The following is a 57,300-nucleotide window of genomic DNA, read 5'->3' as shown; positions in this document are numbered from 1 at the left end:
TGTGCCCGGTGCGGCGAGAGTGCGTGCCGGGCGGCGTGGGGGCGTGCCCGCACTTCCCCGGGGTCGCTTAGTCTCTTAGAGCACCTCAGCGCCCCGCGCTCCCGACACCCCTAGGACCCCGCCCGTGGCCGGACGTTTCGACCCCCGACCGACGCGTACGACCGTACGCGGCGGGCATGTCGCCGCCGCCGGGCGCGTGACGCGGCAGGCCGCGGCGCCTGGGCGTACGCGTAGCTGGACGCTGCCCGGGCCGCTCGATCTGGGGCTCGTGCTCGGGCCGCTGCGGCGTGGGCCCGCCGATCCGACGTTCCGGGCCACGCCGGACGGGGCGGTGTGGCGGGCCAGCCGTACGCCCGCGGGGCCCGGGACGCTGCGGGTCTCGATGCGGGGCGGGGTCGCCGTGGGGGAAGCCTGGGGGCCCGGGGCCGACTGGCTGCTGGAGCAACTCCCGCGGATGCTCGGGGAGTTGGACGATCCCTCCGCCTTCGAGCCACGGCATCGGCTGGTTGCGCTCGCGCGGCATCGGCGGCCGGGGCTGCGGCTGACGCGTACGGGGCTGGTCATGGAGTCGTTGATTCCGTCGATTCTGGAGCAGAAGGTCACGACGCAAGAGGCGTACCGGGCCTGGCAGTTGCTCGTACGGAAGTACGGCGTGCCGGCGCCCGGACCCGCGCCCGGACGCATGTATGTCATGCCGGAGCCGCGGACCTGGGCGTTGATCCCCTCGTGGGAGTGGCATCGGGCCGGGGTCGACAACAAGCGGGCGTCGACGATTCTGCGGGCGGTTCGGGTGGCTCGGCGGTTGGAGGAGGCGGTGGGGTTCGAGCCGGTTGCCGCGCAGGCCCGGCTGGAGCTGGTGTCCGGGATCGGGCCCTGGACCTCGGCGGAGACCGTGCAGCGCAGTCATGGGGCGGCGGATTCGGTGACGGTCGGGGACCTGCATCTGCCGGGGATCGTGGGGTATGCGCTGGCGGGTGACCGGGATGCGGATGACTCCGTCATGTTGGAGTTGCTGGAGCCGTATGCGGGGCAGCGGCATCGTGCGGCTCGGCTCATTCTGCTGAGCGGCCGCACTCCGCCTCGGCGTCAGCCACGTATGCCCCGCGGGGATATTGGACGGCTGTGACTGTCCCTGGGGCTTCGCCCCAGACCCCACCGCCAGGGGCTCTGCCCCTGGACCCCGCTGGGGGCTGCGCCCCCAGACCCCCTATCGGCCTGAACGGCCTCGTCCTCAAACGCCGGACGGGCTGAATTTGCCTGGCCCGGGCTCACAAGTGATGCTCACTGATCCGACGAGAACCGCACCGCCCCCTCCGGCAACACCGCGTCGCACCACACCCGTACGCCCTCCCTCAGTTCGTTGTCCGGGCCCACCGTTGCGCCGTCGCCCACCACCACTCCCGTGAGGACGGAGCGGGTGCCGACCTGGGCTCTGGCACCGATCAGGGAGTCCGTGATCACCGCTCCCGGGTCCACCACCGCTCCCGCCAGAACCGTGGAGCCTGAGATCCGCACACCCGAGCCGATCACCGCGTCCTCGCCGACCACCGTGCCACCCGTCAGCTTCGCGTCCGGGGCGACCGTGGCCGTCGGCAGGACGAGGCAGTCGCCGCAGCGGCCGGGGACTGCCGGGGAGGGGGCGCGGCCGAGGACGAGGTCCGCGGAGCCTCGTACGAAGGCCTGGGGGGTGCCGAGGTCCAGCCAGTAGGTCGAGTCGACCATGCCCTGGAGGTGTGCGCCTGAGGACAGCAGGTCCGGGAAGGTCTCGCGTTCCACCGAGACCGGACGGCCGGCGGGGATCATGTCGATGACCGAGCGCCGGAAGACGTACGCCCCCGCGTTGATCTGGTCGGTGACGATCTCCTCGGGGGTCTGGGGCTTCTCGAGGAATGCCTGTACGCGGCCCGAGGCGTCGGTCGGGACCAGGCCGTACGCCCTCGGGTCCGCGACACGCGTCAGGTGCAGGGAGACATCCGCGCCCGAGGACTGGTGGGTGGCGACCAGGGCCGGTATGTCGAGGCCGGTGAGTATGTCCCCGTTGAAGATCAGGACGGGATCGTCGGGGGCGGAGTGAAGGCGGGAGGCCACGTTCCGGATGGCGCCGCCCGTGCCGAGGGGCTCGGCCTCGGTGACGTACTCGATGTGGAGCCCCAGCGACGAGCCGTCGCCGAAGTACGGTTCGAAGACCTCGGCCAGATAGGACGTGGCGAGCACGATGTGCTCGACCCCCGCCGCTTTGGCTCTCGCCAGTTGGTGCGTGAGGAACGGTACCCCGGCCGCCGGGACCATCGGCTTCGGCGTGTGCACCGTGAGCGGGCGCAGCCGTGTGCCTTTGCCGCCGACCAGGAGGATCGCTTCTGTCACCTGTCGTCTCTGCTTCCCTGTGGGGCCGGCCGAACTGTCTGTCGGCCGGCCAGTGTATGCAGACCGTTCGATGGCCGTGGGGAGCCTCTTGAGTGGCCGTGGGGAGCCGCAGCCCCGACCTCATCGGCCCTGGTGGTGGGCCGAACTGGTCCTGGCCTCGTGGAGCTTGGCGTACAGCCGGGCGCCCGGGCACTCGGTGGCGAAGCCGTCCCGGTGTCCGGAGATCACGTTCAGTTGTACGTTCCTGCCTTTTCGGAAGAGGTTGCCACCGGCCGACTTCAGATATGTCTTGCCCGCCGGATCCACCCCGTGGAGGCCGAGCTTCCACGCCGTGAGCCGGGCGACGCCCTCCACCGCGGCCTCCGGCGGCTGCGAGTTGCCGAAGTTGCCGAGGACGGCGATCCCCATGCTGTTGCCGTTGAAACCGAGAGTGTGGGCGCCCTTGACCGGCTTGGCCACGCCCCCGGCCCGCCCCTCGTAGATGTTTCCGCACTTGTCGACGAGGAAGTTGTACCCGATGTCACGCCAGCCACTGCTCTTGACGTGGTAGCGGTAGATACTGCGGATGACTGAACCGGCTTGCGAGCAGGAGTAGTTGTTGCCCGAGGCGCTGTGGTGCACGAAGGCGGCCCGGACGGACTTGGTGTAGCTGAAGTTCCGCTCGCGCAGGCCCTCGTCCGCGCCCCAGCCGCGGCGGGTGACGATGCGCGGCCGCGGGCCGATGTACGGGTTCGTGGCCGCCCCCTCACTCACACGGGTCTTGAGGAAGTCCTCCTGCGTCTGCTTGCGGGTCAGTTCCGGGATGACGGTGGCGCCGAGCGGTGCGAGGTCGGCGTTGGCGGCGGACGCTGCGGCGGACTCGGCGGTGAGCGAGCCGGCGTTCGGGGCTTTCAGTTCAGGACCCGCGGGCGGGGGCTCGGTGCCGGGGTCGACGAGTTCGAGGCGCAGTCCGCCGGGCAGCGGTTGGCTCGTGACGGCCTGTCCGTCCTCGGCGTGCGTCTTGGCCTGTACGCGCACCTCCACGCCGTCCGACTCCCCCACCCACAGCGGTGCCGTGGAGCCGCGTACCCGCTCGGAGGTGCCCTCGTCGGTGTCCGGGTCGGCGGCGTGCTCCATGCTGTGCGTCTCGATGTCCTGCCAGGCGGACCACTTGGCGGTGTCGGCGGAGCGTGTACGGACCTGGACCCGGCCATTCAGTTCCGTGTCCGGGTCGTCCCAGACGACGCCGACCAGCGAGAAGCGGGTTACGTCGCGCCGGTGCAGCCCCTGCACGGAGGCGGCGCCGAGGGCGCGGTCGCGGGTGAGCGGGGCGAGCGGGAGCGACTTGGTACTGCCGGGGACGGCCTGCGTTTCTGGGACGGCCGGCGCTTCCGGGGCCGCCCGTCTCTCGGCGGTCGCGGGTCTCGAGGTGCCGGCCAGAGCGGCGGAGGGGGACGTCAGCGGGAGGGCCAGGGCGGCCGCACACGCCACGGCGATCGAGGAAGCAAGGTATCCACGCATGCCCCTGATCGTGTACATAACGATACTTATCTGTCCATCCGGGACTTGACGGACCGTCTGCTGGCACTCGCCCGAACCGGTGGCCCGGCCTCCCCCGCCCGGCCGAGGGCCCGCGTACGCTTTCCTCTCGTGACCGCCACCGACCGCACCCCTGCCGACCTGCTGCGATCCGCCCTCGCCGCGGACCCGGCACGCCCCCTCGTGACCTTCTACGACGACGCCACCGGCGAACGGGTCGAACTGTCCGTGGCCACCTTCGCCAATTGGGTGGCCAAGACCGCCAACCTCCTCCAGGACGAACTGTCCGCCGAGCCCGGCGAACGGGTCGCACTGCTGCTGCCCGCACACTGGCAGACCGCGGTGTGGCTGCTCGCCTGCTCCTCGGTGGGCGTGATCGCGGACGTCGAGGGCGATCCGGCTGCCGCCGACCATGTCGTCGCGGGGCCGGGCCGGTTCGAGGCGGGGCTCGCCTGCACCGGCGACCGGGTCGCGCTGTCGCTCGCGCCACTGGGGCGCCGCTTTTCGGCTCCGCCTGAGGGGTACGTCGACTATGCCGTCGAGGTCCCCTCGCAGGGTGACCGTTTCCAGCCGTACGCTCCCGTGGACCCGGAGGCGGCTGCGCTGATCGTTGCCGGGGCTGAGTTCACGGGGGCGGAGGTTGTTGAGCGGGCTCGGGCCGATGCCACGGGGTTTGGGCTTACGGGGCCCGGGTCGCGACTGCTGTCGGGGCTGTCTTACGACACGTGGGAGGGGCTTAGCGCCGGGCTGTACGCGCCGCTTGCCACGGGGGCCTCTGTGGTGCTGTGCCGTCACCTGGATCAGTTGGGTGAGGATACGGTGGCCAAGCGGATCGAGAGTGAACGGGTGACGGCGACGAAACGCTAGCCGCGGATGGTTCGGGGGTTACGGGCCGTATGGCGGCTTTCCGTCCGTCGTGGCTGGTCGCGCCCACGCGGCGGAGTCGCATGTTGATACAGCCCCGCGCCCCTTAAGGGACGCTCCCCGTACCGCCCCGCAGAGAGGCACCCCCGAGAAATCCCCCATCTGGCCCAGCCCTCACCCCCGCCCGCAGGCCCCCCGCCCCCACCCGGTCCATGGTCGTAAGAGCACGACACGCTCGTACGCCGTGAGGGGTGGATCCGAAGTGAGCGGCACCGGAGGCGTTGGACCCGGTCGGGGCGCTTCGCCCACCGGGGCCGGAGGTGTGCGGCGGCGGTGGCTCAGGTATCTGGCGGTGGGGGTCGGGCTGGGGCTGCTCGCGGCGGCGGGGGGCGGGTGGGTGGTGTACGAGAAGCTGGACGGGAACATCACGGCGGACGAAGCCGCCGCGGCCGAGCTCGCCCGGTACGAGAAGGAGCGGCCGACCGCGTTGGTGAAGGGCGCGCGGAACATTCTGCTGATCGGGTCCGACTCGCGCTCGGGCGAGGAGAACCGCAAGTACGGGCGGGACTCCGGCACCGAGCGCTCCGACACCGTGATCCTGCTGCACCTCGCGGCGAACCGGCGCAGCGCGACCGCCGTTTCGATACCGCGCGACCTGATGGTGGACGTGCCCGGCTGTCGGCGCCCGGACGGCAGCCGCAGCAAGCCGGTGTTCGCGATGTTCAACTACGCCTTCCAGGCCGGGGGTTCGGCCTGCACGATCCGTACGGTCGAGAAGCTGACGGACATCCGGGTCGACCACCACATGGTCGTGGACTTCAACGGCTTCAAGGACATGGTCGACGCGGTCGACGGCGTCGAGGTGTGCCTCAAGGAGCCGATGGACGACCGCGCGGCGAAACTGCGGCTCCCCGAGGGCAGGGTGAAGCTCGACGGCGAGCAGGCCCTCGGCTACGTACGCGCCCGCAAGAGCCTCGGCGACGGCAGCGACACCGAGCGGATGGAACGCCAGCAGCGGTTCCTGGGCGCGCTCGTCAGCAAGGTGCGCGGCAATGACGTACTGCTGAATCCCGTGAAGCTCTATCCGGTGCTCGACGCGGCGACCTCGGCGCTCACCACGGACCCGGCGCTGGCGAACCTGCGGGGCCTGTACGACCTGGTGCGAGGTCTGCGCGATATCCCCACCGAACATGTGCAGTTTCTGACGGTGCCGAGGGAGTCGTACCCCTACAACCCCAATCGCGACCAATTGATGGAGCCCGAGGCGGAGAAACTCTTCGAGCGGCTGCGCAGGGACGACCCGGTAGAGGTCGCGGACAACTCCGACAGTCAGAGCGGCAAATCGGGCGGAAAGCGGAATGACGGACCCTCATCCACGCCCAGCCCGGCGCCGACTTTCCGCGGGAACACGGCGGCTGATGACCCGTGCGGTTAAGCCCCGAACGTGTCTACGGGTAAAGGGCACGTCAAGCCGGGGAACATTCGTCCAAAAGTATGGGGCGGATTGCCCAGTTGTAAGACGTGCAATTTGTCACCGGCTCCCCTTGACGGTGATCCGGCCGGATAGTGTGAGCGGTCCGGTGCACCCGATGAGGTCATGCACTGCTTGAACGAGACCAGGCGCCTTTTGAGGGGAGAAGGCGCCGCGTGGCCCCGACGGAGGACTGACACAACCGTGGACGCGCAAGGCCGAGGGCGGGCGGACAATATCGACCCCGCAGACCAGTGGGTACTCAATCCGAACACCGGTGACTACGAATTGCGACTGGGTCATTCCGCAGCGCAGCCGTCGGTCCCCGGCCCCCGCTCTTCCAGAACCGCGACCGCAGGTACCGCCGCACCCCCGCGCGGCCGTACGGCGCCGGGGCGGGAATACCGGGGAACGCCTCAGGCGGTGCCGTCGCCCGACGTACCCGGCCCACGCAGGCGGCGCCCGCCACAGGGGCCGCCGCCGAGTCGTCGCAAGGTCAGGCAGCAGAAACCCAGGGGCAAGAAGATAGCGCTGTGGACCGCCGGCACCGTGGCCTTCGCGCTGGTCGCCGTCTCGACCGCGGGCTACATCTACGTCAAGCACCTCGAGGGCAACGTCAACACGACGGACGTCGGGAGCGCGGGCGCGGGGAACTTCAGCAAGGACAAGGCCTTCAACATCCTGATCATCGGTACCGACAAGCGCACCGGTAAGGGCAATCAGGGGTACGGCGACGTCAACAACATCGGGCACGCCGACACCAACATCCTGCTGCACGTCTCCAAGGACCGTACGAACGCGACCGCGATGAGTATTCCGCGCGACCTGATCGTCGACGTTCCGGACTGTCCCACCAAGCAGGAGGACGGCACCACCAAGATCGTCGCCGGCTCGCAGGGCGTCCGCTTCAACTCGAGCCTCGGGGAGGGCGGACGGGATCCGGGCTGCACGATGCGTACGGTCAAGGAGGCCACCGGCATCTCGGTGGACCACTTCATGATGGCCGACTTCAACGCGGTGAAGACGCTGACGTCGGCGGTGGGCGGGGTCGAGGTCTGTCTCACCGAACCCGTCGATGACGAGGAGTCGAAGCTCAAACTGCCCGCGGGCACGTCGACGGTCGAGGGCGAGCAGGCGCTCGCCTTCGTCCGCACCCGGAAGAGCTTCGGCAACAGCGGCGACCTCGACCGCATCAAGGTGCAGCAGCAGTTCCTGGGTTCGCTGATGCGAAAGATGTCCTCCAGCGACACTCTGACCAGCCCTACAAAGCTGGTGAAGCTGGCGGAGGCCGCCACCAAGGCGCTGACCGTCGACACCGGCATCGGCAAGGTCAGCACGCTCAAGGACGTGGCCCTGGAACTGAAGAAGGTGCCGCCGAAGAACGTCTCCTTCGTGACGGTGCCGGTGAAGGACAACCCCACCGAGCGGATCAAGGCCACGGTCGTCGTCGACGAGACGAAGGCACCCGACGTCTTCTCGATGATCAAGGACGACGTTTCGTTCACCGCGGTGAAGAAGCAGCAGCAGAAGGAGAAGGCGGCGGTCGCTGCCCGCCTCAAGGGCACCAAGGCCGCCCCCGCGGACGTACGCGTACGGGTCCTCAACGGCGGCGCCGCCCCGGGCTCCGCACAGGAAACCCTCAACTACCTGCAGATCGACGAGGGCGTGACCAAGTCCGAGAACGCGGGTAACGCCGAGACGACCCTGAAGAAGACAACCCTCGAGTACGCTCCCGATCAGGCAGACCAGGCACGCAGGCTCGCCGACATCATGGGCCTGTCCGGGTCGGCCATGAAGCCGGGTGAAAGCGTGACCAACTCCCAAGGGCTACCGGCGATCACGCTGACCCTGGGAGAGGACTTCGAGGGGGCTGGGGAATCCCTCACCGCTCCGTCGACGACGCCGGATGTGGACAAGTCCACGGCGGACAAAGTCGAGTGCGCCAATTGACCTGAACGGCCTGCCATGCGTCTACCAAGGCGTATGGCAGGCCTGTTCCGTGGCGCAGGGGTGGGGAGGGCAAGGGCATGACACAGAGTGGTGTCCGTGGGAGACCGACGCGATCACGCGTCGGACAGGCTCGGGACCTGGGCCGGGATGACGGTCCGCACGAGGGCGCAGGGCCGGCCGACGGCGGTGACGGCGGCGGTGCGGGAGGCAGACGGCGCGGCAGCAGAAGACGGCCGCGGGGCAAACGCGGCATACTCCGCTGGTCCGCGACAACTCTGTCGGTACTGATACTTGGCACGGCCGGCGCCGGATACGTCTACTACTGGCATCTGAACAACAACCTCGACAAGGGCGAGCGCAGAAGCGGAGACTCCGACGCCAAGAAGGCGGAGCCGAACGCGGCCGGCCAGACGCCGCTGAACATCCTGCTGATCGGTTCCGACAGCCGTAACTCGACGGAGAACCTGGAACTGGGCGGGAGCAAGGAGAGCGTGGGCACCAAGCCGCGGGGTGACGTCCAGATGCTCATCCATCTGTCCGCGGGCCGGAAGCACGCCTCGGTGGTGAGCATTCCGCGCGACACCCGGGTCGACATCCCCGAGTGCGAGGACCCCGAGACCGGCGATACCTACCCGGCGACCAACGACATCATCAACGCCTCGCTGGCCCGCGGCGGAGCCGGCTGCACGCTGGCCACCTGGGAGAACCTCACCGGTGCCTATATCGATCACTGGATGACGATCGACTTCGCGGGCGTGGTGAAGATGGCGGACGCCATCGGCGGTGTCGAGGTCTGTGTGGAGCAGAACGTGCATGACCGCCCGCTGCCCGGCGTCCCGGGTGGCTCCGGTCTCAAGCTGGAGAAGGGCAAGCAGAAGGTCCAGGGCAAGCAGGCGTTGCAGTGGCTGCGTACCAGGCACGCCTTCAAGAGCGACCTCGGGCGCGCCGAAGCCCAGCACATGTACATGAACTCGATGATCCGCACGCTGAAGAAGCAGAACGTCTTCACCGACACCGGCCGGCTGATGAACCTGGCCGAGGCGGCCACGGACTCCCTGACGGTCTCCGAGGAGATCGGCTCGGTCGATGACCTGTACGGACTCGGCATGCAGCTCAAGACGGTGCCGACCGACCGCATCACCATGACGACCATGCCGACCGTCGAGGACCCGCAGAACCGCAACCACCTGGTGCCGAACGGTGCGGACGCCGAGAAGGTGTGGGCGATGGTCCGCGACGACGTGGCCTTCGACAACAAGGGAAAGAAGTCGGACGCGAAGAAGAAGCCTGCCAAGGAGCAGGCCTCCGGCGACCCGGCCGCCGAGGACGGCGAGATCGGCATCGTGGTGCAGAACGGCACGCGCTCCTCCACCCTCGCTCCGGTCGGCGGGCGTGCGAACGCGGTGAGCCAGTCGCTCGTGCAGAAAGGCTTCAGCAGGGCGACGGCCGACGGGACGGTGGCTCTCGCCGAGGACAAGACGGTGGTCCGCTATCCGAGTGCCGAGTTGGAGGGCGATGCCCAGCGTGTCGCCAAGTCGCTGGGGATTCCGCTGAGTTCGGTGAAGAGGTCGACCGATGTCTCCGGCGTCACCCTCGTCGTGGGCGCCGACTGGCGTGAGGGCTCGGCCTATCCGAAGCAGTCCAAGCCCGAGGCCGGGGATGTCCCCGACTCAGCCGACGCCCTGAACGGCTCGGACAGCGACAAGTGCATGCCCGTGTACGAGCCCTACCGCTGGTAGTTCCCCAGCATCGCCGCGGTGCTCAGCTCTCCGTGAGCACCGCGGGCCGCCGGGAGGCGATGACCTTCCTGGCCAGTGAACGTGGGCTGGTCAGGAAGCCCCACCCCCACGACATGTGCATCGTGGCGAGGGCTACGGGGATCTGCAGGCGTGCCTTGAGCGGGAGGCCCTTGCCCGCCGGTACGGAACCGGCGGCGATGGCCGCGAGATAGCCGCCCGGGATGACGAAACCCCAGGGGGTCAGCGCGGCGCCCGCCACGAGGCCCGCCGCTATCGCGCACACCGCCACCGGCGGAGCGAGGTAGCGCAGGTTGATGGAGCCCTCGTGGTAGCGGGCGACGACGTGGCGCCAACGGCCGTAGTCCTTGTACTGCTTGGCGAGGGCGCGCACCGAAGGCCTGGGCCGGTACGAGACCTTCAGCTCCGGCGAGAACCAGATCAGGCCGCCCGCCTCCCTGATCCGGAAGTTGAGCTCCCAGTCCTGGGCGCGGATGAACTCCTCGTTGTAGCCGCCCTGTTGCTCCAGAGCCTCGCGCCGGAAGACGCCCAGATACACGGTCTCGGCGGGCCCGGCCTCGCCACCGGTGTGGAAGACGGCATTGCCCACGCCGATCTTCGACGTCATGGCCGCCGCCACCGCGTGCTCCCAGTCGTTCTCGCCCTCGGCGTGCATGATGCCGCCGACGTTCTGCGCGCCGGTCTCCTCCAGAAGGCGTACGGCGGTCGCGATGTAGTTCGGCGAGAGCATGCCGTGCCCGTCGACACGGACGACGACGGGGTGCCGGGACGCCTTGATCGCGGCGTTCAGCGCGGCCGGCGTACGGCCCGTCGGGTTCGGGACGGTGTGCACGCGGGAGTCTTCTCGTACGAGCTCGGCCGCGATCTCGTCCGTACGGTCCGTGGAGGGACCGATGGCGATCACGACCTCCATCTCGCCGTCGTACTCCTGGGCGAGGATCGCTTGGACGGCTCCGCGCAGATGCCGCTCCTCGTCGAGGACGGGCATGATCACGGACACGGCGGGGAGTCGCCCGTCGGAATTCACGTGCTGGGCTTCCTTCTCGTCTTTTCGGCTGGGGGTCCGGCCCGCCGCGCAGCGGCTGTCAGGCGCAGTCCCCCCGGGAAATGCAGTATCAGGCCGTACGTTACCGCGAACGGGGGACACGGAAGCGCGCCGTCCGGCTTGCCGCTGCGGGCCGCAGATCATATGGGCCTACGGTTCTCAACGGACCCCCACACCCGGCCGACGCGGAGGTGTCCTCCTTGCCCACGCCGCCCCGCAGACCCGCTCGCCCTCCGCGGCAGCACCCGGCGCGGCCGCCCGTACAGCGCAAACGGTCACGGTGCGCCATGCGCGTGGTGACCTCGCTCTCCGTGGTGGTACTCGCGGCGGCCGGCGTCGGGCACGCGGTGGTCACCGGCGTCGACGCCGACATCGACCGCGTCAACCCTTTCAAGGACATGAAGAACCGGCCCGCGCAGGGCGACGGCATGAACGTCCTGCTGGTCGGCACCGACGGCCGCGAGCGGATCAGCAGGGCGGAGCGCAGGAAATACCGCCTGGGCGGCCTGCCCTGCCGCTGCACGGACACCGTGATGATCGTGCACATCTCGCAGGACCGGAAGCGGGCCAGCATCGTCAGCCTGCCCCGCGACTCGTACGCCGAGACACCCGCGCACACCGACCGCCGCACCGGCGAACGGCACCGCCCGCACGCGCTCAAGCTCAACGCCGCGTACGTGGAGGGCGGGCCGCAACTGACCGTGCGTACCGTCGAGAACATGACCCGCGTGAAGATCGACCACTACCTGGAGGTCGACTTCACCAGCTTCATGAAGACGGTGGACGAGCTCGGCGGCGTACGGATCTGCACGGTGCGCCCTCTGAAGGACTCGCACACCGGCCTGAACCTGCCCGCCGGGGAGCACGACCTGAACGGCGGCCAGGCGCTCCAGTACGTACGTTCCCGGCACATCGACGGCACCGCGGACCTCAGCCGGATGCAGCGCCAGCAGCGTTTCCTGGCCGCGCTGGTCGAGCGGGCCACCTCCTCCGGTGTGCTGCTGAACCCGATGAAGTTCCGCGATGTGACGCAGACCGTGCTCGGCTCGGTGCGGGCGGACAAGGGCTTCGGGCCCGGCAAGCTGGTCGATCTGGGATGGGCGATGCGGAACTTCTCGCCGTCGTCCTCGGAGTTCGTGACCGTCCCGATCGGGCGGATGGATTTCCCCGTGAAGGGCATCGGCTCGACGCTGAAGTGGGACGCGAAGAAGTCGGAGCGGATCTTCCGTGCCCTGCGCGAGGACAAGCCCCTCGCCCCGCACCACACCCCCTCCAAGGCCGTACGCGTCGACGTGGCCCCGCAGCAGATCCGCGTCCAGGTCGAGAACGGCACGACCACACCGGGCCTCGGCCGCCACATCGACCACGCGCTGTCCGCGACGGGCTTCAACACGACGGGCGTCCCGACGAACGCCCGCGACCGCTCCGTCGACCACACCCTCATCACGTACGACCCCGGCTGGAACCGCTCGGCCAAGTCCCTGGCGGCGGCCCTGCCGGGCAGTCGGTCGCGGGCGGTCAAGGGCCAGGGCCCGACGCTGAGGGTGATCGCGGGCTCGGACTTCGAGCGGGTGGCGAAGGTACGGGCGGAGGATGCGCGGCACGGGGAGGCCAGGGTGGTCACGGGGGACGAGGTGGGGTGTCCATGAGGCGGCGGGCCGCGGACCGTGCGGCTTGACGGGAATCCTGACCGGAATATCGCATTCCGGTCGAGGAGCCTGTTCTGCCCTGCCCTTTCTCTTTATGTCAGTCTCTGCAAGGTCCGGTTTGCATCAGCTTTGCAACGGGGGTGGTGTGATTTTCCGTCGACTCTTGTAAGCCGGGCCGTTCGGCACTGCACACTGGGGCGCATGAACAATTGGCCCGAGGGATGGCACGGAGACAACGGCGGCGACCGTTACGGCCGCGGCAGCGCGAACGCCCAGCCCGAGGGCGCGCGCGTGATGCGGCAGGTGGGGCGCGGCCCGGGCTCGGGCCCGTCGGCACCGCCACGGGGCGGGGTCCCGCCGCAGCCCCCCTACGACGACGGATACGGCTACGCCGACGACAACTTCAACAGCGGCTACAACACGGGCCAGGTGTACGGCTCGTCGGGCGGCGGCGGTCCTGAAGGGCCCGCGTCCCACGGCCGGGCCGCGCCGAACTGGCGCCGCCGGATCAAGTGGACCGCGATAACGCTGGTCACGCTGCTGATCGTGGCCTCCGTGAGTACGTACTTCTGGGCCGACTCGAAGCTCAAGCGCGACGTCGACCTGTCCAAGGTGATCGACCGGCCCGAGGCGGGCGAGGGCACGAACTACCTGATCGTCGGCTCCGACAGCCGCGAGGGCCTGTCCGCCGAGGAGAAGAAGAAGCTCCGTACGGGCTCCGCCGAGGGCAAGCGCACGGACTCGATGATGATCCTGCACGTCGGCGACAACGGGAACACGATGATCTCGCTGCCGCGCGACTCGAACGTCGAGATTCCGTCGTTCAAGGGCTCCGACTCCGGCAAGCTCTACGAAGGCACCGGCCGCCAGGTGAAGCTGAACGCGGCGTACGCGGAGGACGGACCCGAACTGCTCGTGCGTACCGTCGAGGCGAACACGGGCCTGCGCATCGACCACTACGCGGAGATCGGCTTCGCCGGCTTCGCGAAGATCGTCGATGCGATCGGCGGCGTGGAGATCACGATCCCCCCGGGCGGCATGAAGGACACCAAGTCCGGCGCCGACTTCGAGGCGGGCAAGCAGACCCTCAGCGGCGAGGAGTCCCTGGCCTTCGTCCGTACGCGATACGCCCTCAAGGGCAGCGACCTGGACCGTACGAAGAACCAGCAGAAGTTCCTCGCGGCCCTCGCCAGCCAGACGGCGACGCCGTCCACGGTCCTGAACCCCTTCAAGCTCTACCCGACCATGGGCGCCGGCCTCGACACCCTCACCGTCGACAAGGACATGTCCCTGTGGAACCTGGCCTCCATGTTCTGGGCCATGAAGGGCGTCACCGGCGGCGAGGGCAAGTCCATGAACATGCCCATCTCCGGCAACGCCGCCAACGGCAACCTCCAGTGGGACGAAGCCAAGATGAAGACCCTGGTGGAGCAGCTGAAGAACGACGAGAAGGTGACGGTTACGGAGTAAAAGGCAAAGCCGGCAAAGCCCGCTTCACAGGCACCTGACGGATGTCTGGGAAGCGGGCTTTTGCGTGCCGTCCTTTCGTGCCGCGACCGGGTCAGCCGAGGCTCATGCCATAGCCCTCAGGCCGTGGCGCCGGACATCGCGCGGCACGTCTGCGCACAGTGGCGACACGCCTCGGCGCAGCGCATCATCTGCGCGTCGTCCGGCATCGCCATACACGCCTCCGCGCACATCTCGCACGCCCGCGCGCACATGGCGCACATCTCGGCCGACATCGGCGACCTGCGCATCATCATGTCCGAGCACATACGGGTCATCTCGGAGCAGTCCATGAGCGCGCGCATGATCTGCATCTGGGCCTGGCCGCCCATCTGCATGCAGGAACTCATGGTCTCCTCGCACACGCTGTGGCAGTTCATGCAGGCCTCGACGCAGTCCTGCATCTCCTTGCTCATCGGGCTCATGGTCTCGGGCTGCTGCATGGCTCCTCCTAGGAGTGGTGGGGTCCCGGAACGGGTCCCCATGCCCTTCCGTGGTACGCCTGCTGCCCGCCGCGCGCCATCCGGCGGACAGCAACAATCCACCACAAAGCCCGCCAAGGCCCGCCAAGAGCCCACTTCCCCGCGAAATCACTCCTTGCGGGGCTGGTTGAAACGCAGCATGTTGCCGGCGGGGTCGCGGAACGCGCAGTCGCGGACGCCGTACGGCTGGTCCATCGGCTCCTGCAGCACCTCGGCGCCCGCGCCGCTGATGCGCTCGAAGGCGGCGTCCACGTCGTCCGTCACGAAGATGACGCCGCGCAGCAGGCCCTTGGCCATCAGTTCCGCCAGGGCCTGTTTGTCGGCCGGTGAGGTGCTCGGGTCGGCGGCGGGCGGTTCCAGGACGATGTTCACGTCCGGCTGGGTGGGCGAGCCGACGGTCACCCAGCGCATCCCCTCGAAGCCGACGTCATTGCGTACCTCGAGGCCGAGTACGTCGCGGTAGAAGGCGATCGCCTTGTCGTGGTCGTCGACGGCGATGAAGCACGAGGAAAGTTTGATGTCCATGCCGTTCACGCTACGACCGGGCGGCTGGAGGTGCTTCTCCATTCCTGACCGGTCGTGTGTGGATCTTGGCGATGCAGGCCGGGATGTCGGCGCCGTCGTCGTGATTACGGGCCCGGTAGGCGCTCGGGCTCTCGCCGACCAGCTCGCTGAAGCGCGAGCTGAACGACCCCAGCGAAGTACAGCCGACCGCGAAGCAGACCTCGGTCACCGTGAGGTCGCCGCGCCGCAGCAGCGCCTTGGCCCGCTCGATGCGGCGGGTCATCAGGTAGCTGTACGGCGTCTCCCCGTAGGCGGCGCGGAAGCTGCGGGAGAAGTGGCCCGCCGACATCAGGGCCTCGCGCGCCAGCGCCGGGACGTCGAGCGGCTCGGCGTAGTCGCGGTCCATGCGGTCGCGGGCGCGCCGCAGCCGGACGAGGTCGTCGAGCTCCTGCCGTTTCACGCGGTCAGTTTCCCATGCAGGACGACCGGACCGGTCAGGAACGGAGAAGCGCGGGCCACAAGGCCGCTCCTAGCCTGACGTCCATGGAACTACTCCCTCCTCGATCCCGCGGGCAACATGATCCGCATCAACGAGCTGAAATGAGCCGTCCGTTGCTGATCCGCGACGGCCGCTGGCCGGTTTGCGGCGATCCGTTGCCGTGCACCGCGCCGACGAAGTAGAACCAGACGTACTGCCGGAAAGCCGATCAGATCGAGCCGGGCGACACCCACGGAGACCGCGCAGGCGGCCCCGCCCAGCAGAAGCCCCCTCAACAGAACACGGAGTCACGATGAACAGGGCCCCAAGCACGGGCGCGCAGTCGTCTGCACCGCACGTCGCCGACAGCCACGATCTGATCCGCGTGCACGGCGCGCGCGAGAACAACCTCAAGGACGTCAGCGTCGAGCTCCCCAAGCGCCGGCTGACGGTGTTCACCGGCGTCTCCGGCTCGGGCAAGAGCTCGCTGGTGTTCGCCACGATCGCCGCCGAGTCGCAACGGATGATCAACGAGACGTACAGCGCCTTCCTGCAGGGCTTCATGCCGAACCTGGCCCGGCCCGACGTCGACGTACTCGAAGGGCTCACCACCGCGATCATCGTCGACCAGGAGCGGATGGGCGCCAACTCCCGCTCCACGGTCGGCACCGCCACCGACGCCAACGCCCTGCTGCGCATCCTGTTCAGCCGACTCGGGAAGCCGCACATCGGCTCGCCCCAGGCCTTCTCCTTCAACGTCGCCTCGATCAGCGGGAAGGGCGCGGTCACGATCGAGGGCAGTCATGGCAAGACCGTGGAGCGGCGGAGCTTCTCGATCACCGGCGGCATGTGCCCGAACTGCGAGGGCACGGGCCGGGTCACCGACTTCGACCTGACCGCGATGTACGACGACAGCAAGTCGCTCAACGAAGGCCCGTTCACCGTTCCCGGCTACAGCGCCGACGGCTGGTACGGCCGTATCTACAGCGGCTGCGGCTTCTTCGACCCGGACAAGCCGATCCGCGAGTTCACCGAGCGCGAGCTGCACGACCTGCTCTACAAGGAGCCGACCAAGATCAAGGTCGAAGGCATCAACCTGACGTACGAAGGCCTGATCACGAAGCTGCAGAAGTCGATGCTGGCCAAGGACCGGGAGGCGATGCAGCCGCACATCCGGGCCTTCGTGGACCGGGCGGTCACCTTCACCGCCTGCCCCGAGTGCGGCGGCACACGGCTCAGCGAGGCGGCCCGGTCGTCGAAGATCAAGGGGATCAGCATCGCCGACGCCTGCGCGATGCAGATCAGCGACCTGGCCAAGTGGGTGGGCGGCCTCGACGAGCCATCGGTGGCACCGCTGCTCGGCACGCTGCGGCACACCCTCGACTCGTTCGTGGAGATCGGCCTCGGCTACCTCTCGCTCGACCGGCCCTCGGGCACGCTGTCGGGCGGCGAGGCACAGCGTACGAAGATGATCCGCCACCTCGGCTCCTCGCTCACGGACGTCACGTACGTCTTCGACGAGCCCACCATCGGCCTGCACCCGCACGACATCCAGCGCATGAACAACCTGCTGCTGCGGCTGCGCGACAAGGGCAACACGGTGCTCGTCGTGGAGCACAAGCCGGAGACCATCGCGATCGCCGACCACGTAGTCGACCTCGGTCCCGGCGCCGGCACGGGAGGCGGCACCGTCTGCTTCGAGGGCACCGTCGAGGGGCTGCGAGCCGGCGACACCATCACCGGCCGCCATCTCGACGACCGGGCCACGCTCAAGGAGACGGTACGCAAGCCCACCGGCGCGCTGGAGATCCGCGGCGCCACCGCGAACAACCTCCAGAACGTCGACGTCGACATCCCGCTCGGCGTACTGACCGTCGTGACCGGCGTCGCCGGCTCCGGCAAGAGCTCGCTCGTACACGGGTCGATCCCGGCCGGCGCGGGCGTGGTGTCGATCGACCAGGGCGCGATCAAGGGCTCACGCCGCAGCAACCCGGCGACATACACCGGACTGCTCGACCCGATCCGCAAGGCCTTCGCGAAGGCCAACGGCGTGAAGCCGGCCCTGTTCAGCTCCAACTCCGAGGGCGCCTGCCCCACGTGCAACGGCGCCGGCGTCATCTACACCGAGCTGGGCGTGATGGCCACCGTCGCCACCCCCTGCGAGGAGTGCGAGGGGAAGCGGTTCCAGGCCTCGGTCCTCGAGTACCGCCTCGGCGGGCGCGACATCAGCGAGGTGCTCGCGATGTCGGTGACCGAGGCCGAGGAGTTCTTCGGCGCCGGCGAGGCCCGTACGCCCGCCGCGCACAAGATCCTCGACCGCCTCGCCGACGTCGGGCTCGGCTACATCACCCTCGGCCAGCCCCTCACCACCCTGTCCGGCGGCGAACGCCAGCGCCTCAAGCTGGCCACCCACATGTCCGAGAAGGGCGGCACCTACATCCTCGACGAACCCACCACCGGCCTCCACCTCGCCGACGTCGAACAACTCCTCGGCCTCCTCGACCGCCTCGTCGACTCCGGCAAGTCGGTCATCGTCATCGAGCACCACCAGGCGGTCATGGCCCACGCCGACTGGATCATCGACCTGGGCCCGGGCGCCGGCCACGACGGCGGGCGGGTCGTCTTCGAGGGAACGCCAGCCGACCTGGTCGCGGCGCGGTCGACGCTTACGGGGGAGCACCTGGCTGAGTATGTGGGCGGCTGAGGCGGGCCTCCACGTATGCCTGGGGCGCGGGCATCAGATCGCCCGCGCCACCCTCAAGTCACGGACGGTGACTCCTCCGGGGCACTCACTCGGGTGAGCTGGGTTGATGCGCCTGCGGCGCTGACCGTGAGTCCGCCATGCTGGACGACGGTTCAGGACGCCGACGTGGAGGAGGAGGTCAATGCTTTGGGCTGTGAGTCACGAACCGCTGCTACCTGATTCAGCGTCAGCCTGATCCGATTTCTGGGGGCACCGCAATGACGGCAGGCCGAACGCCCTCACGCCGGGCGGATGAGGCGGGTCTCGTAGGCGAAGACGACGGCCTGGACACGATCGCGCAGTTCCAGCTTCATCAGGATCCGGCTCAGGTGTGTCTTAACGGTGGCTTCCGCGAGGTACAGACGGGCGGCGATCTCGGTGTTTGACAGGCCGCGGCCGACCTGGATGAGCACTTCACGCTCGCGGGTGGTGAGCCGTTGCACTCGCTCGTCCAGCTCGGTGCCGCCGTCGGCGGGGAGTTGGTCGGCGAAGTTCTCCAGCAGGCGGCGGGTGATCCGAGGGGAGACCACCGCATCGCCCGCGGCGACGCTGCAGATCGCGGTGAGCAGTTCGTCGGGCCGGGCGTTCTTGAGGAGGAAGCCGGATGCGCCGGCCTTGAGAGCGGCGAAGGCGTATTCATCGAGGTCGAACGTGGTGAGGATGAGCACCCGGGTCGGCGGGGAATCCTTGATGATCCGGCGAGTTGCTTCGATGCCGTCGGTTCCGGGCATGCGTACGTCCATCAGAACGACATCGGGGCGCAGTTTCCTTGCGAGCCGGATGGCATCGGCGCCGTCGCCGGCCTCTCCGACGGGTTCCATGTCCGGTTGGGCCTCAAGGATCATGGTGAACGCCATACGGAGCAGTGATTCGTCGTCGACGAGCAGGACACGGATCGTCATGAGGCATCGTCCTCGGCTGCGGCGAGGGTGATGTGAGCCGAAACTCGCCAGCCACCGCCCGGGAGGGGGCCGGCCTGGAGGTTCCCGCCGTAGGCGGCCGCGCGCTCGCGCATGCCTGCAATCCCGTGCCCGGCTGACGGACCAGGGGCTCGCGTGGTGTTGCCGTCATCGGTGACCTCGATGGCGACGGCTCTAGGGGAGAAGCGCACCTGCACGTCGGCGCGGGTGCCGGGTGGTGCGTGCTTGAGAGTGTTGGTCAAGGCTTCCTGTACCACCCGGTAGACGGTGAGTTGTGCGGTGGTGGAGACCGGGTCGGGGTCGCCTTCCAGGCCGAGGCTGGTCGGCAGCCCGGCTGCGCCCATCTGGTCGACGAGGGACTGCAACTGTGCGATGCCGGGCAAAGGGTGGCGCTGCGCGTCCGGTTCGTCGGCGCGCAGGACGCCGAGGGAGCGCCGCATGTCCGTGAGGGCCTGCCGCCCGGTGTCGGAGATCTGCTGCATGGCGCCGGTCGCTTTGCCGGGTGAGCGGAACTGTGCGAAGACCGCGGCGTCGGCGAGCGCGACCATGGCGGACAGGTTGTGGGTGACGATGTCGTGCATCTCGCGGGCGATACGGGCCCGCTCTTCGGCCACGGCGAGCTGGGCTTGTTGGTCGCGTTCACGCTCCAGGCGTACCGCGCGATCCTCCAGGGACGCGAGGTAGACACGTCTGATCCTGATGTTCGTACCGGTGACGGCGACGGTGGTGGCCAGAGCGGTCAGGAAGAGGACGGGGACGAGGAAGCGGCCCTCGGGTCCCCAGCGAACAGAGGCCAGCAGGATGCCGCCTTCGAGGACGGCTCCGGCCAGCAGCATGTGCTGCCAGGCGGAGCGCACGGCCACCGTGTACAGAGCGACCAGCAGCGCCACATCGGCCAACACCGGCTGAACGCCTACGAGCCACTGGACGAAGGCAGCGGCAGCAACCGCGCCGAACACCGCGAGGGGTGCTCGGCGCCGCCACACCAGGGGGAGGAGCAGGGCCACCGGAAGGATCAGGGATTCCGGGCGGGCCTTGAGATCCTGCCCGGGGCCGACACTCATGACGAAGAGCAGAGACACCAGCAACGCGTCGAACGCGACGGGTGGGAGTTGGGCCCGCAGCAGCACTTGTACCGGCCGCGCTGAGCGCGCGGAAGCGAAAGCGGCGTCCCTCAAGAGCTGCCCGGCCACTGTCGGCCGGCGAGCCGGGGCACGGCGCCGTGCTGGTGCTGGTGGACGGCGCCCGGGAATGGCACCCCGTTTCCGGAGCGGGAATCCGCCGTCGGTGCCGCCGTCACGGCCACCGCCACCCCTTTCACTACGCGTCCCGTCGTTTGAGTGCCACCGCGGCTGCGGCGAGGACTACCGCCGCATACAGACAGAACACCGTCAACCCCGTCCCTGGCGCCAACATAGTCGACTCCTGATGGAGGATGGCAAGCGTCCGCCCGGCGCTACTCGGCAGGTACGGAAAGACGTTGTCCGCTACGGCGGTGGGGAGCGTCTGGGTGAGGATCGGCAGGACCAGCACCAGGCCCAGGACGGTACTGATGCCAGCCGCCGTATTGCGCAACAGCGCTCCAATCCCCACGCTCAGGACCGCAAGGACGGTCAGGTACAAGGCGGTGCCGAAGACCACGCGGGTGACCCCGGGGGCGCTCAGGGAGGTGCTCGGCACACCCCTGGAGGACAGGATCGCCTGGCTGAGCAGGAAGGCGGTCAGGGACGCGGCGGTCATCAGGACCCAGATCACCGCCGCATACACGGCGGCCTTGGCCCACAGCACCGGCAGCCGGGAAGGGACTGCCGTGAGCGTCGGCCGGATCATGCCGGTCGCGTACTCCCCGGTGACGACCAGGACCCCGAGAACTCCGACGGCGAGCTGCGCGAAGATGTAGCCCCCCAGGCTCCATTCGGCCGGTTGGAAACCGTGCCCCTTCCCGTCGGTGAAGAACGAGACCAGGGGGCCGAATGCGAGTACAGCCCCCACCGCGAACGCCAGCGTGAAGAATGTCGAGCGCAGCGTGTGGATCTTGATCCACTCGGAGTGCAGCACACGGGCCTGGGTGACACGGCCACGCGCGGCCCGGGGAGGGCGGATGGTTTCCGTACTCATGCCACACATCCTTCGGCGTTGGCCTGGGGCGGATGAGGGGTCGGGTACTCGACGGCCTCGCGGGTGAGTTCCATGAACGCTTCTTCCAGGGACGCCTGGTGTGGCGTCAGTTCACTGAGGGCGATCCGGTTGTCGGCGGCGATCCGGCCGATCCGCTCGCTACTGAGGCCGGCGACCTGCAGCGTGCCGTGCTCGTCCGACGCCACGTTCACGCCCCGCCCGGCCAACAGCGGACGCAGCCGCCAGGGCTCGTCAGTTCGTACCGACACCGAATTGCGCGACGCGCTGCGCGTGAACTCCTCGACCGAGGTGTCGGCGATCAGCCGACCGCGCCCGATCACGATGAGGTGCTCGGCGGTCAGTGCCATCTCGCTCATCAGATGGGAGGAGACCAGAACTGTACGGCCTTCGGCAGCCAGCGCCTTGAGCAGGTTGCGGATCCACAGGATGCCCTCCGGATCCAGGCCGTTCACCGGCTCGTCCAGGATGATCGTGGCTGGGTCGCCGAGCAGCGCACCGGCGATGCCGAGCCGCTGGCCCATGCCGAGGGAGAAGCCGCCGGCCCGTTTCCTGGCCACCTGCCGTAGCCCCACGATGCCGATGACTTCCTCGACCCGGCTACGGGCGATGCCCGCAGTAACAGCCAGCGCCCGCAGGTGGTTGACCGCAGACCGGCCGGTGTGCGTGGAACGGGCCTCCAGCATGGCCCCGACCTCACGCAACGGCGCGCGGTGCGCGGCGTAGGGCTTCCCATTGACAGTGACCTGGCCGGAAGTGGGAACGTCCAGGCCCAGGATCATCCGCATCGTGGTGGACTTGCCGGCGCCGTTCGGCCCGAGGAATCCGGTAACGAGGCCGGGCCGGACGGTGAAACTGAGATCCGCCACAGCGGTCTTCTTCCCGTAACGCTTGGTGAGTGCTCGGGCTTTGATCATCGGGTCATCCTCGTCCGCAGGGGGCCGGTCAACTCGCCGCCACGCTAGGTCTCCGGGCCCCGCAAGGGCTTGAGCCCACGAGTTGACACCACCGCAGAGGAACTACATCCCCAGGTGGAACGCTCTACGCCCACAGGTGTAGCGACGCGGGCCGAGTCGGACCGACCACGTCAACCCGCAGTCGTACACAGGCTTCCCGGTCGCCGCTCGCTCGGAGCGGCCAAGTCCGGGAGAAACCGCTGGTCAGCTGCCTGCTGAACGGTTGACCGCCCTCCGAAGCACACGGAGACCACGCAGGGCCGGGGAACCGGACCGGGAGCTGACGCGCCGGGCTGACCGTGCGGCCTAGCTTCGAGCACTGGGTGGTGCGGCCCGTGATCCCGACGGGTCGTGGACGTCGCCGATGCGCCGTGACCAGCTGCCGTGTCCAAGATCATGTGAAGAGGAGTATCGATGCGTCGACGAAGGATGGCCATGGCCGGTGCCGCGGTGGCCCTGGCGGGCAGCGCAGTGATCGCTGTGCAAGCGGGTGCCGGTCCGGCCCGGACGAAGGGGGGCAGCCATGCTCCGGATGACGGGCTGAACCGGTTCCAGCAGCAGAAGGTCGAATGGCACCGCTGCCGGACTGGCCCGGACGACGCGATCGGCAAGGAACTGGACGACGCGAAGGCCCAGTGCGCCGAGGTCACCGTGCCGTTGGACTACAGCCACCCGGACGGACCGACCATCAAGGTCGCGATGTCCCGGCTGAAGGCCACCGATCCCAAACACCGGAGGGGGACGCTCCTGTACAACCCCGGCGGCCCCGGAGTTCCGGCGACGTACCTCGCGCTGATGGTCAAGCAGGCCGAGCCCACGATCGCGGCCCGGTACGACCTGATCGGGATGGACCCCCGGTTCGTCGGGCGCAGTACCCCCCTGAACTGCAAGTGGCCCACCGTCAGCATCGGCTCCGCCGGACCTGACCGGCGCACCTTCAACCGGAGCGTGGCACTCTCCAAAGACCTGGCGGCCCGCTGCGCCGGCCACCGGGATGTGCTGCCCCACGCGTCCACCCGCAACACGGCCCGGGACATGGACGTGATCCGGGCAGCCCTCGGCGAGTCGAAACTGTCCTACATCGGCTCGTCGTACGGCACCTACCTGGGCGAGGTCTACCTGCAGATGTTCCCCCGCCGCGCCGACAGGATCGTTCTCGACAGCGCCTTGAACCCCGACCTCTTCGGCCCCGACCTGTCATCCACGCAGGGCCCGGCCGTGAACGCGACTCTGCGGAATTGGGCAGCCTGGGCGGCCGGCCACCACGACCGCTACCACCTGGGCGCCACTACCGCCGAGGTCATGGCCACCATGGACCGGATCAACCAGGCCGCCACCCGCGGCCCGTTGCGCGTGGGCAGCCACAAGGTCGACAGCCGACTGCTCTCCCAGATCCTGTGGAGCGTCACTGGTGGGGACAGCGAGGAGGTATACGCCGACTATGCGGCCGACGTCCGGGTCTTGAGCGACGCCGCTCGTGGTATCGAGGTCACACCCCCCAAGGCCCTGGATGAGGCCCTGACCGATCTGTCCACCTCTACGGATGCGGACGGAACGTTCAGCGTCCAGACGGCGATCCAGTGCGCGGACCGGGCCGTGTCCCGCGATCCCGAGACCTACTACCGGGACATCCAGGCCCACCGGGCGGACGAGCCGCTGTTCGGACCGCTGACCCGCAACATCAGCCCCTGCTCATTCTGGCCGACCGCTCCGGCGGAACCTCCCACGAAGGTCCACAACGCTGTCCCGGTCCTGATGGTGGGTGCGACCGGCGACCCGGCGGCCGTCTACCCGGGCCAGCAGGTCGCGCACCGGGCCTTGGCCGGCTCCCGCCTTGTCACCCTGCGCGGCGCCTTCCGCCACACCGTCTACGCGGGACTCTTCGCCCCCCAGAACAAGTGCATCGACGACACGGTCAACCGCTACCTGATCGAGGGCAAACTGCCCAACACGGATACCACCTGCCCAGTCATGCCATCACCCAGCGATGACTGACCCTTCCCCTCGTTTCTCCGAGGCGCCCCGGCGTCGAGGACCGCGAGCGCAATCTCCGTCACCGTCAGCGCATGGCCGTCCCGCAACCGGGCGGCGATCGGATCCGCCACGACAAGCGATGACCAACAGATGATCAACTGGCCCAGGCCGTGGCTGCCGAGCATGCCCTGAACAATCTGGCAGCTCGGCAGCTCACACGGGCTCGCTACGCGGACGCCACTCCGCGGAGTCCGGGCATTCCACGGGTGGCAGCGCCTTGGTCGCCAGCCCCCAAGGCTCCGTCGATCGCAAGCCGCGCGCGGTCAGGTGCGTCCGGCATCAGGGCCGAGTAGTACCGCTCGGTGAAGCTCACCGACGTGTGGCCCAGCCAAGCCGAGACCTCGGTGATCGATACCCCCTGGCTCAGCAGGGACGCAGCATAGAAGTGCCTGAGACTGTGCGGCTTGAAATAGTCGACGCCGGCTGCGGCGAGAGTGGGACGCCAGATCCTGCCGTACCAGTAGTACGTGTAAAGCAGTCCTGTGCCTGTCACGTTGCTGAACAGCAGTTCCTCTTCACCCCAGGTGGCATAGTCCCTGAGGTGACGGCGTAGGGCCAATGCCACCACATCGGGCAGCGGGACGCGACGGCCGCGCTCCCCGTCCTCACGCCATTTGACGTGACGCAGCCGCATGCTGCCGTACCGTCCCGATCCGGTGTCCCGGTCGCAGGCGACTTGCCGGTCGACGGTGACCAGCCGGTGGGAGAAGGAGATGCGGTCACGGCCGAGCCCCATGGACTCGCCGAGCCGCAGCCCACAGCCCGCCATCAGCCACAGCATCTCCTGGTACCGCTCCGGGGCAGCCGCGATGACAGCAAGTACGGTCTCCGTGCTCGGAATGTGGACCTCCGCGCGTTGGTCCCTGTATGTCCGAGCGCTGCTGACGGGGAGAGCCACTGGCTTGCACGGGTTGGTGTCGGCCAACTCTTGCTCCATGGCCCAACTGAACACTCCCCTGAGGATGTTGAAGCGGAATCGGATGGTGGCGGGCTTGTAGCCGCGTGAGTGGACCATCCACTCCACCCACTTCTCGATCTGAGACGAGGTAACGGCCCTGATGCCGTCGGCTCCGAAGAACGGCGCCACTGTCCTGTCCAGCATCGTCCGATACTGCTTGACGCTGCTGTTCTCCACCCCTCTCGTAGTGGCCCATCGCTCAAAGACCACCACGAGCGGCTCACCGTCCGCCGATCCGGCCCCGTTCCGAGTCACGTGCATCGTCCCCCTCCAGATGCCGCCTGGCCTTGTCGGTCAGGCGGTCCGCGGGTTTACCCGGCGGCCCGTCGAGGAAGCCCATGGCACGCGCCCGCCGCACGCGGCCGCTGATGGTGTTCCGACTCAGCCCCCACGCAGACGCCAGTCGCGTGATGGGGCTGCGGTACCCCTGCTGCACCAAGTGCACGTACTCACGTGCCATCAGGGCGTATTCCCGCTCTGTCTCAACCCGGTGAAGCACCGCCGCAACGGCGGTCTCGCCAGCTGAGTGCCCCAGACGCGCCCGCAGCTCCTTCGCCGTCCTGCGGATCTCCGCGAGGGAGATCGATCGCATGAGCTCCGCCGTGATGCCATCCGTCCCGACCGTGACGTCTGGATCATCAGGTGGTTCGATGCAGAGGCTTGTCGGGCCGTCCCATGGCGCATCGAGGAAGCTCACGACGGTCAGCTTCCAGCCATGCAACTCGGCCTCGTGGACGAGTCGGTCCCCGTCCAGACGCCACCCTTCGGGCAGTTCCCCACCTGACGATGCTTTGGTCACAAGTCGAAAGTAGCGCGGCATACGACGGCCGCCGTGTGCCGGGAAGCCCCCGGCCACGTCAGAACACTAAGATACGAAACACGCCTCATGCCATGTTCCATGTCTCTATTAACCGGAAAGAGTGAAGGGCGCCCAGTAGGTGGGCGCCCTTCGACGGTCAACTCACCAGTGATTACGGCAGGTTGCGTGCCATCACGATCCGCTGGATCTGGTTGGTCCCCTCATACAGCTGCGTGATCTTGGCGTCCCGCATCATGCGCTCCACCGGGTAGTCCCGGGTGTAGCCGTACCCGCCCAGCAGTTGCACCGCATCGACGGTGACCTCCATCGCCACGTCCGACGCGAAGCACTTCGCCGCCGCCCCCTGGAACGTCAGATCCGCGTCACCGCGCTCGGACTTGGCGGCAGCCGCGTACGTCAGCTGACGTGCGGCCTCGATCTTCATGGCCATGTCGGCGAGCATGAACTGAATGCCCTGGAAGTCGGCGATCGCCTTGCCGAACTGCTTGCGCTCCTGGACATAGCCCTTGGCGTAGTCCAGCGCACCCTGGGCGATGCCGAGGGCCTGGGCGGCGATCGTGATGCGGGTGTGGTCCAGGGTCTTCATAGCGGTGGCGAAGCCCGTGCCCTCGTCGCCGATCATGCGGTCGGCGGGGATGCGGACGTTGTCCAGGTACACCTCGCGCGTCGGTGAGCCCTTGATGCCGAGCTTCTTCTCCGGTGCGCCGAAGGAGACCCCGGGGTCGGACTTCTCGACCACGAAGGCCGAGATGCCCTTCGAGCGCTTCGTGGGGTCGGTCACGGCCATGACCGTGTAGTACTCCGACACCCCCGCGTTCGTGATCCAGCGCTTCACGCCGTTGAGGACGTACGAGTCGCCGTCCCGCACCGCCTTCGTCTTCATTCCCGCCGCGTCCGAGCCCGCGTCCGGCTCGGAGAGGCAGTACGAGAACATCCCGTCGCCGGCGGCCAGCGGGCCCAGGTACTTCTTCTTGAGGTCCTCCGAGCCGGAGAGGATCACGGGGAGCGAGCCCAGCTTGTTCACGGCCGGTATCAGGGAGGAGGAGGCGCAGACGCGGGCCACCTCCTCGATCACGATCACCGTGGCCAGCGCGTCCGCGCCCGCGCCGCCGTAGCTCTCCGGTACGTGGACGGCGTGCAGGTCGGAGGCGACGAGGGCGTCCAGGGCCTCCTGCGGGAAACGGGACTCCTCGTCCACCGCGGCGGCGTACGGCGCGATCTTCGCCTCCGCGAGGGCGCGGATCGTATCGCGGAGCATGTCGTGCTCCTCGGACGGGCGGTACAGGTCGAAGTCAGCCGATCCGGCCAAGGTATCTCACGCTCCAAAGACGCTAACTACCGTTAAGTAACTCAAATTTTATGCGCCCGTCCACGCTAGTGATACGTGAGCTTGGCGACAGCGGGAAGGGACGAACAGACCAGGAACGGCAACACGGGACGGCAACACAGAGTTGCCCGATGAGCGGCAAGACACCCCCGACTATGCTCAGGCAGCGCACCCCACCCGCCACCTACTGGAGCACCCATGGCCCTGAAGATCACCGTGATCGGCACCGGCTATCTCGGCGCCACGCACGCCGCGGCCATGGCCGAGCTCGGCTTCGAGGTGCTCGGCCTCGATGTCGTTCCCGAGAAGATCGAGATGCTCCAGCGGGGCGAGGTCCCGATCTACGAACCCGGCCTCGAGGAGCTGCTGCGCAAGCATGTCGCCGGGATCGAGGGGGCCAGCGGGCGGCTGCGCTTCACGATGGACTGGGCCGAGGTCGCGGAGTTCGGGGACGTCCACTTCGTCTGCGTGAACACGCCGCAGAAGCATGGCGAGTACGCCTGTGACATGTCGTACGTCGACGCCGCCTTCACCTCGCTCGCCCCGCATCTCAAGGGCCCCGCCCTGGTCGTCGGCAAGTCGACGGTGCCCGTCGGCTCCGCGGACCGGCTCGCCCGTACGCTGGCCGGACTCGCACCCGCCGGCGAGGACGCCGAACTGGCCTGGAACCCCGAGTTCCTGCGCGAGGGCTTCGCCGTCAAGGACACGCTGCACCCCGACCGGATCGTCGCCGGTGTGCGCAGCGAGCGCGCCGAGAAGCTGCTGCGCGAGGTGTACGCGACGCCGCTGGCCGACGGCACGCCCTTCGTGGTGACGGACTTCCCGACCGCCGAGCTGGTGAAGACCTCGGCGAACTCCTTCCTCGCCACCAAGATCTCGTTCATCAACGCCATGGCCGAGATGTGCGAGGCCTCGGACGGTGACGTCGCCAAGCTGGCGGAGGCGATCGGGTACGACGACCGGATCGGGAAGAAGTTCCTGCGGGCGGGGATCGGTTTCGGTGGCGGGTGTCTGCCGAAGGACATCCGGGCGTTCATGGCGCGGGCGGGCGAGTTGGGGGCCGATCAGGCGCTGACCTTCCTGCGCGAGATCGACTCCATCAACATGCGGCAGCGCGGGCAGATGGTGGAGCTGACGCGTCAGGCGCTGGGCGGCGGCTCGTTCCTGGGGAAGCGGGTCGCGGTGCTGGGCGCCACGTTCAAGCCGGACTCGGACGACGTACGGGATTCGCCGGCGCTGAATGTCGCGGGGCAGATCCATCTTCAGGGCGGGCAGGTCACGGTGTACGACCCGAAGGGGATGGTGAACGCGCGGCGGCTCTTTCCGACGCTCGGGTACGCCGATTCCGCGATCGAGGCCGTACAGGGTGCCGATGTCGTCCTGCATCTCACCGAGTGGAGTGAGTTCCGGGAGCTGGATCCGGCGGTGCTGGGTGAGGCCGTGTCACGACGGCTTGTGCTGGACGGGCGCAACGCGCTGGACCCGGCGGTGTGGCGGGCGGCGGGCTGGACGTACCGGGCGATGGGTCGTCCGACGGCTTAGGGCCTGTTCGGCAGTTTGGTCTGCGGCCTTTGGCCGACGGTGTCACAAGTCCTCGCGCGCGTCCTTCACCGTGAATCCCGTGATTCCTTCGCGCTCGCTCGGTAGCGGCGCATCTTCGCCCTCGCCCCGCAGACCGACATGCTGCACCAGCGCCCTCGCCCCGCCGGGCTGCGGTCGTAGTACGCCCAGCGGCAGGTCGGGGCCTCGCAGGCCTTGAGGCGGAGCCAGGTGCCGGCGGTGACGGCCTCGGCGATCGCGGCGGCCACGCGGGAGGCGAGGAGGGCGGGGCGGGCGGGGGCGAGGGAGGCGGAGCCGTCTCGTTCGTCGACCGTGATCAGCAGCGGTGCCTGGGCCAGCAGCTCGCCCAGGGGGGTCACCGTGCGGTGCGGAGGGTGGCCCGCGTGGGCCAGACAGGCGGCGCGCAGGGACTCGCGCAGCTCGCGCGCCGACGCCAGGCCCGCCTCCGTCAGGTCCAGCGCCGCGCGCCCCTCGGCCGTGTCCAGGGAGTCGGCACCCGTCTCGATGTCCAGGGTGTTCACCAGGGACTCGACGAGGGCCAGGCCGCCGGGAGCGGGCGCTCGGTCATTCATGGTTGCGACGTTACCTCTTATGCGGGAGCATGCAGTAACCGTTACTCGTTGAGGCCTCTTAGAGGTAACCAAGGAGGAAGTCATGGCTCTCGCCAAGCTGGGTGCCGTCGTCCTGGACTGTCCCGACCCGCGCGCCCTCGCCGAGTTCTACGCCGGGGTGCTGGGTGGTGACCTCGAGGAGGACGACGGCTGGGTCGACCTGCACGTGCCCGGAGGGCAGACTCTGGCGTTCCAGGCCGCCCCCGGACACGTACCGCCGAAGTGGCCGGCGCCCGACGCTTCGCAGCAGTTCCATCTGGACCTGACCGTCGACGACATGGACGCGGCGGAGAAGGAGGTTCTCGCGCTGGGCGCGAAGGTGCTCGACGCGGAGGACCGGACGCGTGGCTTCCGGGTGTACGCGGACCCGGCCGGCCACCCGTTCTGCCTCTGCGCCTGCTGAGGGACTCAGCGGCGCTAACCGTCGAGCTGGGCGATGCTCGCCGTGGACGGTCCGCGGCGCTGTTGCGCGGCCTTGGCCGTGAAGTCCGCGGCGCGCAGTACGCGTTGGACGTTGCCCCAGGTGAGCAGGGACAGGTCGGGTTCGGACCAGCCGCGGTGCAGGAGTTCGGCGATGAGGTGCGGATAGCCCGAGGCGTCGGGCAGGTCCTGCGGGTGGGCGGCGCCGGAGTCGTACGTACCCGAGAGGCCGACGCACTCCGGGCCCGCGAGCGCGCGTACGTGGTCGAGGTGGTCCGCGACGTCCCGTACCGAAGGACCCGTCTGTTCCGCCGTCAGCGGTACCAGGCAGAGGCCCTTGGTCGCGCCCAGCCGGGTGAGCAGGTCGTCGGGGAGGTTGGCCGGGTGGGGGCGCAGGGCGCGGGCCGCGGAGCGGGTGCACAGGACGGGGGCCCTGGAGACGGTGAGGACGCGGCGCACGGTCGGGTCGCAGGCGCCGGACAGGTCCGCGAGTACGCCGATGCGGTTCATCTCGCGTACGACCTCCTCGCCGAACCGGGTCAGCCCGTTGCCGCCGCCCGCCCAGGACGTGCCGGTCAGGGTGAGAACGCGCAGGCCGAGGGCGTGCAGCGCGCGCAGGATGCCGAGCGAGTCGCCCAGCGCGCCGGCCTCCGCGGGCCCGAGCAGCACGGCGACGCGCCCGCAGTTCCTGGCGTCGATGGTCTGCGCCGCGTTGTACGCCATCCGCAGGCTCTCCGGATACTCCCGTACCACCGTCTGCACCAGATCGAGCAGGTCCAGCGTCGCGCCGACCGCCTGCTCCTCGGCGAGCCCCTCGGGCAGCCGCAGCGACCAGAACATCGCTCCCACGCGGCCTTCCCGCAGCCGGGGCACGTCCGTGTCGATCGCGCCCTCGCCGAGCTCCAGGTCGTACCAGGGCAGCTGCCGCAGCGCCTGCGGCAGCCCGTTGTACCCGTCGGCGACGGGGTGGGCGGCGAGGAGGGCGTGCGTCCGGCGCAGGACATCGCCGTTCACCTCCGGGGCCTCGCCGCCCGCGTCGGTCACGAACTCCGGCTCCTTGACCGGCTGTCTGTCCGGTCGGTCCAGCCCGCCCATCTCGACGGCGGCACGCAGCTCGTCCTGCAGATCAGCCATGGCGGAGCTCCGGTGTCCGGGGATGCCAACACGTAGAGCCACCGTGACATGGGGGCGGGGTGGGGTCTCGGTGGGTGGGGCGTTCGGGGCATGGGGACGCAGGGCCCGCATGTCCTCAGCGCGCGCCCCGGTCCCCGCGGGCTTCCTCGGCGCGGGCCAGCAACAGCCCTCGCTCCCGCTCGTTGCGCGTGAGCGCCGCCGCGCGCTCGAACTCGGTCCGCGCTTCGGCCGTACGGCCCAGGCGGGCCAGCAGGTCGCCGCGCACGCTGGGGAGCAAGTGGTAGTCGCGCAGGGCGGGTTCGGCGGCCAGGGCGTCGACGATGGCGAGGGCCGGTTCGGGGCCCTCGGCCATGGAGACGGCGACCGCGCGGTTCAACTCGACGACGGGGGACGGGGTTCGGGCGGCGAGGAGGCCGTACAGCGTGGCGATCCGGCTCCAGTCGGTCTCCTCGTACGTGTATGCGTGGGCGTGGCACGCGGCGATGGCGGCTTGGAGGACGTACGGCCCCGGACCGCCACCCGTGGCGACCGACTCGGCGCGGGCGAGAGCGGCGAAACCGCGACGGATCAGCATGCGGTTCCAGCGGGCCCGGCTTTGGTCCTTGAGGAGGACCGGCTCGCCCGACGGTCCGGTACGCGCGGCCGACCGGGACGCCTGGAGCTCCAACAGCGCGGCCAGGCCGTGCACTTCGGGTTCCTTCGGCATCAACTCGGCCAGTACGCGGGCGAGCCGGAGCGCGTCCTCGCAGAGCGCCGGGCGCAGCCAGTCGTCGCCGGCGGTGGCCGCGTACCCCTCGTTGAAGATCAGGTAGATGACCTCGAGCACGGACCCGAGCCGGGCCTCGCGCTCCGGCCCGTACGGCACCTCGAAGGCGACCCCTTTCGCGGCGAGTGTCCGCTTGGCGCGGACGATGCGCTGGGCGATGGTCGTCTCGGGGACGAGGTAGGCGCGGGCGATCTCGGTGGTGGTCAGGCCGCCGAGCAGGCGCAGGGTGAGGGCGACGCGAGCCTCGGCGGACAGGACCGGGTGGCAGGCGGTGAAGACCAGCCGCAGCAGGTCGTCGTCGATGTCGTCGGGGTCGGACGGTTCGTCGACGTGGCCGTGTGGCGCGGACGTCTCCAGGTCGCGGCCCATCTCCGCCAGCTTGCGGGCGTACCGTTCCCGCCGCCGTACGAGATCGATCGCACGGTGCTTGGCCGTGGCCGTGAGCCAGGCCCCGGGGTTGTCCGGGACGCCGTCGCGCGGCCACTGTTCCAGGGCGGCGACCAGGGCGTCCTGCGCGAGTTCCTCGGCGATACCGACGTCGCGCACGATGCGGGCTACGCCGGCGATGATGCGGGGGGACTCGATGCGGAAGACGGTTTCGATGGTGCGCTTGGTGGCGCCGTCGGTGCCCTCTTCACCGGCGGGGCCCGCCGGGTCTGTCGGCTGGCCCGGTGGCTGGTCTGTCGACTCTGCTCTCACGCCACACCATCAGACACCCACGGGGCCGCAGGGCCAAGCCGGGAGCCGGTGTCCGGCTCCCGGTCCTCGACCTCCCGCGAGAAGTCAGTAGGCGAACTCCTTGAGCGCGTCGGTCTCCAGGGTGAAGCCGACGGGTTCCGGCAAGTCGATCGCGACGCCGAAGGCTCGGCTGGTGACCGAGTCGTACTTCCCCTTTGCCGGGTCCGGGTCCGCGTGCACGACGACGCTGTTCGCATCCCGGTCAACGAGAAGGTAGATGGGGATTCCCGCGGCCGCGTAGCCGTACGGCTTGTCGATTCGGTCGCGCTGGTTCGCGTCCCGGTCGCGGGAGGTGACCTCGACGGTCATCAGGACGCCGTCCGGCTCGGCCCACTCGCCAGTTCCGACGAAGTGTCTATCGGGAGCCAGAACCCCGTCCGCTTTGGCTCGCCCCTTGCGGTACTTCTCGATCTTGAGTTCCCGCTCCGCGTACAGCATGAGATCCGGACGATGCTGCATGCACACTTTCGTGAGCCAAGCGACGATCTCGCTGTGGTTGCCGTCCGGCACGGGCTTGACCACGACCTTTCCGTTGATGAACTCCAGTCGCACAAGCTCGGGTGCGTTCCGGGCGAGCTCCTCGAATTCCTCGACGAGCATCTGGGGCTGGTGATCAGCAGTGCTGGGGGTCATAGCGTCGCCTCCTCCCCTCCATCCTGCCCCGAGTTCGGGTGGGCTGTGCTGCACGATCGTCATGCGCTTGCTCCTTTCTCTGTACGTGTCCCTGTGCGCAGGGCGGCACGCAGCCGCTCCGCGTGGTCGTGAACCCGGTCGGCCTCAAGGCCGGGCCGCTCTCCCCAGCAGCCTCCGCACAACCCGCCCCGCAGCCCGCCTGACGACCCCGGCTCGCCGCACGCCGTGCAGACCATCTCGTAACGCGGCTGCCTGGGCTGATGCTGTTCGGGCGGAAGCTTGGCAAGGAGCCGGGCGCGTACGAAGCCGTAGGCGTGCTCGACCCGTTCGGGGAGCCCGGCGGACACCGCCTGCACGAGCTGCGCCTCCCCCGCACCCCGCGCGAACCACTCGGCCGCGTGCTCCTCCAGCGCCCCGCACTCGGCGGCCGAGAGCGTCAGCCGGGCGTCGTTGCGGCCGAGCCGGGCGAGTACGTCGTACGCGATCGACCGTGCCACCCGCGAGGGCTCGGTGACCGGTGCCTTCCCGGCGAGGAAGGAGTCCCACCAGGCATCGTCGCGCGCGGTACGCGAGAAGAAGGTGTGCCACACCCAGCGCGGGCAGCCGTCGACGGTGACCGGACGGCGTACGCGGCGCAAGTGCCCTGCTGCGGAGAGGTTGTTGAGGGCGGTGCCGATGGCGCACTGGCCGTGTGGGAGGTGTTTGGCCAGCGTCTTGATGGAGATGTCGGACTCGTCGTCGAGCCGGTCCAGGTACGTCGCGATCGAGGCCTCGCGAGCGGGCAGATGATCGAAGTCCCGTCCGGTACGGGGCTCTTGGTCGGGCGCCGACTTCTTTCCGTACCCCGGATTGGCCATGGGGTGGGCGGAGGGGCGCGGGGCAGCACTAAGCTGGGCGGTAGCCATGGATCGAAGGGCTCGTTTCGATTCGTTGGTCAGACCCCCGCGCGGTGCTCCAACACCCACGGGGGTCATTACTTTCCGCGCACGCTACACGCTTGCCACACTCCGTCGCGACTCGATCGCAAAAAGTCATCTCCCCTGGCCCGAGCGCCCCTTGGGCCCTCCGCACACAGCCACAGGGGAGGGAGGGCGGGGTGAACCAACCCACCCATTCCTTGCAAAAGAGTCTCGAATCCCGACTCCCGAAGCTCAAGCCTCGACGTGCCCGCCGAACTTCGCCCCCGCAGAGGCGGAGACGGTCAATTCGGGGGCGTCATCGATCGAGTTGAGCTTCGAGCCCCGAGTTACCGCCGCCCGCCGAACTCCCAGTCGTGGAACTCGATATCGGCATACTGGTCCTGGGTCAGGACGGCGCGTGCCGCGTCCAGGTCCGGAGCTCGGACCAGTGCTGCCGTACCCAGCCATGTGGCGCCGTCGTCGGACAGCAGGGGCCCGTACGCGATCAACTCGTCCTGGTCGGGCGGGACTTCGAGGTCGGCGGCCTGGCCCGAGCCGAGGCCGAGCACCAGGTAGCGGTTGCCGCCTGTCCGGTCACCGGGGAAGTCCCACATGGTGCGGCCCAGCAGGTTGCGCCACCGGCGCAGCAGTACGTCCCGGTACGCGCCCGCCTGGTAGTTGGGCTCGTCGAAGGCGAAGGCGCGGGCGGCGGCGGGGTCCGGCAGGTCGACGATGTGGACGCTGCCGGTGGGTGTTTCGCCGTCGGTGGCGAAGGTTGGGCCGCGGGCGATCAGCTGTGACGCGTATCCGTCCATGTACGACCAGTGGTCTTCCAGCAGTTCATGGCGCAGTTTGAGGGAGTCGGGCCGGTCGCGGTGGTAGCAGAAGAACTCCATGTCCGCAGACTCTCCCCGACAGGCGGCGGTACCTCAACGGACTTTGGCAGCCAGGGAGTTCACTGCCAGGAGGTCCAGGAGGCCCACTGCCACGGAGGTCACCGCAGGGACTCCCACAGCTCCCCAGCCTCCGGCTCGTCCGCGACCACCCGGTTGCGGTCGAAGGGGGCCGGGACCACCGGCATCGTCACTGTTCTGGTGTCGGCCGAGGACAAGCCGCTCAGGCTCTGGCCGAGGCTCATCAGCTCGCTGAGCGAGTCCAGGTCCGTGTCCGTGGTGAGGCTGTCGGTGAGGGTTTCGGCGACGTTGTAGAGCTTGGCGGGGTTGGTGAGGAGGTCGGTGGCGGAGACCTGGTCCAGCAGGGCCTTGACCAGGGTTTGCTGGAGGCCTATGCGGCCGAGGTCGCTGCCGTCTCCTATGCCGTGGCGGGTGCGGGCGAGGGCGAGGGCCTGCTTGCCGTTGAGGTGGTGGGTGCCCGCCTCCAGTTCGAGATGGCTGTCCTCGTCGGAGATGTCCTCGTCCGTCGTCACCGTGACGCCGCCCAGCGCGTCCACCAGGTCCGCGAAACCGGCGAAGTCGATCTCTATGTAGTGGTCCATGCGGACGTTCGTCATGGATTCCACCGTCTTGACCGCGCAGACCGGACCGCCCACGGAGTACGCGCTGTTGAACATCGCGTTGTACGCCACCGAGGTCGAACCGCCCGACTCCCGCGGGCAGGCCGGGCGCGTGACGAGCGTGTCGCGCGGGATGCTCACGATCGTCGCACCCGTACGGCCCTCGTCGATGTGGACGACCATCGCCGTGTCGGAGCGGGCGCCGGAGCTCTCGCCGCCCCCGCCGAGCGTGGCGTTGCGTTCGCCGCTGCGCGAGTCCGAGCCGAGGACCAGGATGTTCAGGGCGCCGCTCGGCAGCGGAGAGGCGGCGCCGTCCGGCGTCACCATGGCGCGCGCCGGGCGGTCGTCGCCGAGTGCGCTGTTGATGTCGACGCTGTCGATGTTGTGGTTCAGGTGCCAGTACGCCCATGCCGCCCCGGCGAGCGAGAGGGTGAGTACACAACCGAGCGCGATGCCCGTGGCCTTGAGCAGCCGTGAGCGCCTGCCGACCTTGTCGGCACTTCCGACACCGTCGGCACCGCGGTCGACGGTGCCGCCGCGCTCGCCGTCGCTGTTCTCACCCTCAGTCCCGCCTTCGCCGCCTCTGCCGTCTCCGCTCACAGAGAGGAACGTAAGTCCGAATTGTTACGCGCGGAAACCCCTGACGACTTTTACTGAGGAAACTCTCATATTTCGTTGGTTTTCTACTGAAGTTTCGAAACTTTCGGTACGCCTTCCGTACTGCTCCGCACCACCAGACTCGTCGCCAACTCCACCCGCGTCGCTGTCGTCGGCCGTTCCCCGCGTCCGAGGTCGAGGACGAGCCGGGCCGCCGCCTCGGCCATCTCCATGAGCGGCTGGCGGACGGTGGTCAGCGGCGGGCCCACCCAGCGGGCCACCGGCAGGTCGTCGAAGCCGACGATGCTGAGGTCCTCGGGCACGCGAAGTCCCCGCTCACGGGCGGCCTCGTACAGCCCGAGTGCCTGGAGGTCGTTTCCCGCGAAGACGGCCGTCGGCCGGTCGGGCAGCTTCAGCAGTTCGAGCCCGCAGCGGTAGCCGGCCTCGTGGTGGAAGTCGCCGGTGCGGATCAGCGAGGGGTCGACGGGCAGTCCGGCCGTCTCCAGCGCGGCCCGGTAGCCGTCGAGCCGCGCCCGGCTGCACATCATCCGCGAGGGCCCGCTGATCACCCCGATCCGCCGGTGGCCGAGGTCCACGAGATGGCGGGTCGCGGCAAGCCCGCCCTGCCAGTTGGTGGCGCCGACGGACGGCACGTCGTCGCCGGGGTCGCCGGCCGGGTCCATCACCACGAACGGGATGGAGCGGCTGGTGAGCAGCGCCCGCTGGGACTCGTCGAGCCCGCTCAGCACGAGCACGACGCCGTGCGGCCGGCGGGCCGCGACCTGGTCGGCCCAGGTACGCCCCGGGGTGAGGCGGCCCGCGCTCTCGGAGAGCACCACGCTCAGCCCCTCGTCCCGCGCGACGTTCTCGACGCCCCGGATGACCTCCATCGCCCAGGCGCTCTCCAGCTCGTGGAAGACCAGGTCGATCAAGGGCGAACGGGACGCCTCGGCCCGGCGCCGCCGATAACCGTGGTGGCGCAGCAGCTCCTCGACGCGACTACGGGTCGCCGGGGCCACATCGGCACGGCCGTTGAGCACCTTCGAAACAGTCGGAGCCGAGACTCCCGCCTCGCGGGCGATCTCGGCGAGCGTCGCGGACCGGGCCACGGCGGGATTCGGGTGAGTCATGAGCGCGATCGTATCTCTGCGCACTCTCTTGACGAAGCCCTTTGACAGCTATACATTCCCGTAACATTCGAAGCACAATCCGAAACATTCGGCTACCTTCGGATGAGGCGGCGGCCGAGCCCGCGACGGCCATGTCTCGCTCCCTCCTCTCTCCCGCCGGGAACACCCCCGGAGAACGAGGGCAGGACGAGCCAGAACAGGGGAAACCGAGGCACGGCTCGGCCCTCTCACTTCACCCGTACTTCACACCGCATCCGCCGCTCCCGGCCCACCACCCGCTCCGGCCCGGTCAGCGTGACCGGTACCGCATGCCGCACATCTCCCTCGGCGCAGGACGCGGCCAACCGCAGCTCCAGCTCTCCGGGTTCCACGATCCGGTTGCCGTCCGGCCCGGTGTACGCGGCCAGGTCCGCCGGAAACGTGAAGTGGACCTCCGCCGACTCCCCCGCCTCCAGCGGCACCCGCGCATAGCCCACCAGTCGGGCCACCGGGCGGGCCACTTTGCCGACCGGGTCGTGGAGATAGAGCTGGACGAGCTCCGCGCCGGGCCGCTTCCCGGTGTTGCGCACTGTCAGACGCAGCGTGGTCTCGCCGTCCGTCGGGAACGCGTCGGCGTCGACCGTCGGCTCCTGCCAGTCGTACGTCGTGTAGGACAGCCCGTGTCCGAACGGGAACAGCGGCGTGGGGTCGAGGCTGCTGGCCTCTCCGCGTTGTCCGAGCGGCGGGGCGAGGTACGTCCAGGGCTGCCCCGCGGGGTCGCGTGGCACGCTCACGGGGAGCCTCCCGGACGGGTTGACCCGCCCCGACAGTACGCCGGCCACCGCGGGCCCTCCCTCCTCGCCGGGGAAGAACGCCTGCACCACCGCGCCGCACCGGTCCGCCCAGCGTCCGAGCGCATAGGGGCGGCCCGAGAGCACGACCAGGACGACCGGCGTTCCGGATGCCAGCGCCTTGTCCAGCAACGCGCCCTGCCCGTCGGGCAGTTCGAGGTCCGCCGCGTCGCAGCCCTCACCCGACGTGCCGCGCCCGAACAGCCCCGACCGGTCGCCGACCGCGACCACGCACAGCTCGGCCGCCACCGGATCGTCCACGAACTCCACGTCCGGCAGCTCCGCGCGCAGCGCTTCCAGCAGCGTCGGCACGGCGACCCCCGTCGGAACCTCGGGGTGGTCGAGGAGGACGTGGCGGGGGAACGTGTAGCAGCCGAGCATGGCCGCCGGGTCGTCGGCGAGCGGGCCGAGGACCGCGATCCGCCGCGCTTCGGGGGCGAGGGGCAGTGTGCGGTCGTTGGACAGCAGGACGACCGACTCCTCCGCCAGCCGCCGTGCCAGTACCCGCATGTGGGGTGGATCGAGATCGACCGGAGCGGATGGTGCCGCGGGCGGCGTCCAGTCGGGATCCAGCAGCCCCAGCTCGCACTTCTGCGTCAGAACGCGCAGCGCGGCCCGGTCCACCAGCTCCTCGTCGAGGGGCCCCGACCCCAGGCAGCGAACCGCCGGCAGTTCCACGTCCACTCCCGCCGCGAGCGCGAGCGCCGCCGCTCCCGCCGGGGAGTCCACGAGTTGGTGCGCCGTCTCCAGGAAGGACACGCCGAAGTAGTCGGAGACGACGGTTCCCGTGAACTGCCAGTCCTCCCGGAGGAGTTCGGTGAGCAGTCGGCGGTGCGCGTGCGCGGGCACCCCGTCGATGTCGTTGTACGCCGCCATCACGGACCGTGCGCCGCCGTCCCGCAGGGCCATCTCGAACGGCGGCAGGAGGACGTCCGCCAGTTCGCGCGGCCCGATCGACACGGGCGCGTGGTTGCGGGCGCCGCGCGAGGCGGAGTACCCGGCGAAGTGCTTGAGCGTGGAGACGATGCCCGCCTCCTCGAGGCCCTGGACGTACGCGGTGCCGACGGTCGCCACGAGGTAGGGGTCCTCGCCGATCGACTCCTCCGTGCGGCCCCAGCGCGGATCCCGTACGACGTCGAGAACGGGAGCCAGCCCCTGGTGGATGCCGACCGACTTCATCGAGGCCCCGATCGCCGACGCCATCTCCTTCACCAGGGCCGGGTCGAAGCTCGCGCCCCAGGCGAGCGGCGTGGGAAAGATCGTGGCCTGCCAGGCCGTGAAGCCGGTGAGGCACTCTTCGTGCGCGAGGGCGGGCAGCCGGAAGCGGTTCGCGCCGCGGACGCGTTCCTGGAGGGAGGCCAGCCGGGCGACGCCCTCGGCCGGTTCGACCGGTGACGTGCCGAAGGGGCGGGTCAGCTGGCCGAGGCCGTGTGGGAGCAGCTCGGTGAGGTCCACGTCCTCGGACAGGGCGTGCTGCAGCGGCGCCATGTCCCCGCCCGGGGTCTCGTTCGAGCCGGGCCAGACGCCGTAGAGCTGCGCGATCTTCTCCTGCGGGGTCATGCGGGCGAGCAGGTCGGCGGCGCGGACGCCTGCGGGCAGAGCGGGGTCCTGCCAAGGGGGGATCATGTAACTCCTCACATCCGTAAGGGGATCTAGGGGATTCGTCCGCCAGGGTTCGGGTCAGCCCTTGGTCGCGCCGAGTGTGATGCCGCCGATCAGCTGGCGTTCGGCGACCGCGTAGAAGGCCAGGGCGGGTGCCATGGCGAGGGTCAGGTACGCGAAGATGCGGGCCACATCGGAGGCGTACTGGCCCTGGAACTGCTGGATGCCGACCGGGATCGTCCACCAGGTGGGTTCGCTGAAGACGAGCAGCGGGAGCAGGAAGTTGTTCCAGCTCCCCACGATGGCGAGGACGGAGACCGTGCCGAGTGCCGGGCGTGCCAGCGGCAGCAGGATGCGCCAGAAGAAACCGAAGGACGAGCATCCGTCGATCGTCGCGGCCTCCTCCAGTTCCCCCGGTATCTCCCGGAAGAAGCCGCGCAGGATGACGATCGTCAAGGGCAGGCCGAACGCCGCCTGGGGCAGGATCACGCCCCACGGGTTGTCGAGGAGCCCGAAAGAACGCAGCAGGATGAACAGCGGCAGGATCGCCACCGCGAAGGGGAACATCAGCCCCATCGTGAACAGGGTGAACAGCAACTCCCGTCCCCGGAAGGCGAACCGGGCCAGCGCGTACGCGGCGAGCGCCGCCGCCCCCACCGTCAGCACGGCGGTGGCCAGAGCGATCACGGTGCTGCTGCCGACGGCCCGCCAGAACGCGCCCGAGCCGAGCAGTGACGTGTAGTTCGAGGTCACCCACGGGTCCGGAAGGCCGAAGGTGTTGCTGGAGAGCTGGTCGGTCGATTTGAAGCCGGAGACGAGGGCGTACAGGAGCGGAGTGACCATGAACACTCCGACCAGCCACAGGATCACGTACACGGGGATCGCGCGGAGCCTTCGGCGGCGTACGACGCTCTTGGGCACGTTCGTCTTCGGCGCGCTCGTCCTGGGCGCGCTCGCCTTCGGCGCGTCCGTCTTCGCAACCGCGCTCATCGGTTACCTCGCATGGTGGTGATGGCTCCTTCGGTGTCGCGGCGCAGCACGAAGCGCTGGTAGGCGAGGGCGAAGACGAGGCTGATCAGGAACATCGCCACGCTGATGGCGCTGGCGTAGCCCATCTGGTAGCGCTTGAAGCCGTACTGGAAGAGGCTGATGACCATGGTCTCGGAGGCGTGGTCGGGGCCGCCCGCCGTGATCACCCACACCAGGTCGAAGAGCTGGATGGCGCCGATCACGGCCAGGAAGACGCTGATCCTCAGGGTCGGCGCGAGCAGCGGCAGCGTGATGTGACGGAAGCGCTGCCAGGCGCTCGCCCCGTCGATGCGCGCCGCCTCGTGCAGCTCGGCCGGGATGCCCTGCAGGCCCGCCAGGTAGAGCATCATGTGGAAGCCGAAGTACTTCCACGTCATGACGAGGAACAGCGTGGGCAGCACGGTGTCCTGGCCCGCGAACCAGTCCCCGCCCAGACCGGCGAGCCCGACCGCGTCGAGGACCTTGTCCGCGAGCCCCTCGTCCGGCGCGAAGATCATGCTGAACAGCACACCGGTGATGACCTCGGACAGGATGTACGGCGCGAAGAACAGCATCCGATAGACGGCCCGGCCGCGCAGCTTCTGGTTGAGCAGCACGGCCATGGCGAGCGCGAACGGCAGCTGGAGGACGATGGAGAACGCGATGAGCAGGAATCCGCGCCACAGGTCGCCCAGGAAGACCGGATCGTCGAAGAGCCGGGTGTAGTTGTCGAATCCCACGCTGTCTGTGGGCGTCCCGAATCCGCCCCAGTTGAAGAAGCTGATGTAGAAGGCGTAGCCCATCGGCACAAGGACGAGCAGGCCGAACAGGACGAGGGCCGGGACGGTGAAGACGAAGGCCGAGAGCCAGGCGCGCAGGCGGTGCGGGGCGGACGGCCGGGTCGCCGGTACGGGTGACTCGGGCGCCGCGCCAGGAGACTTGCCGAGCCCCGGCGCGTATGCCGATGTCGATGCGGTCGAGGTCGAGGTCGGGTGAGTCATCGACGGCCGTCAGCCCTCGCTCTTGGCGACCTGCGTGACCGAACGCGTCACCTGCTCGGGCGACTTGGAGCCCGCGATGAGTGCGGCGACGCTGTCGTTGATCTCCTGGCCGACAGCGGGGGCGTAGGCCTGGTCGAGGTAGAGCTGGAAGCCGGTGGACTTGCCGAGCGCGTCCGAGACGGCGATGAGGTTGGGGTCCGTCAGCGCACCCTGCGCGGCCTTGGACACCGGCACAAGACCGGTCTCCTTGACGAGCTTCTCCGCGAACTCCTTCTCCGCGAAGAACTTCAGGAACTCCACCGCGGCGTCCGGCGCCCCTTTGCGCACCGCGTGGCCGTTGCTCCCGCCGAACACCTCGGTGAGCGCGCCCTTGCCGCCCTCCACCTCGGGGAAGGAGAAGAAACCGAGGTCCTTGCCGAGGCCCTTGCCCGCATCCGCCTGGACGACCGGCGCCCACTGGCCCATCAGCTCCATGGCCGCCTTGCCGTTGCCCACCGCGGCCGCCTCGCCGGTGGGCGTGGAGTAAGCGGCGCCGAGGAAGCCCTTCTGGAAGGGCTTCAGGGCGACGAGTTCCTTCAGTTGCTCGCCGGCCTTGACGAAGTCCTCGCCGGTGAAGTCGGCGTCGTCGGAGGCCTTCTGCATCGCGTCGAGGCCGGCGACCCGCATCGAGAGGTACGCCCAGTAGTACATGCCGGGCCACTTCTCCTTGCCGGCCAGCGCGATGGGCGTGATGCCCTCGTCCTTGAGGGCCTGGACGGCGTCGAGGTAGCCGGACCAGGTGGTGGGCGGGGTCGCGATGCCGGCCTGCTTGAAGAGCGCCTTGTTGTACCAGAAGCCGACCATGCCGACGTCGAAGGGGACGGCGTACGACCTGTCCTCGATCCGGAAGGGCGCCTGCGCGGCGGGCAGGTAGTCCTTCGTCCAGGAGGAGACCTTGTCCGTCAGGTCCTCGACCAGACCGGCGTCGATCTGCTGCTTGAGCACACCGCCGCCCCAGGTGTGGAAGATGTCCGGCAGCTTCCCCGAGGCGGTCTGCGCGGTCATCTTCGACTTGTACGCCTCGTTCTCCAGCGTCACGATCTTGATCTTCACGTCGGGATGCGCGGCCTCGAACTCCTTGGCCCGCTGGGCCCACAGCTTCTTCGCGGGCTGGGTGGTGGTGATGTTCCACCACTCGATCTCGGTCTTGCCGGAGCTGTTCCCGCCGTCCGAGGAACCGCACGCGCTCAGGGCGGCCGCCCCCAGGCCGGTCGCCGCGGAGGCCGCCAGGAACCCGCGGCGGGAGAGTGAGGTGTTGCCCAACGCTCGCATCGCACACCTTCCGGAAGAGTGCCGAAAATTATCGGTCAAGTGCACACGGAAGTTACGGGCGCGGTGACGCGAATGTCAACGCTCCTGACAAATATCGGAGTTATCGAGACCGGGGTGGATCGGCCTGCGCCCCAGGTTCGTCAGGGACGTCGGACGTGCCGGGCGAACGGCGCCGTGCTCGCCCGTACGACGAGCTCGGTGGCGAGCTCGACCCTGGGGGACGCGGGCTCCTCGCCCGCGGCGAGCCGCAGCACCGTACGGGTCGCCAACTTGCCCATGTCCGCGAGGGGTTGGCGCACAGTGGTGAGCGGCGGCGCCGACCAGCGGACCTCCGGCAGGTCATCGAACCCCACGACGCTCAGGTCCTCCGGCACCCGGAGCCCTCGGCGCCGCAACGCCTCGATCGCGCCGAGCGCCATCTGGTCGCTGGCAGCGAACAGGGCGGTGGGCGGCTCGTCCAGGTCGAGCAGGGCGTTGCAGCCGTCGAAGCCGGACGCGTGGTAGAAGTCGCCCGGCACGATCAACGCGTCGTCGACCGCGATGTCCGCGCCTTCGAGAGCCGCGCGGTAACCGTCGAGCCGGGCCCGCGAGCACAGCAACCGCTGGGGCCCGGCGATGAGGCCGATCCTGCGGTGGCCGAGGCCGAGCAGGTGTTCCGTCGCGGCCATGCCGCCCGCCCAGTTGGCCGCGCCGACGGTCGGCGCGGCCAGGGACGGCGAACCCGCCGGGTCGACGACGACGATCGGAACACCGAGCCGCCGCAGTTCCTCGTGCATACGGGGTTCGAGGACGGAGGTCACGAGGATCACCCCGTCCGAGGCGCGGGTACGCAGATTGGTCATCCACTGCCGCGCCGAGCCCGACGCGCCATGGATGGCGGACACCACCGTGCCCACACCCGAGGCGTGCGCGACTTCCTCCACCCCCCGGATGATCTCCACGGCCCAGGGGCTGTCGAGGTCGTTGAAGACCAGGTCGATGAGAACCGCCCGGCCGCCCGGCGGGGAGGACTTGCGCTGGTAGCCGTGGTGTCTGAGCAGGTCCTCGATCCGGGCCCGGGTTTCCGGCGACACGTCGGAACGGCCGTTGACGACACGCGACACAGTGGGCACCGAGACCCCGGCCTGCCGGGCGATCTCGGTGATGGTCACCTTGCTCTTGGTGCTCTCCCGGGCCACGCGCCCACCTCCGTTGCCGAAACCTTGCAGCAGTCTTCCGGAAAACCGGGGTCGGCATGAAGGCTACAGGGGCCCGGGTGGCCTGGGTCGGTCCGCCTGGGCGGCGGCGTGCGCGACGAAGGTGGCCCCGACGACTGTCGGACGATCACCATCCGCCCTGATCGGCACCCACAGAATCGGCACCCACAGAATCGAACCGCCACCTGTGCACCCCCCGCGTCACCAACTCCCCGTCTGGTTCAGGCAGTTCGGGAAGGTCGGCATCGTACGGAGCATCCCACCACGTGATGACCAGGACGCGGTCCTGCGGTGCCCGGAAGGTCTCCCGGCGCAGAGGCCCCACGGCGAGGTCCTGCGCCCGGACCCAGGCCAGCAGTTCCTCGCCCCGGCCCGCCACCGCCCGCGCCTCCCACATCAACGCGACCGTCACGAGTACAGGTTCTCCTTGCTCACCTCATGCACGTGATCATGCGTGTGCCCAGGGACATGCGGCTCCGTCACCGGCAGCGAGGAGTCCGCCGACAGGTCCCAGTCGGAGGCTGACCGGTTCCGGGCCACCATCTCCGCGCCGAGCGCCGCCACCATCGCACCGTTGTCCGTGCACAACTTGGGCCGCGGCACCCGCAGTTGAATCCCGGCGGCCTCGCAGCGCTCCTGCGCGAGGGCACGCAGCCGCGAGTTGGCCGCGACGCCCCCGCCGATCATCAGGTGCTCGACACCCTCGTCCCTGCACGCCCGCACGGCCTTGCGCGTCAGCACATCCACGACCGCCTCCTGGAAGGATGCCGCCACATCCCGCACCGGCACCTCCTCGCCCGCCGCCCGCTTCGCCTCGATCCAACGCGCCACGGCGGTCTTCAGCCCGGAGAAGGAGAAGTCGTACGCCGCATCGCGCGGCCCGGTCAGCCCGCGCGGGAACGCGATCGCCTCCGGGTCGCCCTCACGCGCGTACCGGTCGATGACCGGACCGCCGGGGAAGCCCAGGTCCAGCACCCGCGCGATCTTGTCGAAGGCCTCGCCCGCCGCGTCGTCGATGGTCGCGCCCATCGGCCGTACGTCGGAGGTGATGTCCGAGGAGAGCAGCAGCGACGAGTGCCCGCCGGACACCAGCAGTGCCATCGTCGGCTCGGGCAGCGCCCCGTGCTCCAACTGGTCCACACAGATGTGGGACGCCAGATGGTTGACGCCGTACAGCGGCTTGCCCAGCGCGTACGCATACGCCTTCGCCGCCGAAACCCCCACGAGCAGCGCGCCCGCGAGCCCCGGGCCGGCGGTGACGGCGATCCCGTCCAGGTCCCGCGCGCTCACCCCCGCCTCCTTCAGAGCGCGTTCGATGGTCGGCACCATCGCCTCCAGGTGCGCGCGAGAGGCGACCTCCGGTACGACGCCGCCGAACCGCGCGTGCTCGTCGACGCTCGACGCGATCGCGTCCGCGAGCAGGGTGTTGCCGCGGACGATGCCGACGCCGGTCTCGTCGCAGGAGGTCTCGATACCGAGGACTAGTGGTTCGTCAGCCATGGATCTCGGTTCCTTGCACTGAGGTTGAGGGATCTTGCAGGCGCATCACGAGCGCGTCGACGTTGCCCGGCTGGTAGTAGCCGCGCCTGAAGCCGATCGGCTCGAAGCCGAAGCGCTCGTACAGCTTCTGGGCACGGATGTTGTCGATCCGGCACTCGAGCATCACTTCGGCACACTCGAAGGTGGTCGCGGCCCGCAGCAGCTCGGTCAGGATCAGCGCACCGAGCCCGGTGCCCCACTGGTCACGGGCGACGGCGATGGTCTGTACGTCACCCACGTCCGCGGTGGCGGCGAGTCCCCCGTACCCGACTATCCGCTCACCGTCCTGCGCCACGACATACCGCTTCGTCGCCGTCGCCCCCCGCGAATGGGCCAGCTCGGACCAGAACATCCCCCGCGACCAGGCGTCCTCGGGGAAGAGGGCCTTCTCCAGCGCCAGTACGGGATCGATGTCCCACCAGCGCATCTCGCGCAGCACGGGAGTCACTTGGGGGTGACCACCTTGTAGTTCTTGGGCACCTGGGCGTCGGGGCGGCGCAGGTACAGCGGCCGGGGGGCGGGGAGCTCCTCGCCCTTCGCCAGCCGCTCCGCCGCGAGGGACGCGAGCGCCGCCGCCGAGACGTTCTCGGGCTCGTACACATCCGGGAAGGTGTCGGGGTAGAGCAGCGCGCCCGCCCCGACCGCGGGCAGACCCGCGACGGCTTCGGCGATCTCGGCGGGCCGGTCCACGGCTGGCCCGCTGACGCGCGTACGGGAATCGGAGTACCGCGCCCAGTAGACCTCCTTGCGCCGTGCGTCGGTCGCCACGACGAAGGGGCCCTGTATGTCGGACGCGTACGCAAGTCCGTCGAGCGTGCACAGTCCGTACACGGGCACGCCCAGCGCGAGCCCGAAGGTGTCGGCGGTCATCAGGCCGACCCGCAGCCCGGTGTACGGGCCGGGTCCCACGCCCGCAACGATGCCGGTGACGGCGTCGAGCCGCAGCCCGGCCTCGGTGAGCACCCGGTCGACGGCGGGCAGCAACAACTCTCCGTGCCGACGGGCGTCCACCTGACTCGACGAGGCGACGACGGACGTCCCGTCGTGCAGGGCGACGGTGACGGCGGAGGTGGCGGTATCCAGAGCGAGCAAGAGCACGCGAACAGCCTACGGCGCCCAGGGCGAAGACACCGTCGCCCAAGTCCCACGCGTCCCTCCTGCTACCGTCACGTCAAACTGTCACATTGACACGTATGCCGTACGAGAGGTGGGCACCCAAGGTGGCTAGGAGCAGCTCGGGATTCGTGGCCGGGCTCACCGTGGCGGCGATCGCCGCAGTCGGCTTCCTCGCCTACCAGGCGTCCGCCAATGTCCCGGACACCCTGGGCGCACCGCGGACCGCGTCGTCCCCCCCGGCGTCCGCCCCGAAGTCCCCGCGCGCCGAGCAGCCCGAGGCGGCGCTGCCCGGCCGCTCGGGTACGGGCCAGCGGGTCGTCTACTCGGTGCGGGCCGACCGGGTCTGGCTGGTCGCCGCGAACGACAAGGTGCGCCGCACGTTCTCGGTCACCCCCGGCACGGTCGACCCCACGCCCGACACGTACGCCGTCACCTCCCGCTCCGGCTCCATCACCGGCTCCGACGGAGTAGCCGTCGAACACGTCGTCCGCTTCGCGAACGTGGACGGCACGACGATCGGGTTCAGTGCGGCGGTGGACGGGTCGACCTCGGCCCCCGACCCCGGGAAGAAGCTGGGTGGCATTCGGGAATCCCGGGCGGATGGGGATGCGATGTGGGAGTTCGCGACGGTCGGCACGAAGGTTGTCGTTGTGGAGTAGCACCTCCCCTACGACGGGGTGGGGGGCCTACGGGGGTGGGTTGTTGGGGTTCGTTTGGCGGCTGCGGGTGCGTTGTGGCTGGTCGCGCCGTTCCCCGCGCCCCTGAGGTCCGTGGGTGGGTCGGGGCCGCGGGCCGGTGCGTCAGCCCGTCGCAGGCCGGGCATACGACCCTGGCCTGGTACAAGGCCCTGGTCCTCCGAGACCGAACCTAAGCGACGGGCATACGACGCACCGGCCCACGACCCCTCCCGCCGGAGGGAAGCCGCGGGCACGTCGTGGCTGGGGTACGGGCTTGCTCCGGGTGCGGGGAGCCGCAGGCTTTTGCTTTTAGGGGCGCGGGGCTGTGTCGATTTGCGGCTCCGCCGCGTGGGCGCGACCAGCCACGACGGACCGGCAGTCGCCCATGAACCGAACCCACCCCTCGGGTAGGCGCCCCTGCCCAACCGCCGGAGGCATAGGCATAGGGTTGAGTCGTGATCATCGGAGTGGGGATCGACGTCGCCGAGATCGAACGGTTCCAGGCCTCGCTGGAGCGGACACCGGCGCTCGCGGAACGGCTTTTCGTCGAGCGGGAGTTGTGGTTGCCGAGCGGCGAGCGGCGCGGGGTCGCTTCACTCGCGGCCCGGTTCGCGGCGAAGGAGGCTCTCGCCAAGGCGCTGGGGGCGCCGAGCGGGCTGTACTGGACGGACGCGGAAGTCGTCGTCGAGGACAGCGGGCAGCCGAGGCTGCGGGTGACGGGGACGGTCGCCGTGCGGGCGGCCGAGCTGGGCGTGCGGTCCTGGCATGTGTCGCTGAGCCATGACGCGGGAGTGGCTTCGGCGGTGGTGATCGCGGAGGGGTAGCGGTCCCTCCAGGACCACGTCAGCTCATGACGTCCCGCCACGCGGAGCGGATCGACTCGGACACGTCGTGCGCGCCCATCGGTGCCCCGTCCGCCGCGAACCGCCCCGCGAGCCCGTGGAGGTATGCGGCGACGCTGCCGGCGTCGAGGGCGCTCAGGCCCGCGGCCAGGAGCGAACCGGCGAGCCCCGACAACACGTCACCGCTGCCCGCCGTGGCCAGCCAGGACGTCCCCGTCGCGTTGACCCGGACCGGCCCACCCCCGGGCGAAGCCACCAGCGTGGTCGAGCCCTTCAGCAACACCGTTGCCCCGTACCGCTCCGCCAGCTCCCGCACGGAGTGCAACCGCGCCGCCTCGACCGACCCCCGCGACACACCGAGCAGGGCTGCGGCCTCACCGGCGTGAGGCGTCATCAGTGTGGGCGCCTTCCGGGCCCGTACGAGATCCCGGTCCGCGAGCCGGAGGCCGTCCGCGTCCACCAGGACGGGTACGTCCTGGGCGAGCACCTCCGCCACGCTCTGCGCGTCGTCGCCGGCACCCGGCCCGACGACCCAGGCCTGCACCCGCCCGGCCCGCTTCGGGCCCTGGTCCGAGACGAGGGTTTCGGGGAAGCGGGCGATCACCGCGTCCCCGGCGGGACCGACGTACCGTACGGCCCCCGCCCCGCCCCGCAGCGCGCCCGCCACGGCGAGTACGGCCGCGCCGGGATACCGCGAGGACCCGGCGGCGATCCCTACGACGCCGCGCCGGTATTTGTCGCTCTCGGCGCCCGGAACGGGCAACAGCGCCGCCACATCGGCATGTTGCAGAGCCTCCGCCTCGGCCTCGTCGGGCAGCGAAAGACCGATGTCCACGAGCCGCACCGAACCGGCGTACTCCCGTGCCGGGTCGATCAGCAGCCCCGGCTTGTGCGTGCCAAAGGTCACGGTCAGGTCGGCACGGATCGCCGCGCCACGTACCTCACCGGTGTCGGCCTCGACACCGCTCGGCAGATCCACGGCGACGACGGCGGCGCGGGATGCCTCGGCCAACTCGGCCAAGGGGGCGGCGTCGGGGCGCAGTCCGCCCTTGCCGCCGATCCCGACGATTCCGTCGACCACGAGATCGGCGGAACGGATCGCCCGCTCGACCGCTGCGGCGTCTTCTTTCTGCCGGGTCGCGAGTGCCCTGCCGCCTGCCCGGCGCAGCGCGGCCAGCCCGCCCGGATGGGTTCGCTCGGGAGACAGCAGTACGGCCGTGACGCCCGCGCCGCGGCGGGCGAGGCGGGCTCCCGCGTACAGGGCGTCTCCGCCGTTGTCCCCGCTGCCCACCAGCAGAACGACCCGGCGGCCGTACACCCGCCCCATCAACTCCGCACAGGCCGCGGCAAGTCCGGCCGCCGCCCGCTGCATCAGCGCCCCCTCCGGAAGCCTCGCCATCAACTCCCGCTCGGCCGCCCGCACCGTCTCCACTCCGTACGCACTACGCATACGCCGAGTCTGGCGTACCCAGCGGCGTCGCGGGCGCCGGCTCGGTACTCGGGCGAGCCCGCTGCTCACAGCGGTACGGGCTCGGCGGAGCTGTCAGCGCACTCTGAGACACTGGGCGCGATGAACGAGACAGCACCCGCGCGTGCCCGCGCCGAGATCGATCTGGCCGCCCTGAGGGCCAATGTGCGGACTCTGCGCGCCCACGCGCCCGCCGCTGCCCTCATGGCGGTGGTGAAATCGGACGCGTACGGACACGGGGCGGTGCGATGTGCCCGGGCGGCGCTCGACGCGGGGGCCACGTGGCTGGGGACGGCCACGCCCGAGGAGGCCCTGGCCCTGCGCGAGGCGGGGCTGCCAGGGCGGATCATGTGCTGGCTGTGGACGCCTGGAGGCCCTTGGCGTGCGGCCGTCGAGGCCGACGTGGACCTCGGGATCAGCGGGCTCTGGGCCTTGCGGGAAGCCGCCGGGGCCGCGCGCGCCGCGGGGCGTACCGCCCGGGTCCAGCTCAAGGCCGACACCGGGCTCGGGCGCAACGGCTGCCAGCCCGGTGACTGGCCCGAGTTGGTCGCGGCAGCCCTGCGGGCCGAGGCTGAGGGGCTGGTCCGGGTCACCGGGCTCTGGTCGCATTTCGCCTGCGCCGACGAGCCGGGGCACCCCTCCATCGGGGCCCAACTCACCGCCTTCCGCGAGATGGTGACATACGCGGAGAAAAAGGGCATACGGCCAGAAGTGCGCCACATCGCCAACTCGCCCGCCACGCTCACACTCCCGGAGACCCACTTCGATCTCGTACGCACCGGAATCGCGACATACGGCATCTCGCCCAGCCCCGCACTGGGCACCGCGGCCGAGCTGGGGCTGCGGCCGGTGATGACGCTGTCGGCCGCGCTCGCGCTGGTGAAGCGCGTTCCGGCAGGGCACGGCGTCAGTTACGGGCATCACTACGTGACGCCAGGTGACACGACCCTCGGCCTGGTGCCCGTGGGGTACGCGGACGGGATCCCACGGCACGCCTCCGGCACGGGGCCCGTCCTGACCGGCGGCAAGTGGCGGACGGTGGCGGGGCGGGTCGCGATGGACCAGTTCGCCGTCGACCTCGGCGGGGACCAGCCGGCGGTGGGGGAACGGGTGGTGCTGTTCGGGCCCGGCGATGAAGGTGAGCCGACCGCCGAGGACTGGGCCCGGGCCGCGGGCACGATCGCGTACGAAATCGTGACCCGGATCGGAACCCGAGTACCGCGCGTCTACGTGAATATTGAATCCTCCCCCAGCTGAAGGCAGGGGGATTCCTGGCTCACGCCGCCCGCGGGTCAGCGACCCGACAGGTCTTCCACGATCAACACCAGCCGGGTTGAAACCAGCCCGGGTTCGTACCGCAAAGCTTGGAGGTGCATGTGCTGTCTTGGCTCTCGATCAGCACGGCGTACGCGCTTGGTTCTCGCAACGCACGGCAGGCAGCTTACCCGACCGTGTGGGCGGTCCGGGGTGCCCTCGGAGGAATCGGGTGAATAACACGCGAGACGGGTACGCAGCTTTCGGGGGACGGCCCCCGGACCACACACCGGCAAAGAGGAGCGGTACGTGAGCGAGAGCAGGGCGGAGGCCGTCGCCTCGGTGGCCTCTGCCGCGGGGAGCGCCGCCGCGGGGAACGCCGGGAACTGGCGTAGGGCGGGCATCGTCGGCACCGCGATAGGCGTCGTCGCCGCGGGCGCCGCCGCCGGAGTCGCGATAGAGCGGCTCACCGTCGGCCGCGGCATGCGCCAGAAGGCCCGGCTCGCGCTCGACTCGACAGGTCCGTACGGCGCACTGCGCGGCATGCCCGGCACGGCGACCGCGGACGACGGCACGGAGATCTACTACGAGATCGACGACGTGGAGCAGGACGCCACGCTCACCCCCCGCCGCCGCAGACTGTTCGGCCGCAAGGCCCCGGCCCCCGTCACCGTCGTCTTCAGCCACGGTTACTGCCTCAGCCAGGACTCCTGGCACTTCCAGCGGGCCGCCCTGCGCGGAGTCGTACGCACCGTCCACTGGGACCAGCGCAGCCACGGCCGCTCCGGACGCGGTGTCGCACAGGTCCAGGACGGTGTGCCGCTCGACATCGAGCAGCTCGGCCGCGATCTGAAGGCCGTGATCGACGAGGCCGCCCCCGAGGGGCCGCTCGTGCTCGTCGGGCACTCGATGGGGGGAATGACGGTGATGGCCCTTGCCGACCAGTACCCCGACCTCATCCGTGAGCGAGTGGTCGGTGTCGCACTCGTCGGTACGTCCTCGGGGAAACTCGGCGAGGTCAACTTCGGGCTTCCTGTGGCTGGCGTCAACGCGGTACGGCGCGTACTGCCCGGCGTGCTGAAGGCGCTGGGGCAGCGGGCCGAGCTGGTGGAGAAAGGGCGGCGGGCCACGGCCGATCTGTTCGCCGGGATCATCAAGCGGTACTCGTTCGCGTCCAAGGACATCGACCCGGCGGTCGCGCGGTTCGCCGAGCGGCTGATCGAGGGCACGCCGATCGATGTGGTCGCCGAGTTCTACCCGGCGTTCACCGACCACGACAAGACGGAGGCGCTGGCGTACTTCGCCGAGCTGCCCGTCCTCGTACTGTCCGGCGTCAAGGACCTCGTCACGCCGAGCGAGCACAGCGAGGCGATCGCGGATCTGCTGCCGGACGCCGAGCTGGTGCTCGTGCCGGACGCCGGGCACCTGGTGATGCTGGAGCACCCCGAGGTCGTCACGGACCGCCTCGCCGACCTCCTCACCCGCGCGGGAGCCGTCCCGGCCGGCGCTACGGTGGGTGGCTATGGAAGCACCAGCAGCACCGCACAACCCGGCTGAGCAGCCGATGCCGTACGTCACCACCGAGTTCACCGTCAACTCCCCCGACCAGATGCAGGAGTTGGGCCGCCGCCTGGCCAAACTCCTGCGCCCCGGCGACCTCGTGATGCTCACCGGCGAGCTGGGTGCGGGCAAGACGACGCTGACCCGAGGGCTCGGCGAGGGACTTGGCGTACGGGGTGCGGTCACGTCCCCCACCTTCGTGATCGCCCGCGTGCACCCCTCTCTCGGTGACGGGCCGCCGCTCGTCCACGTCGACGCCTACCGCCTGGGCGGTGGGCTGGACGAGATGGAGGATCTCGACCTCGATGTCTCGCTGACCGACTCGGTGATCGTCGTGGAGTGGGGCGAGGGGAAGGTCGAGGAGCTGACCGAGGAGCGGCTGCACGTCTTCATCCACCGGGCGGTCGGAGACACGACGGACGAGGTCCGGCACGTGACGCTCCGCGGGGTGGGGGAGCGGTGGGCTGCCGTGGACCTGAGCGTGCTTTCGGCTTGAGAGCCGGGGTTTCGTAACGTTCCGACATGGCGTCGGCAAGAGGTTGCGTGGGGTGGCTTCGGCGTGTTCATATGGGTACCGGTACTGGTTAGGGTTACCTAACTACGTCTGCTCCCGGAGCCCCAGGAGGCGGCCATGTCGACTTCGGATCGTGACCCTGTTCCTGCGGAGCTTGGCGGGGTGTCTGTACGGGAGCTGCTCGCGGCCGGCGCCGCCGCCCGCGTCGTGTCTACGCCGCCGCGGGACCCGGCGCCTGCGCCGGAGGGGCGGCAGCACCGCGAGGCTGCGTAAGCAGAGGTTTCTTTCCCCAGGCCCGCCCCTTCCCGAAACGGAGGGCTGCGCCCCCAGGCCCCCGCCACGGGGTGGGGTGACAGGTCGTGTCGCGGCTGCGAGTGCGTCGTGGCTGGTCGCGCAGTTCCCCGCGCCCCTGAAAAGCAAAAGCCTGCGGCTTCCCGCGGCCCGAAGACCCCGTGTCCCGAACAAGCCCGGGCCCCGGGAAAGCCCGCACCCCCAACGACCCGCAGCTTCCCTCCGGCGGGAGGGGTCGTGGGCCGGTGCGTCGTATGCCCGTCGCTTAGCTTCGGTCTCGGAGAACCAGGACCGTGTACCAGGCCAGGGTCGTATGCCCGCCCTGCGACGGGCTGACGCACCGGCCCACGACCCCGACCCCCAACGAACCCAGGGGCGCGGGGAACTGCGCGACCAGCCACCCACACACCCGCACCCGAAAACCGTTCAAGCCAGCGCTCAGCGCCCCCGCTCGACCCGCTCTATGGCGTCCTGGACCAACTCCAGGTACTCCACTTCCTCACACCGCGGCTTGCTGCCCATCTCGTACAGGTCGATGCAGTCGTAGAGGTACTCCCCCAAGTCCTCGTCCGGCAGGTCCGCCGCCAGCTCGCTGCTCACTCGCCCCGCGAAGTCCGTGTCAGCGCGCGTAGATATTCGTCGTACGGCATCACGAATCCGTATGGCCACGGCCATCCGAAACCCCCAAACCCCCAAAGACCCCGGAAGGCGGCTCGCTCCCCGGTGCCCGGACCGTATCCCCGCCCGCCCCGCAGGTCCATACTTCCCCCACAACTCGTCCACAGCCAGACGTGACGGACCCCACCCGCCGATGCGCCCCCGCTCCCGTGACAATGGACTGTGATCTCTTCGGTCTCCACGTCCCCGCGGAGCGCCCACCGGCCCAGGCCGGAGGCGACTCCCTACGTCGACCTCACCCGTGCAGAGTGGAGTGCGCTGCGCGAGAAGACGCCGCTCCCGCTGACCGCCGACGAGGTCGAGAAGCTGCGGGGCCTCGGCGACGTCATCGACCTCGACGAGGTACGGGACATCTACCTGCCGCTGTCCCGGCTGCTGAACCTGTACGTGAAGGCCACGGACGGACTGCGCGGCGCTCTGAACACCTTCCTCGGCGAGCAGGGCTCCCAGTCCGGCACCCCGTTCGTGATAGGGGTCGCCGGTTCCGTGGCCGTCGGCAAGTCGACCGTCGCGCGTCTCCTCCAGGCCCTGCTGTCCCGCTGGCCCGAGCATCCGCGCGTCGAACTGGTCACCACGGACGGCTTTCTGCTGCCGACCAAGGAGCTCCAGGCGCGCGGCCTGATGTCGCGCAAGGGCTTCCCGGAGTCGTACGACCGACGCGCCCTGACCCGTTTCGTCGCGGACATCAAGGCCGGCAAGGACGAGGTCACCGCGCCCGTCTACTCCCACCTGATCTACGACATCGTGCCGGGCAGGCGGCTCACCGTGCGCCGCCCCGACATCCTGATCGTCGAGGGTCTGAACGTCCTCCAGCCCGCCCTGCCCGGCAAGGACGGCCGCACCCGCGTGGGCCTCGCCGACTACTTCGACTTCAGCGTGTACGTCGACGCCCGTCCCGAGGACATCGAGCGCTGGTACCTGAATCGTTTCCGCAGGCTCCGCGAGACGGCCTTCCAGAATCCGTCCTCGTACTTCCGCAGGTACACCCAGGTCTCCGAGGAGGAGGCCCTCGACTACGCCCGTACGATGTGGCGGACCATCAACAAGGTCAATCTGCTGGAGAACGTGGCCCCCACGCGCGGCCGCGCCACCCTCGTCCTGCGCAAGGGCCCCGATCACAAGGTGCAGCGTCTGAGTCTGCGCAAGCTGTAACCGGGCCCGGCTACGCTGCGGGAATGCTGCATCTGCGCCTGATCACGCCGTCCGACAAGACCGACAGCGTGGTCCGCCTGATCGAGAAGACCGTCGGCGCCACGCATCTCGTCGTGATGCAGGGCGCTGCCCGCAACCCCGCCGGGGATGTGGTGATGTGCGACGTCGCGCGCGAGGCGGGCGACGAACTGCTCGGTGAGCTGCGGGAGTTGGAGATCGACAAGTGCGGCTCCATCGCCATCGAGAACATTGATCTCTCGCTGTCGGAGCGTGCCGACAAGGCCCGCGACGACGCGCCGGGCGAGGGCGCGGACGCGGTCCTGTGGGAACACCTGGCGGACGCGACCCACGAGGAGTCGACACTCTCGTTCACGTACATCGCCTTCATCACACTGGCCACGATGATCGCGGCCTGCGGTGTGGTCCTCGACAACGCGATCCTGATCGTGGGCGCGATGGCGGTGGGCCCGGAGTTCGGGCCGCTGGCCGGTCTGTGCACGGCGCTGGTGCGGCGCGCTCCGCGGCTCGCGCTGCGTTCGGCGATGGCGCTGCTGGTGGGCTTCGCCTTCGCCATGGCGGTGACGGTCGTCTTCAGCTACTTCATGGACTCGATCGAGCTCTTCAGCAGGGAGCAACTGGACGCCGAGAGGCCCAACACCGCCTTCGTCTACGCGCCCGACGCGTTCTCCTTCATCGTGGCCGTCCTCGCGGGCATCGCCGGCACCCTCTCGCTGACCTCGGCCAAGTCGGGCCTCCTGGTCGGCGTCGCGATCTCCGTCACGACGGTCCCGGCCGCCGCCAACGCAGCGGTGGCCCTGAGCTACGGAGACACGAAGCAGACCTGGGGCTCCACCGAGCAACTGCTCCTGAACCTGCTCGGCATCATCCTCGCCGGCACGCTCACACTGCTCGCCCAGAAGTTCTTCTGGGCGAAGCAGCGTGAACGAGACGCCAAGAAGGCCCAGGCCTAGCAGGCCAGCGCCGACTTCACCACGTCGGCGAGCCGCCCCGCCACCGACCGTGCCTGATCGAGGTCGGCAGCCTCCACCATCACCCGCACCAGCGGCTCCGTACCCGAAGGACGCAGCAACACCCGCCCCGTGGAACCGAGTTCGCGCTCCGCATCGGCGACCGCGGCCGCCAGTTCCTCGGAGGTCTTCACCCGCGACCTGTCGACGTCCGGCACATTGATCAGTACCTGCGGCAGCCGGTCCATGACGGACGCGAGGTCCTGGAGCGTACGTCCCGTCTGGGCGATCCGGGCCGCCAGCAGCAGGCCGGTCAGCGTGCCGTCGCCGGTGGTCGCGTGGTCCGTGATGATCACGTGCCCGGACTGCTCGCCGCCGAGCGCGTAGTCGTGCTTCTTCATCTCCTCCAGTACGTAACGGTCACCAACTGCCGTCTGTACCAGGGAGAGTCCCTCACGCTCCATGGCCAGCTTGAAGCCCAGGTTGGACATGACCGTCGCGACCACGGTGTCGGAGCGCAGTGCGGAACGCTCCCGCATCGCCAGCGCGAGTACGGCCAGGATCTGGTCCCCGTCGATCTCGGCGCCCGTGTGGTCCACGGCGAGGCAGCGGTCGGCGTCGCCGTCGTGCGCGATGCCCAGGTCGGCGCCGTGCTCGACCACGGCTGCCTGCAACAGACCCAGGTGCGTGGAGCCGCACCCGGCGTTGATGTTCAGGCCGTCCGGCTCGGCGCCGATGGTGACGACCTCGGCGCCCGCCCGGATGAAGGCCTCGGGCGAGACCCGGGCGGCGGCGCCGTGCGCCTCGTCG

Annotated in this window: 51 protein-coding genes (1 of these 51 running past the window's edge); 18 read left to right on the top strand and 33 right to left on the bottom strand. The window is 69.5% G+C overall.

The window, feature by feature from the left end; translation table 11 throughout:
• The first annotated feature begins 124 nt into the window (after positions 1 to 124).
• Complete coding sequence (locus tag IEZ21_RS32315) at positions 125 to 1,126, top strand: DNA-3-methyladenine glycosylase family protein (RefSeq protein ID WP_189325372.1); 1,002 nt, start codon at positions 125 to 127, stop codon at positions 1,124 to 1,126.
• Positions 1,127 to 1,281: 155 nt separating this feature from the next.
• On the opposite strand, the gene manB is transcribed toward IEZ21_RS32315, so the two are convergent.
• Both manB and IEZ21_RS32305 read right to left on the bottom strand, forming a co-directional pair.
• Entirely contained in the window at positions 1,282 to 2,364 is a 1,083-nt protein-coding gene (gene manB / locus IEZ21_RS32310; protein WP_189325371.1) for a mannose-1-phosphate guanylyltransferase, read from the bottom strand.
• A gap of 120 nt (positions 2,365 to 2,484) precedes the next feature.
• Positions 2,485 to 3,864 carry a peptidoglycan recognition protein family protein gene (locus tag IEZ21_RS32305; RefSeq protein WP_246568345.1) on the bottom strand — a complete coding sequence of 460 codons (1,380 nt, stop codon included), beginning with the start codon at positions 3,862 to 3,864 and terminating at the stop codon, positions 2,485 to 2,487.
• Between the two features lie 129 nt (positions 3,865 to 3,993).
• Here IEZ21_RS32305 and IEZ21_RS32300 point away from each other — a divergent pair, with 129 nt between their 5' ends.
• The 4 genes from IEZ21_RS32300 (at position 3,994) to IEZ21_RS32285 (ending at position 9,906) form a co-directional block, all read left to right on the top strand.
• Positions 3,994 to 4,749, top strand: coding sequence for a TIGR03089 family protein (locus tag IEZ21_RS32300; RefSeq protein WP_189325369.1), 756 nt, complete (start codon positions 3,994 to 3,996; stop codon positions 4,747 to 4,749).
• A gap of 259 nt (positions 4,750 to 5,008) precedes the next feature.
• Positions 5,009 to 6,181 carry an LCP family protein gene (locus IEZ21_RS32295; RefSeq protein ID WP_444544981.1) on the top strand — a complete coding sequence of 391 codons (1,173 nt, stop codon included), beginning with the start codon at positions 5,009 to 5,011 and terminating at the stop codon, positions 6,179 to 6,181.
• Positions 6,182 to 6,421: 240 nt separating this feature from the next.
• Positions 6,422 to 8,167, top strand: coding sequence for an LCP family protein (locus IEZ21_RS32290; protein ID WP_189325368.1), 1,746 nt, complete (start codon positions 6,422 to 6,424; stop codon positions 8,165 to 8,167).
• A gap of 77 nt (positions 8,168 to 8,244) precedes the next feature.
• Entirely contained in the window at positions 8,245 to 9,906 is a 1,662-nt protein-coding gene (locus IEZ21_RS32285) for an LCP family protein (RefSeq protein WP_189325367.1), read from the top strand.
• A gap of 22 nt (positions 9,907 to 9,928) precedes the next feature.
• Here IEZ21_RS32285 and IEZ21_RS32280 read toward each other — a convergent pair whose 3' ends face one another.
• Positions 9,929 to 10,951 (bottom strand): glycosyltransferase family 2 protein, encoded by a 1,023-nt coding sequence (locus IEZ21_RS32280; protein ID WP_189325366.1) that lies wholly within the window; start codon positions 10,949 to 10,951, stop codon positions 9,929 to 9,931.
• A gap of 218 nt (positions 10,952 to 11,169) precedes the next feature.
• Between IEZ21_RS32280 and IEZ21_RS32275 the strand changes: the two genes are divergently transcribed.
• On the top strand, positions 11,170 to 12,618 hold the full coding sequence (locus tag IEZ21_RS32275; RefSeq protein ID WP_444544980.1) for an LCP family protein: 1,449 nt from the start codon (positions 11,170 to 11,172) through the stop codon (positions 12,616 to 12,618).
• 201 nt (positions 12,619 to 12,819) lie between these two features.
• Entirely contained in the window at positions 12,820 to 14,088 is a 1,269-nt protein-coding gene (locus tag IEZ21_RS32270) for an LCP family protein (protein WP_189325364.1), read from the top strand.
• Positions 14,089 to 14,204: 116 nt separating this feature from the next.
• Here IEZ21_RS32270 and IEZ21_RS32265 read toward each other — a convergent pair whose 3' ends face one another.
• The 3 genes from IEZ21_RS32265 to IEZ21_RS32255 form a co-directional block, all read right to left on the bottom strand.
• On the bottom strand, positions 14,205 to 14,567 hold the full coding sequence (locus IEZ21_RS32265; RefSeq protein WP_033326651.1) for a four-helix bundle copper-binding protein: 363 nt from the start codon (positions 14,565 to 14,567) through the stop codon (positions 14,205 to 14,207).
• Positions 14,568 to 14,714: 147 nt separating this feature from the next.
• Positions 14,715 to 15,131 carry a VOC family protein gene (locus IEZ21_RS32260; RefSeq protein ID WP_033326715.1) on the bottom strand — a complete coding sequence of 139 codons (417 nt, stop codon included), beginning with the start codon at positions 15,129 to 15,131 and terminating at the stop codon, positions 14,715 to 14,717.
• Between the two features lie 10 nt (positions 15,132 to 15,141).
• Positions 15,142 to 15,516, bottom strand: coding sequence for a helix-turn-helix transcriptional regulator (locus IEZ21_RS32255; RefSeq protein WP_211270931.1), 375 nt, complete (start codon positions 15,514 to 15,516; stop codon positions 15,142 to 15,144).
• A gap of 385 nt (positions 15,517 to 15,901) precedes the next feature.
• Here IEZ21_RS32255 and IEZ21_RS32250 point away from each other — a divergent pair, with 385 nt between their 5' ends.
• The gene (locus tag IEZ21_RS32250; RefSeq protein WP_189325363.1) at positions 15,902 to 18,292 is read left to right on the top strand and encodes an ATP-binding cassette domain-containing protein; all 2,391 of its coding nucleotides are present in this window, start codon (positions 15,902 to 15,904) and stop codon (positions 18,290 to 18,292) included.
• 278 nt (positions 18,293 to 18,570) lie between these two features.
• On the opposite strand, the gene IEZ21_RS32245 is transcribed toward IEZ21_RS32250, so the two are convergent.
• The 4 genes from IEZ21_RS32245 to IEZ21_RS32230 form a co-directional block, all read right to left on the bottom strand.
• Positions 18,571 to 19,233 carry a response regulator gene (locus IEZ21_RS32245; RefSeq protein WP_189325362.1) on the bottom strand — a complete coding sequence of 221 codons (663 nt, stop codon included), beginning with the start codon at positions 19,231 to 19,233 and terminating at the stop codon, positions 18,571 to 18,573.
• Complete coding sequence (locus tag IEZ21_RS32240) at positions 19,230 to 20,381, bottom strand: sensor histidine kinase (protein ID WP_444544982.1); 1,152 nt, start codon at positions 20,379 to 20,381, stop codon at positions 19,230 to 19,232. The genes IEZ21_RS32245 and IEZ21_RS32240 overlap by 4 nt, the downstream gene beginning before the upstream one ends.
• 190 nt (positions 20,382 to 20,571) lie before the next feature.
• Entirely contained in the window at positions 20,572 to 21,369 is a 798-nt protein-coding gene (locus IEZ21_RS32235) for an ABC transporter permease subunit (protein ID WP_189325360.1), read from the bottom strand.
• Positions 21,366 to 22,304, bottom strand: coding sequence for an ATP-binding cassette domain-containing protein (locus tag IEZ21_RS32230; protein ID WP_189325359.1), 939 nt, complete (start codon positions 22,302 to 22,304; stop codon positions 21,366 to 21,368). Before IEZ21_RS32230 ends, IEZ21_RS32235 begins: the two co-directional genes overlap by 4 nt.
• 453 nt (positions 22,305 to 22,757) lie before the next feature.
• On the opposite strand from IEZ21_RS32230, the gene IEZ21_RS32225 reads away from it, so the two are divergent.
• Positions 22,758 to 24,338, top strand: coding sequence for an alpha/beta hydrolase (locus IEZ21_RS32225; protein WP_189325358.1), 1,581 nt, complete (start codon positions 22,758 to 22,760; stop codon positions 24,336 to 24,338).
• A gap of 205 nt (positions 24,339 to 24,543) precedes the next feature.
• Here IEZ21_RS32225 and IEZ21_RS32220 read toward each other — a convergent pair whose 3' ends face one another.
• From IEZ21_RS32220 to IEZ21_RS32210, 3 genes are all read right to left on the bottom strand, one after another.
• Positions 24,544 to 25,479, bottom strand: a complete 936-nt coding sequence (locus tag IEZ21_RS32220; RefSeq protein ID WP_189325357.1) for a tyrosine-type recombinase/integrase — start codon at positions 25,477 to 25,479, stop codon at positions 24,544 to 24,546.
• Between the two features lie 76 nt (positions 25,480 to 25,555).
• On the bottom strand, positions 25,556 to 26,155 hold the full coding sequence (locus IEZ21_RS32215) for a hypothetical protein (protein WP_189325356.1): 600 nt from the start codon (positions 26,153 to 26,155) through the stop codon (positions 25,556 to 25,558).
• A 151-nt stretch (positions 26,156 to 26,306) separates the two neighbouring features.
• On the bottom strand, positions 26,307 to 27,464 hold the full coding sequence (locus tag IEZ21_RS32210) for an acyl-CoA dehydrogenase family protein (protein WP_189325355.1): 1,158 nt from the start codon (positions 27,462 to 27,464) through the stop codon (positions 26,307 to 26,309).
• Positions 27,465 to 27,680: 216 nt separating this feature from the next.
• Between IEZ21_RS32210 and IEZ21_RS32205 the strand changes: the two genes are divergently transcribed.
• Complete coding sequence (locus IEZ21_RS32205) at positions 27,681 to 29,024, top strand: UDP-glucose dehydrogenase family protein (protein ID WP_189325354.1); 1,344 nt, start codon at positions 27,681 to 27,683, stop codon at positions 29,022 to 29,024.
• A 65-nt stretch (positions 29,025 to 29,089) separates the two neighbouring features.
• Here the strand turns inward: IEZ21_RS32205 and IEZ21_RS32200 are convergent, their stop codons facing one another.
• Entirely contained in the window at positions 29,090 to 29,614 is a 525-nt protein-coding gene (locus tag IEZ21_RS32200; protein WP_189325353.1) for a CGNR zinc finger domain-containing protein, read from the bottom strand.
• 82 nt (positions 29,615 to 29,696) lie between these two features.
• Here IEZ21_RS32200 and IEZ21_RS32195 point away from each other — a divergent pair, with 82 nt between their 5' ends.
• Positions 29,697 to 30,056: a VOC family protein gene (locus IEZ21_RS32195; RefSeq protein ID WP_189325352.1), complete on the top strand. Its 360-nt coding sequence runs from the start codon at positions 29,697 to 29,699 to the stop codon at positions 30,054 to 30,056.
• A 14-nt stretch (positions 30,057 to 30,070) separates the two neighbouring features.
• Here the strand turns inward: IEZ21_RS32195 and IEZ21_RS32190 are convergent, their stop codons facing one another.
• The 16 genes from IEZ21_RS32190 to tsaB all read right to left on the bottom strand — a co-directional run bounded on the left by IEZ21_RS32190 (position 30,071) and on the right by tsaB (position 47,068).
• Positions 30,071 to 31,207 carry a dipeptidase gene (locus IEZ21_RS32190; RefSeq protein ID WP_189325351.1) on the bottom strand — a complete coding sequence of 379 codons (1,137 nt, stop codon included), beginning with the start codon at positions 31,205 to 31,207 and terminating at the stop codon, positions 30,071 to 30,073.
• 115 nt (positions 31,208 to 31,322) lie between these two features.
• The gene (locus IEZ21_RS32185; RefSeq protein ID WP_189325350.1) at positions 31,323 to 32,672 is read right to left on the bottom strand and encodes an RNA polymerase sigma factor; all 1,350 of its coding nucleotides are present in this window, start codon (positions 32,670 to 32,672) and stop codon (positions 31,323 to 31,325) included.
• A gap of 84 nt (positions 32,673 to 32,756) precedes the next feature.
• Positions 32,757 to 33,344, bottom strand: coding sequence for a Uma2 family endonuclease (locus tag IEZ21_RS32180; protein ID WP_189325349.1), 588 nt, complete (start codon positions 33,342 to 33,344; stop codon positions 32,757 to 32,759).
• Positions 33,345 to 33,403: 59 nt separating this feature from the next.
• Positions 33,404 to 34,249 (bottom strand): hypothetical protein, encoded by an 846-nt coding sequence (locus IEZ21_RS32175; RefSeq protein ID WP_189325348.1) that lies wholly within the window; start codon positions 34,247 to 34,249, stop codon positions 33,404 to 33,406.
• A 341-nt stretch (positions 34,250 to 34,590) separates the two neighbouring features.
• Positions 34,591 to 35,139 carry a YciI family protein gene (locus IEZ21_RS32170; RefSeq protein WP_189325347.1) on the bottom strand — a complete coding sequence of 183 codons (549 nt, stop codon included), beginning with the start codon at positions 35,137 to 35,139 and terminating at the stop codon, positions 34,591 to 34,593.
• Positions 35,140 to 35,237: 98 nt separating this feature from the next.
• On the bottom strand, positions 35,238 to 36,356 hold the full coding sequence (locus IEZ21_RS32165) for an LCP family protein (protein ID WP_189325346.1): 1,119 nt from the start codon (positions 36,354 to 36,356) through the stop codon (positions 35,238 to 35,240).
• An 83-nt stretch (positions 36,357 to 36,439) separates the two neighbouring features.
• On the bottom strand, positions 36,440 to 37,483 hold the full coding sequence (locus IEZ21_RS32160) for a LacI family DNA-binding transcriptional regulator (protein ID WP_189325345.1): 1,044 nt from the start codon (positions 37,481 to 37,483) through the stop codon (positions 36,440 to 36,442).
• A 227-nt stretch (positions 37,484 to 37,710) separates the two neighbouring features.
• A complete protein-coding gene (locus IEZ21_RS32155) occupies positions 37,711 to 39,939 on the bottom strand; it encodes a beta-xylosidase/alpha-l-arabinosidase (RefSeq protein WP_189325344.1) in 2,229 nt (742 codons plus the stop codon).
• 54 nt (positions 39,940 to 39,993) lie between these two features.
• Complete coding sequence (locus IEZ21_RS32150; RefSeq protein WP_245685580.1) at positions 39,994 to 40,758, bottom strand: carbohydrate ABC transporter permease; 765 nt, start codon at positions 40,756 to 40,758, stop codon at positions 39,994 to 39,996.
• A gap of 143 nt (positions 40,759 to 40,901) precedes the next feature.
• Entirely contained in the window at positions 40,902 to 41,924 is a 1,023-nt protein-coding gene (locus tag IEZ21_RS32145; RefSeq protein WP_189325343.1) for a carbohydrate ABC transporter permease, read from the bottom strand.
• 9 nt (positions 41,925 to 41,933) lie between these two features.
• Entirely contained in the window at positions 41,934 to 43,226 is a 1,293-nt protein-coding gene (locus IEZ21_RS32140) for an extracellular solute-binding protein (RefSeq protein WP_189325391.1), read from the bottom strand.
• A 149-nt stretch (positions 43,227 to 43,375) separates the two neighbouring features.
• Complete coding sequence (locus IEZ21_RS32135; RefSeq protein WP_189325342.1) at positions 43,376 to 44,413, bottom strand: LacI family DNA-binding transcriptional regulator; 1,038 nt, start codon at positions 44,411 to 44,413, stop codon at positions 43,376 to 43,378.
• 145 nt (positions 44,414 to 44,558) lie between these two features.
• The gene (locus IEZ21_RS32130; protein ID WP_189325341.1) at positions 44,559 to 44,843 is read right to left on the bottom strand and encodes a hypothetical protein; all 285 of its coding nucleotides are present in this window, start codon (positions 44,841 to 44,843) and stop codon (positions 44,559 to 44,561) included.
• A complete protein-coding gene (gene tsaD / locus IEZ21_RS32125; RefSeq protein ID WP_189325340.1) occupies positions 44,840 to 45,931 on the bottom strand; it encodes a tRNA (adenosine(37)-N6)-threonylcarbamoyltransferase complex transferase subunit TsaD in 1,092 nt (363 codons plus the stop codon). The genes IEZ21_RS32130 and tsaD overlap by 4 nt, the downstream gene beginning before the upstream one ends.
• Positions 45,924 to 46,397, bottom strand: coding sequence for a ribosomal protein S18-alanine N-acetyltransferase (gene rimI / locus IEZ21_RS32120; protein ID WP_189325390.1), 474 nt, complete (start codon positions 46,395 to 46,397; stop codon positions 45,924 to 45,926). The genes tsaD and rimI overlap by 8 nt, the downstream gene beginning before the upstream one ends.
• Before the next feature lie 17 nt (positions 46,398 to 46,414).
• Positions 46,415 to 47,068: a tRNA (adenosine(37)-N6)-threonylcarbamoyltransferase complex dimerization subunit type 1 TsaB gene (gene tsaB / locus IEZ21_RS32115; protein WP_189325339.1), complete on the bottom strand. Its 654-nt coding sequence runs from the start codon at positions 47,066 to 47,068 to the stop codon at positions 46,415 to 46,417.
• A 122-nt stretch (positions 47,069 to 47,190) separates the two neighbouring features.
• On the opposite strand from tsaB, the gene IEZ21_RS32110 reads away from it, so the two are divergent.
• A complete protein-coding gene (locus IEZ21_RS32110) occupies positions 47,191 to 47,745 on the top strand; it encodes a L,D-transpeptidase (protein WP_189325389.1) in 555 nt (184 codons plus the stop codon).
• Positions 47,746 to 48,218: 473 nt separating this feature from the next.
• Entirely contained in the window at positions 48,219 to 48,587 is a 369-nt protein-coding gene (locus IEZ21_RS32105; RefSeq protein ID WP_189325338.1) for a holo-ACP synthase, read from the top strand.
• A 19-nt stretch (positions 48,588 to 48,606) separates the two neighbouring features.
• On the opposite strand, the gene IEZ21_RS32100 is transcribed toward IEZ21_RS32105, so the two are convergent.
• The gene (locus tag IEZ21_RS32100) at positions 48,607 to 50,055 is read right to left on the bottom strand and encodes an NAD(P)H-hydrate dehydratase (protein WP_189325337.1); all 1,449 of its coding nucleotides are present in this window, start codon (positions 50,053 to 50,055) and stop codon (positions 48,607 to 48,609) included.
• Between the two features lie 120 nt (positions 50,056 to 50,175).
• On the opposite strand from IEZ21_RS32100, the gene alr reads away from it, so the two are divergent.
• From alr to tsaE, 3 genes are all read left to right on the top strand, one after another.
• Positions 50,176 to 51,330: an alanine racemase gene (alr, locus tag IEZ21_RS32095; RefSeq protein ID WP_189325336.1), complete on the top strand. Its 1,155-nt coding sequence runs from the start codon at positions 50,176 to 50,178 to the stop codon at positions 51,328 to 51,330.
• Positions 51,331 to 51,636: 306 nt separating this feature from the next.
• The gene (locus tag IEZ21_RS32090) at positions 51,637 to 52,884 is read left to right on the top strand and encodes an alpha/beta fold hydrolase (protein ID WP_189325335.1); all 1,248 of its coding nucleotides are present in this window, start codon (positions 51,637 to 51,639) and stop codon (positions 52,882 to 52,884) included.
• Positions 52,850 to 53,383, top strand: coding sequence for a tRNA (adenosine(37)-N6)-threonylcarbamoyltransferase complex ATPase subunit type 1 TsaE (gene tsaE, locus IEZ21_RS32085; protein ID WP_189325334.1), 534 nt, complete (start codon positions 52,850 to 52,852; stop codon positions 53,381 to 53,383). The genes IEZ21_RS32090 and tsaE overlap by 35 nt, the downstream gene beginning before the upstream one ends.
• 747 nt (positions 53,384 to 54,130) lie before the next feature.
• Here tsaE and IEZ21_RS32080 read toward each other — a convergent pair.
• Positions 54,131 to 54,292, bottom strand: a complete 162-nt coding sequence (locus IEZ21_RS32080) for a hypothetical protein (RefSeq protein ID WP_308429660.1) — start codon at positions 54,290 to 54,292, stop codon at positions 54,131 to 54,133.
• Between the two features lie 240 nt (positions 54,293 to 54,532).
• Here IEZ21_RS32080 and coaA point away from each other — a divergent pair, with 240 nt between their 5' ends.
• The gene (coaA, locus tag IEZ21_RS32075) at positions 54,533 to 55,522 is read left to right on the top strand and encodes a type I pantothenate kinase (RefSeq protein WP_033329154.1); all 990 of its coding nucleotides are present in this window, start codon (positions 54,533 to 54,535) and stop codon (positions 55,520 to 55,522) included.
• A gap of 23 nt (positions 55,523 to 55,545) precedes the next feature.
• Complete coding sequence (locus IEZ21_RS32070) at positions 55,546 to 56,493, top strand: DUF389 domain-containing protein (RefSeq protein ID WP_189325333.1); 948 nt, start codon at positions 55,546 to 55,548, stop codon at positions 56,491 to 56,493.
• Here the strand turns inward: IEZ21_RS32070 and glmM are convergent.
• Positions 56,490 to 57,300, bottom strand: partial view of a phosphoglucosamine mutase gene (gene glmM, locus IEZ21_RS32065; protein WP_189325332.1) — the 3' portion only. 551 nt of this gene lie beyond the right edge of the window; only the last 811 of its 1,362 coding nucleotides appear in the window; the start codon falls outside the window, past its right edge; it ends in the stop codon at positions 56,490 to 56,492. The two genes, IEZ21_RS32070 and glmM, sit on opposite strands and share 4 nt — an antisense overlap.

It is taken from the genome of Streptomyces flaveus, from assembly GCF_014647675.1.
GTDB lineage: Bacteria > Actinomycetota > Actinomycetes > Streptomycetales > Streptomycetaceae > Streptomyces > Streptomyces flaveus.
This window is presented reverse-complemented; position numbering and strand designations above follow the sequence as displayed.

What these genes read in the sequence shown, in the direction of transcription:
- IEZ21_RS32305 (WP_246568345.1), bottom strand. Translation starts at nt 3,864, where the DNA reads ATGCGTGGATACCTTGCTTCCTCGATCGCCGTGGCGTGTGCGGCCGCC.
- IEZ21_RS32285 (WP_189325367.1), top strand. Translation starts at nt 8,245, where the DNA reads ATGACACAGAGTGGTGTCCGTGGGAGACCGACGCGATCACGCGTCGGA.
- IEZ21_RS32270 (WP_189325364.1), top strand. Translation starts at nt 12,820, where the DNA reads ATGAACAATTGGCCCGAGGGATGGCACGGAGACAACGGCGGCGACCGT.
- IEZ21_RS32265 (WP_033326651.1), bottom strand. Translation starts at nt 14,567, where the DNA reads ATGCAGCAGCCCGAGACCATGAGCCCGATGAGCAAGGAGATGCAGGAC.
- IEZ21_RS32260 (WP_033326715.1), bottom strand. Translation starts at nt 15,131, where the DNA reads ATGGACATCAAACTTTCCTCGTGCTTCATCGCCGTCGACGACCACGAC.
- IEZ21_RS32255 (WP_211270931.1), bottom strand. Translation starts at nt 15,516, where the DNA reads ATGGACCGCGACTACGCCGAGCCGCTCGACGTCCCGGCGCTGGCGCGC.
- IEZ21_RS32250 (WP_189325363.1), top strand. Translation starts at nt 15,902, where the DNA reads ATGAACAGGGCCCCAAGCACGGGCGCGCAGTCGTCTGCACCGCACGTC.
- IEZ21_RS32245 (WP_189325362.1), bottom strand. Translation starts at nt 19,233, where the DNA reads ATGACGATCCGTGTCCTGCTCGTCGACGACGAATCACTGCTCCGTATG.
- IEZ21_RS32235 (WP_189325360.1), bottom strand. Translation starts at nt 21,369, where the DNA reads ATGAGTACGGAAACCATCCGCCCTCCCCGGGCCGCGCGTGGCCGTGTC.
- IEZ21_RS32230 (WP_189325359.1), bottom strand. Translation starts at nt 22,304, where the DNA reads ATGATCAAAGCCCGAGCACTCACCAAGCGTTACGGGAAGAAGACCGCT.
- IEZ21_RS32225 (WP_189325358.1), top strand. Translation starts at nt 22,758, where the DNA reads ATGCGTCGACGAAGGATGGCCATGGCCGGTGCCGCGGTGGCCCTGGCG.
- IEZ21_RS32220 (WP_189325357.1), bottom strand. Translation starts at nt 25,479, where the DNA reads ATGCTGGACAGGACAGTGGCGCCGTTCTTCGGAGCCGACGGCATCAGG.
- IEZ21_RS32215 (WP_189325356.1), bottom strand. Translation starts at nt 26,155, where the DNA reads ATGCCGCGCTACTTTCGACTTGTGACCAAAGCATCGTCAGGTGGGGAA.
- IEZ21_RS32205 (WP_189325354.1), top strand. Translation starts at nt 27,681, where the DNA reads ATGGCCCTGAAGATCACCGTGATCGGCACCGGCTATCTCGGCGCCACG.
- IEZ21_RS32200 (WP_189325353.1), bottom strand. Translation starts at nt 29,614, where the DNA reads ATGAATGACCGAGCGCCCGCTCCCGGCGGCCTGGCCCTCGTCGAGTCC.
- IEZ21_RS32195 (WP_189325352.1), top strand. Translation starts at nt 29,697, where the DNA reads ATGGCTCTCGCCAAGCTGGGTGCCGTCGTCCTGGACTGTCCCGACCCG.
- IEZ21_RS32190 (WP_189325351.1), bottom strand. Translation starts at nt 31,207, where the DNA reads ATGGCTGATCTGCAGGACGAGCTGCGTGCCGCCGTCGAGATGGGCGGG.
- IEZ21_RS32180 (WP_189325349.1), bottom strand. Translation starts at nt 33,344, where the DNA reads ATGACCCCCAGCACTGCTGATCACCAGCCCCAGATGCTCGTCGAGGAA.
- IEZ21_RS32175 (WP_189325348.1), bottom strand. Translation starts at nt 34,249, where the DNA reads ATGGCTACCGCCCAGCTTAGTGCTGCCCCGCGCCCCTCCGCCCACCCC.
- IEZ21_RS32170 (WP_189325347.1), bottom strand. Translation starts at nt 35,139, where the DNA reads ATGGAGTTCTTCTGCTACCACCGCGACCGGCCCGACTCCCTCAAACTG.
- IEZ21_RS32160 (WP_189325345.1), bottom strand. Translation starts at nt 37,483, where the DNA reads ATGACTCACCCGAATCCCGCCGTGGCCCGGTCCGCGACGCTCGCCGAG.
- IEZ21_RS32155 (WP_189325344.1), bottom strand. Translation starts at nt 39,939, where the DNA reads ATGATCCCCCCTTGGCAGGACCCCGCTCTGCCCGCAGGCGTCCGCGCC.
- IEZ21_RS32150 (WP_245685580.1), bottom strand. Translation starts at nt 40,758, where the DNA reads ATGGTCACTCCGCTCCTGTACGCCCTCGTCTCCGGCTTCAAATCGACC.
- IEZ21_RS32145 (WP_189325343.1), bottom strand. Translation starts at nt 41,924, where the DNA reads ATGACTCACCCGACCTCGACCTCGACCGCATCGACATCGGCATACGCG.
- tsaD (WP_189325340.1), bottom strand. Translation starts at nt 45,931, where the DNA reads ATGGCTGACGAACCACTAGTCCTCGGTATCGAGACCTCCTGCGACGAG.
- rimI (WP_189325390.1), bottom strand. Translation starts at nt 46,397, where the DNA reads ATGCGCTGGTGGGACATCGATCCCGTACTGGCGCTGGAGAAGGCCCTC.
- IEZ21_RS32100 (WP_189325337.1), bottom strand. Translation starts at nt 50,055, where the DNA reads ATGCGTAGTGCGTACGGAGTGGAGACGGTGCGGGCGGCCGAGCGGGAG.
- alr (WP_189325336.1), top strand. Translation starts at nt 50,176, where the DNA reads ATGAACGAGACAGCACCCGCGCGTGCCCGCGCCGAGATCGATCTGGCC.
- tsaE (WP_189325334.1), top strand. Translation starts at nt 52,850, where the DNA reads ATGGAAGCACCAGCAGCACCGCACAACCCGGCTGAGCAGCCGATGCCG.
- IEZ21_RS32070 (WP_189325333.1), top strand. Translation starts at nt 55,546, where the DNA reads ATGCTGCATCTGCGCCTGATCACGCCGTCCGACAAGACCGACAGCGTG.